This is a genomic window from Frankia sp. EI5c (genome assembly GCF_001636565.1).
In the GTDB taxonomy this organism is placed as follows: domain Bacteria; phylum Actinomycetota; class Actinomycetes; order Frankiales; family Frankiaceae; genus Parafrankia.
The window spans coordinates 1-43,152 of sequence record NZ_LRTK01000086.1 but is presented as its reverse complement, the minus strand read 5'-3'; the positions used below and the strand labels follow the sequence as shown (position 1 = coordinate 43,152).

Annotated in this window: 31 protein-coding genes and 16 pseudogenes; 30 read left to right on the top strand and 17 right to left on the bottom strand. The window is 71.0% G+C overall.

Going from position 1 to position 43,152, the window contains the following annotated elements; translation table 11 throughout:
* The first annotated feature begins 961 nt into the window (after positions 1 to 961).
* The 3 genes and pseudogenes from UG55_RS42400 to UG55_RS45700 form a co-directional block, all read left to right on the top strand.
* Entirely contained in the window at positions 962 to 1,297 is a 336-nt protein-coding gene (locus UG55_RS42400) for a hypothetical protein (RefSeq protein ID WP_066073027.1), read from the top strand.
* Positions 1,298 to 1,790: 493 nt separating this feature from the next.
* Positions 1,791 to 2,768: pseudogene (locus UG55_RS42395) on the top strand (glycoside hydrolase domain-containing protein); the annotation flags it as partial.
* 1 nt (position 2,769) lies between these two features.
* Positions 2,770 to 2,874: pseudogene (locus tag UG55_RS45700) on the top strand (hypothetical protein); the annotation flags it as partial.
* A gap of 1,754 nt (positions 2,875 to 4,628) precedes the next feature.
* Here UG55_RS45700 and UG55_RS29240 read toward each other — a convergent pair.
* From UG55_RS29240 to UG55_RS42390, 4 genes and pseudogenes are all read right to left on the bottom strand, one after another.
* Positions 4,629 to 4,805 (bottom strand): hypothetical protein, encoded by a 177-nt coding sequence (locus UG55_RS29240; RefSeq protein WP_157901549.1) that lies wholly within the window; start codon positions 4,803 to 4,805, stop codon positions 4,629 to 4,631.
* 176 nt (positions 4,806 to 4,981) lie between these two features.
* Entirely contained in the window at positions 4,982 to 7,609 is a 2,628-nt protein-coding gene (locus UG55_RS23245) for a transglycosylase domain-containing protein (RefSeq protein ID WP_313954637.1), read from the bottom strand.
* A gap of 244 nt (positions 7,610 to 7,853) precedes the next feature.
* A pseudogene (locus UG55_RS23240) lies at positions 7,854 to 8,590 on the bottom strand (RDD family protein); the annotation flags it as partial.
* Between the two features lies 1 nt (position 8,591).
* A pseudogene (locus UG55_RS42390) lies at positions 8,592 to 8,816 on the bottom strand (RDD family protein); the annotation flags it as partial.
* A 161-nt stretch (positions 8,817 to 8,977) separates the two neighbouring features.
* Between UG55_RS42390 and UG55_RS42385 the strand changes: the two are divergent.
* Both UG55_RS42385 and UG55_RS42380 read left to right on the top strand, forming a co-directional pair.
* Positions 8,978 to 9,588 (top strand): annotated as a pseudogene (locus UG55_RS42385) (stage II sporulation protein M); the annotation flags it as partial.
* Position 9,589: 1 nt separating this feature from the next.
* Positions 9,590 to 9,988, top strand: a 399-nt coding sequence (locus UG55_RS42380) for a stage II sporulation protein M (protein WP_242424981.1), incomplete at its 5' end; no start/stop codon positions are given.
* A gap of 28 nt (positions 9,989 to 10,016) precedes the next feature.
* Here UG55_RS42380 and UG55_RS23230 read toward each other — a convergent pair.
* The 6 genes and pseudogenes from UG55_RS23230 to UG55_RS42370 form a co-directional block, all read right to left on the bottom strand.
* Complete coding sequence (locus UG55_RS23230; RefSeq protein WP_066073015.1) at positions 10,017 to 11,315, bottom strand: DUF58 domain-containing protein; 1,299 nt, start codon at positions 11,313 to 11,315, stop codon at positions 10,017 to 10,019.
* A gap of 9 nt (positions 11,316 to 11,324) precedes the next feature.
* Complete coding sequence (locus tag UG55_RS23225) at positions 11,325 to 12,320, bottom strand: MoxR family ATPase (protein WP_066073041.1); 996 nt, start codon at positions 12,318 to 12,320, stop codon at positions 11,325 to 11,327.
* Positions 12,321 to 12,511: 191 nt separating this feature from the next.
* Positions 12,512 to 14,002 (bottom strand): DUF4350 domain-containing protein, encoded by a 1,491-nt coding sequence (locus UG55_RS23220; protein WP_066073013.1) that lies wholly within the window; start codon positions 14,000 to 14,002, stop codon positions 12,512 to 12,514.
* Complete coding sequence (locus UG55_RS23215) at positions 13,999 to 14,724, bottom strand: DUF4129 domain-containing protein (protein WP_313954636.1); 726 nt, start codon at positions 14,722 to 14,724, stop codon at positions 13,999 to 14,001. The genes UG55_RS23220 and UG55_RS23215 overlap by 4 nt, the downstream gene beginning before the upstream one ends.
* A 68-nt stretch (positions 14,725 to 14,792) precedes the next feature.
* On the bottom strand, positions 14,793 to 15,263 hold the full coding sequence (locus UG55_RS42375; RefSeq protein WP_255360519.1) for a glycerophosphoryl diester phosphodiesterase membrane domain-containing protein: 471 nt from the start codon (positions 15,261 to 15,263) through the stop codon (positions 14,793 to 14,795).
* A gap of 66 nt (positions 15,264 to 15,329) precedes the next feature.
* Positions 15,330 to 15,590 (bottom strand): annotated as a pseudogene (locus UG55_RS42370) (hypothetical protein); the annotation flags it as partial.
* Between the two features lie 696 nt (positions 15,591 to 16,286).
* On the opposite strand from UG55_RS42370, the gene UG55_RS42365 reads away from it, so the two are divergent.
* The 5 genes and pseudogenes from UG55_RS42365 to UG55_RS23195 form a co-directional block, all read left to right on the top strand.
* Positions 16,287 to 17,135, top strand: a complete 849-nt coding sequence (locus UG55_RS42365) for a ComF family protein (RefSeq protein ID WP_242424979.1) — start codon at positions 16,287 to 16,289, stop codon at positions 17,133 to 17,135.
* Positions 17,136 to 17,724: 589 nt separating this feature from the next.
* Positions 17,725 to 18,020 (top strand): annotated as a pseudogene (gene hpf, locus UG55_RS42360) (ribosome hibernation-promoting factor, HPF/YfiA family); the annotation flags it as partial.
* 1 nt (position 18,021) lies between these two features.
* A partial coding sequence (locus UG55_RS42355) for a sigma 54 modulation/S30EA ribosomal C-terminal domain-containing protein (protein WP_242424978.1) occupies positions 18,022 to 18,492 on the top strand: 471 nt, incomplete at its 5' end.
* A 149-nt stretch (positions 18,493 to 18,641) separates the two neighbouring features.
* Positions 18,642 to 18,776, top strand: a pseudogene (locus tag UG55_RS42350) (DNA-binding response regulator); the annotation flags it as partial.
* A 1-nt stretch (position 18,777) separates the two neighbouring features.
* On the top strand, positions 18,778 to 19,355 hold a 578-nt coding region (locus UG55_RS23195), incomplete at its 5' end, for a response regulator transcription factor (protein ID WP_242424977.1).
* Between the two features lie 62 nt (positions 19,356 to 19,417).
* Here the strand turns inward: UG55_RS23195 and UG55_RS23190 are convergent.
* The gene (locus UG55_RS23190) at positions 19,418 to 19,954 is read right to left on the bottom strand and encodes a GNAT family N-acetyltransferase (protein ID WP_396230987.1); all 537 of its coding nucleotides are present in this window, start codon (positions 19,952 to 19,954) and stop codon (positions 19,418 to 19,420) included.
* Between the two features lie 457 nt (positions 19,955 to 20,411).
* On the opposite strand from UG55_RS23190, the pseudogene UG55_RS42345 reads away from it, so the two are divergent.
* From UG55_RS42345 to UG55_RS42325, 4 genes and pseudogenes are all read left to right on the top strand, one after another.
* Positions 20,412 to 21,095, top strand: a pseudogene (locus UG55_RS42345) (DEAD/DEAH box helicase); the annotation flags it as partial.
* A gap of 42 nt (positions 21,096 to 21,137) precedes the next feature.
* Positions 21,138 to 21,587 (top strand): annotated as a pseudogene (locus UG55_RS42335) (preprotein translocase subunit SecA); the annotation flags it as partial.
* Positions 21,588 to 21,593: 6 nt separating this feature from the next.
* Positions 21,594 to 22,698, top strand: a pseudogene (locus UG55_RS42330) (preprotein translocase subunit SecA); the annotation flags it as partial.
* Between the two features lies 1 nt (position 22,699).
* Positions 22,700 to 23,339 (top strand): SEC-C metal-binding domain-containing protein (locus UG55_RS42325; protein WP_242424976.1); only part of this gene is annotated, 640 nt, incomplete at its 5' end.
* Positions 23,340 to 23,475: 136 nt separating this feature from the next.
* Here UG55_RS42325 and UG55_RS23180 read toward each other — a convergent pair.
* Positions 23,476 to 24,147 carry an Rv3235 family protein gene (locus tag UG55_RS23180; protein WP_066073003.1) on the bottom strand — a complete coding sequence of 224 codons (672 nt, stop codon included), beginning with the start codon at positions 24,145 to 24,147 and terminating at the stop codon, positions 23,476 to 23,478.
* A 1,646-nt stretch (positions 24,148 to 25,793) separates the two neighbouring features.
* Between UG55_RS23180 and UG55_RS23170 the strand changes: the two genes are divergently transcribed.
* Positions 25,794 to 26,363: a hypothetical protein gene (locus tag UG55_RS23170; protein WP_066072999.1), complete on the top strand. Its 570-nt coding sequence runs from the start codon at positions 25,794 to 25,796 to the stop codon at positions 26,361 to 26,363.
* Between the two features lie 62 nt (positions 26,364 to 26,425).
* On the opposite strand, the gene UG55_RS23165 is transcribed toward UG55_RS23170, so the two are convergent.
* A complete protein-coding gene (locus UG55_RS23165; RefSeq protein ID WP_066072997.1) occupies positions 26,426 to 26,662 on the bottom strand; it encodes a helix-turn-helix domain-containing protein in 237 nt (78 codons plus the stop codon).
* A gap of 504 nt (positions 26,663 to 27,166) precedes the next feature.
* Between UG55_RS23165 and UG55_RS23160 the strand changes: the two genes are divergently transcribed.
* From UG55_RS23160 to UG55_RS23135, 7 genes and pseudogenes are all read left to right on the top strand, one after another.
* On the top strand, positions 27,167 to 27,952 hold the full coding sequence (locus tag UG55_RS23160) for an SAF domain-containing protein (RefSeq protein ID WP_066072995.1): 786 nt from the start codon (positions 27,167 to 27,169) through the stop codon (positions 27,950 to 27,952).
* A complete protein-coding gene (locus UG55_RS23155; RefSeq protein ID WP_066072993.1) occupies positions 27,949 to 29,274 on the top strand; it encodes a chromosome partitioning protein in 1,326 nt (441 codons plus the stop codon). Before UG55_RS23160 ends, UG55_RS23155 begins: the two co-directional genes overlap by 4 nt.
* A 451-nt stretch (positions 29,275 to 29,725) precedes the next feature.
* Positions 29,726 to 30,223 (top strand): transcriptional regulator, encoded by a 498-nt coding sequence (locus UG55_RS23150; RefSeq protein WP_066072992.1) that lies wholly within the window; start codon positions 29,726 to 29,728, stop codon positions 30,221 to 30,223.
* Positions 30,224 to 30,528: 305 nt separating this feature from the next.
* Positions 30,529 to 30,954, top strand: a pseudogene (locus tag UG55_RS42320) (patatin-like phospholipase family protein); the annotation flags it as partial.
* A 1-nt stretch (position 30,955) separates the two neighbouring features.
* Positions 30,956 to 31,692: pseudogene (locus UG55_RS23145) on the top strand (patatin-like phospholipase family protein); the annotation flags it as partial.
* A 375-nt stretch (positions 31,693 to 32,067) separates the two neighbouring features.
* On the top strand, positions 32,068 to 32,559 hold the full coding sequence (locus UG55_RS23140; RefSeq protein ID WP_066072988.1) for a DUF6912 family protein: 492 nt from the start codon (positions 32,068 to 32,070) through the stop codon (positions 32,557 to 32,559).
* A 478-nt stretch (positions 32,560 to 33,037) separates the two neighbouring features.
* Complete coding sequence (locus tag UG55_RS23135; protein WP_066072986.1) at positions 33,038 to 34,786, top strand: hypothetical protein; 1,749 nt, start codon at positions 33,038 to 33,040, stop codon at positions 34,784 to 34,786.
* Between the two features lie 11 nt (positions 34,787 to 34,797).
* Here the strand turns inward: UG55_RS23135 and UG55_RS23130 are convergent, their stop codons facing one another.
* Positions 34,798 to 36,252, bottom strand: a complete 1,455-nt coding sequence (locus UG55_RS23130) for a PAS domain-containing protein (protein WP_066072983.1) — start codon at positions 36,250 to 36,252, stop codon at positions 34,798 to 34,800.
* A 648-nt stretch (positions 36,253 to 36,900) separates the two neighbouring features.
* Here UG55_RS23130 and UG55_RS42315 point away from each other — a divergent pair.
* The 8 genes and pseudogenes from UG55_RS42315 to UG55_RS42300 form a co-directional block, all read left to right on the top strand.
* Positions 36,901 to 37,461 (top strand): annotated as a pseudogene (locus tag UG55_RS42315) (ATPase, T2SS/T4P/T4SS family); the annotation flags it as partial.
* Position 37,462: 1 nt separating this feature from the next.
* Positions 37,463 to 38,187 (top strand): CpaF family protein (locus tag UG55_RS42310; protein WP_242424974.1); only part of this gene is annotated, 725 nt, incomplete at its 5' end.
* Between the two features lie 23 nt (positions 38,188 to 38,210).
* Positions 38,211 to 39,050, top strand: an 840-nt coding sequence (locus tag UG55_RS23120) for a type II secretion system F family protein (protein ID WP_242424973.1), incomplete at its 5' end; no start/stop codon positions are given.
* A 90-nt stretch (positions 39,051 to 39,140) separates the two neighbouring features.
* Entirely contained in the window at positions 39,141 to 40,154 is a 1,014-nt protein-coding gene (locus UG55_RS23115; RefSeq protein ID WP_066072978.1) for a type II secretion system F family protein, read from the top strand.
* 88 nt (positions 40,155 to 40,242) lie between these two features.
* On the top strand, positions 40,243 to 40,527 hold the full coding sequence (locus tag UG55_RS23110; protein WP_242424972.1) for a hypothetical protein: 285 nt from the start codon (positions 40,243 to 40,245) through the stop codon (positions 40,525 to 40,527).
* Between the two features lie 11 nt (positions 40,528 to 40,538).
* Positions 40,539 to 40,918: pseudogene (locus UG55_RS23105) on the top strand (TadE/TadG family type IV pilus assembly protein); the annotation flags it as partial.
* Between the two features lies 1 nt (position 40,919).
* Positions 40,920 to 41,036, top strand: a pseudogene (locus UG55_RS42305) (pilus assembly protein); the annotation flags it as partial.
* Positions 41,037 to 41,203: 167 nt separating this feature from the next.
* Positions 41,204 to 41,641, top strand: coding sequence for a hypothetical protein (locus UG55_RS42300; RefSeq protein WP_066073030.1), 438 nt, complete (start codon positions 41,204 to 41,206; stop codon positions 41,639 to 41,641).
* Positions 41,642 to 41,778: 137 nt separating this feature from the next.
* Here UG55_RS42300 and UG55_RS23095 read toward each other — a convergent pair whose 3' ends face one another.
* The 3 genes from UG55_RS23095 to UG55_RS48000 form a co-directional block, all read right to left on the bottom strand.
* A complete protein-coding gene (locus tag UG55_RS23095; protein ID WP_066072974.1) occupies positions 41,779 to 42,060 on the bottom strand; it encodes a type II toxin-antitoxin system RelE/ParE family toxin in 282 nt (93 codons plus the stop codon).
* Complete coding sequence (locus tag UG55_RS23090) at positions 42,057 to 42,338, bottom strand: type II toxin-antitoxin system Phd/YefM family antitoxin (RefSeq protein WP_066072972.1); 282 nt, start codon at positions 42,336 to 42,338, stop codon at positions 42,057 to 42,059. Before UG55_RS23090 ends, UG55_RS23095 begins: the two co-directional genes overlap by 4 nt.
* A 199-nt stretch (positions 42,339 to 42,537) precedes the next feature.
* Positions 42,538 to 43,074 (bottom strand): NUDIX hydrolase, encoded by a 537-nt coding sequence (locus UG55_RS48000; protein ID WP_083987121.1) that lies wholly within the window; start codon positions 43,072 to 43,074, stop codon positions 42,538 to 42,540.
* Positions 43,075 to 43,152: the final 78 nt, after the last annotated feature.

The following is a 43,152-nucleotide window of genomic DNA, read 5'->3' as shown; positions in this document are numbered from 1 at the left end:
TCGGCCAACAGGAAGACCATCCACTCGCCCAGGAACCATGCCGTATTGGTGAGCCATAAGGACTGCTCGGGGGGGGCAAGCCCAGGTGGTCCAGCCCGGTGGTCGTCCCGNCCGGCGCGGTGACGTGAACCGGCTGGCGACGGCGATGTTCGGCTGCACGGAACAGAGCGGCATTTCTCCGTGCCAGGTTGCCGCGGTCCGTGGTCGGCGCGACGGGCGCCACGTCCCTTTCACCGTCCCTTCCACCCGAAAGGTTGCCAGATGGAGCAGAAGCAAGATACGGGGATCGGCCGGCGGACATTACTGCAATGGGGTGTGGCGGGCATCGTCGTGGCCGGGCTGTCGGCTGGAACGCAGCGCGTCGCGGTCGCCGTGCCGCCCGGCGCGGCGAGCGGGCCGCTCTCCCTCGGCCCCACCCCGAGCGGTCTCACGTCGATCCTGGTTCCGGGCACCAGCCAGGCCGTCGAAGCTCCACACGACCTCGGGGTGACGATTGCCGGCGGGGCGGCCGGACTGGCGAGCGGCTCTGTGCTGACTTTCGAGTTTGACCCGCGTCTGTATGTTCTCGATTCGCGGGTGACCGCGACCAGTGGTACCGGCACCCTGCCCACCGAGGGCCGCCCGGTCACGACGGACGCCAAGACCGGTCTCGTCACGGCAACCGTGACATTAGGCGACGCGATTCCCCCGGGCGGTTCGGCCACGGTGATCGTCGGCCACCTCAGGCCCCGCCGCTACCCCTACGAGATCATCCGCGGATTTGAGGAGCCCGAGGCGGCCGTCACCGACAAGCGAACCAAGGACCGCCGCTCCCGCGGGATGGGCGGGCGGGCGGCCGCGCCCGCGAACGAGCAGCCGTGGGGCTTCGAGGCGGGGGTGTTGTGGCAGCCCATCACCTGGGGCACTGGTTTCCGGTCATACTGCGCCCGGCAGGCACTGGTGAAGTCGACGGGTCCGGGTCGTGGCCGACCCGGCGGTCGTCCGCTCGGTCCGCGTGCTGGAGGCACTGGAGGTCGGCGGCAAGGCGATCGGCGGTTCTGCCGCCGATCTCACCGTGCCCGGCGCGCGTGGTGTCGAGTGGACGGCCAAGTCGCCACTCGCCGCGGGGCGGCAGCTGAGCCTGCACCTGGCCGTGACCGTCGCGACTCCCGGTGGGGAGCTGACGGGCGTCAGGCATCCGACGGTCGAGCTGATCGGTCCCGATGCGCATCGTGGTGCGCAGCGGACGACCTATCTGGAGTCGGTGGTCAGGGACGACAGCATCTACGACGCCGAGTCCAAAGCCAGGTTCGCCTGAGCGCGGTGGAGAGGGACGGGTAGTGGACGTTCAGGTAAGGAATGCCCAGGAGTGGGTGAACGCGACCTACGAGGGTGTCAGTGGCTATGTGCCGTGCGTGGAGGACGGCATCACCGGCTGGGGGACGATGTTCTCGCTGACCCGCGCACTCCAGCACGAGCTGGGTATCACCACGTTATCGGACAACTTCGGCAACCTGACGATGAGCACGATGGTCGCCTTCGGTCCCATCTCGAAGTCCACGACGAATACCAATATGAAAACCATCGTCGAGGCCGCCCTTTACTGCAAGGGCTATTCGGGGGGTGGCATCGACGGTGGCCTCGGTTCTTCCACGCAGAGCGGACTGATCGCCTGGAAGACCGACATGGGGTTCTCGGCNGGCGGTACCGACAACCCGGTCTCGGCCAAGGAAATGAAAACCCTGCTGACGATGGACGCCTAGGTGCTGCTCCCGGGCGGGAAGTCGGCGGTGCGGGCTGTCCAGCGGTGGATGAACGCGACCTTCATCGGCCGGCAGGCGTATCAGATCGTGCCCTGCGACGGGTTCTTCTCCCGTAACGTGCAGTTCGGGCTGGTGCTCGCGATCCAGTATTCGATCGGCATGGCGGACGGGGTCGCGAACGGCAACTTCGGCCCGGCCACCCGGAGCGGCCTGCTGACGCAGGGCACCGTGTCCGTGGGTTCCACCGACTCCGGCAGCCAGCGTTTCGTGCAGCTGTTCAAAGCGGCGCTCATCTTCAATGGGGAGAGCGGGGTCGACTGGGGCAGTGGCACCTTCACGGCTACCACCTCCACGGTGGCGGCGCGGTTCCAGGCATTCTGTAAGCTGCCGACGACGGGTGTCGGCGACTACCAGACATGGTGCAGCCTGATCGTCTCGACCGGAGACCCGAACCGGGTCGGCAAGGCCTGCGACTGTGCGACGCCACTGAACGAAGCCCGGGCCCAGGCAATCAAGGCTGCCGGATACGAGACCGTGGGCCGCTACATCACTCATGGCACCATCAACGGCGTCGACAAGATCATAACCCCCGAAGAGATAGACATCATCTTCGCCAACGGCCTGAGTTTTTTCCCGATCTACCAGCAGGCCAACGACGAGGTCGCCTACTTCAGTGAGGCCATGGGTGACGGCCAGGCCAAGGCTGCCATAGCCACGGCGCGAAACCTCGGGATCCCGCCCGGGGCAATCCTCTATCTCGCAGTCGATTTTGACGCTACGGCCGACGAGGCTCACGGCCCGATCTCCAACTTCTTCTGGGGCGCGCACAAAGCCTTCGAAGCCGACGGATTCTACTATCTTTGCGGGATCTACGGAAGCCGCAACATCTGTTCTATCATCAGCGCCAAGGGCTACGCCGTGAGCAGCTTCGTCTCAGGAATGTCGACCGGCTTCAGTGGGAACCTGGGTTTTCCACTGCCCGTCAACTGGGCATTCGACCAGATCAGCAATCTGACGCTGGCGCCCNGTGCCGCAGGCCAGATCGAGATCGACAACAACATCAAGTCCGGCCGCAACCCGGGCATCTCCTCGCTCGCCGGTACCATCGACCACAACGCTACCTTCCTCGCCTNGGTCGCGTGGATCGAGGAACGAGCGAGGGAATGGGCGGACACGCATTCGGGGAACAGTTTCCAGCAGCTCACCGCCCAGTACCTGCGACAGTTTCCCGACAAAGAACGGTACGACACCACCGACTACGATAGTATCTTCGGCAGCGTGAAGTTCTTCGATCATTTGAGCGNGGAGATCGACTACGACTTCATCGGCTACTGTGCGGCGGCCAACCCGCCGAGCCCAGGTATTCTGCGCTGTCCCAAGACGATGCTCCTCCTGGACCATCAGCACTTCGGCGCGTCGCTCGGGACGGTGCTCAAACACACCGGGCATTCGGACAAGACCNTGATCAGCCTGGTGGACGCCGGCGGCTGGGTCGGTGACCTGATCACCGTGACCGCCGACTTCTACAAGTCCGGGCAGCCCGACTCCGAAGCCTACGACTACGGCGCCATCCACATCGGGTTGGCCGGTAGTTTTGGCGGCGGCGACATGCTGGCCGATGTCGACGCGATGGTGGTCGGCCTGGCAATCAGGGCGGATCCGGAACNGTCCATATCGGAACTCCTGGCCTCGCGTTACGCGACCTCCGCGGCGGCCGGTGCTAAATACCAGGAGTTCATCGACGTCCGCTTCGGGACCGCCCAGAATTTCGTGGACGCGGTCGAGAAAGTGTTCGTGCAGCCTCTTCTTCAAGATGCCCAGTATTTTACCTTCCGTGAAGGGCTGTGGATGCAGCAGACAGGGATAAGCACACCCCTCCCCGTCGTAATTCCCTTCCACGCCGATATATTCAACGGTATGAACCAGGCATTTGTGGACGTCTACGGCCAACTTTTCCTCGGCTGATCGTCTCCGGGAGTGGCAGCCGTTCACCTGCATTATATTTTCGGCCGCGGCGGGGCTGCCCGGGTGCGGTCGGCGTCCTCAGGGATGCGCGGGGTGAACACAAATACGATTCTCGCTGTGGAGGCCATTCAAAATCCGGACCTCTTCGTGGGTATGATGCAGGCATTCTTGGACGTGTACAACGGCCGCTTTGCCGACTGACTGGGCAGTCCGAGAGTTTCATCTGGAGTATCTGCATTCTTCCTGTATACCTCAGTGCGGGCCGCCGAGTGGTGGCCGGCTGAATATTTGAATTTGTCGGGACGGGGAGACACGGGAAAGANGAGGAGAGTTTCGTGCTGAGAAGAAGCGTGACCCACGGGGCGGCGTTGGCCGTACTTGTCCCTACGGCGACGGCAATCACGAACTGGGCAGGAAGCTCTGCCGCGCAGGCTGAACCTACGGGTGCTGCGGCGACGGTGGCCNCAGTGTGCGACTATTCCGATACGAGGAAGATTGCTGCTACTGCGCTTTACTGGACGTCGGGCAGTGGCACTCCGGCGCCCGGCGGAGTAACAAATGTCGGACTTCTCGAACTCGACTACAGCCCCAGTTGCCGCGAGGTCAAGGGGAAAGTCACCCCTAATGAGTACGCGGATGATTTCTCGTGTCCGCAGTGCGAGTTCTACGTAGGCGTCTCCACGAAGGATGCGGGAGGGCATATCGTGGGAGGTACGAGCTGCACCAGCTCAAACTTGAACCAACCGAATTAGACCCCGACTGGCTGTTTCACTTCCTGGATAAACGACGCGAATCTGGTCGCGCATGTGGAAGGCCGCTACCAGGGGTACGGCTTGGGTGGACTTTGGACGGGTGGCACCGGCGAATACTGATCGAGCCGAACTCTCCCGCGGCGGCCCTCGAGGCCGTCCACAGGTCTTGTCAGTCGCGGGGCGTCGACGTGGGCGTCGTGTCGCCCACGTCGAACTGCTCGTCGGTGGGGCCCATCGCCGAGATGGCGAGCTGGGAGTGTGTGACGCGACCGACGGGATCACCGTCCACCACGTCGGACGACTCATCGACCTCAGCCGATACCGCACCACGATGGGTCGAAGCCATGCGGGCCAGCCGATGGAAAACCCTGACCGTCTGCGCCCCTGCCACGCCGAACCCAGTGGATTACCTGTTAGCGCTCTGTGCGGGCTCCCGCATGCACTCATCCGGGAGCCCTTGCAGGCGTTCTGTGGGTGGGGCGGGCCGACGCCGGGGGTAGACCGTGATTGCGGGCCCGCCGTTCATCGCCCCAGGCCTCCGTCACCGCCCTGTTGCTGACTACTGGCCCGTCCGGCACGCCCGCCGCCCTGCCCGGCCGTGGGGCTGTTCTGTGGTTGCTGCTGGCTGGGCCGGGTCAGGCCGGGGATCTGACCGGTGCCTCCCTGCCCGGCTCCCTGGCCGAGTCCTGGCAGGAGGCTGCCCGGATCTGGCTGGGTGGGGGTGGGCGGGGCGGGGATGGCGTTCTCGTTCATCAGCCGGCCGCCCTTTGTGCCCCGGGCGGTCGCCGGGTCCGCGGCGGGCAGCGGCTGGACGGGCTGGCCGACCAGCGCGCCGCGCATCGACTGCCCGAAAATGAGCGCGGGCAGGTCGCCGCCGTACACGTGTGGCCAAGGGCGCCCGTTGATGGTGATGTTGCGCAGCGGATTGCTCTCCGCCCCGTTCGGATCACCGACCGCGACCGCGGCCGCGATCTGCGGGGTGTAGCCGACGAACCAGGCGCTGGAGAACCCGTCGTTGGTGCCGGTCTTCCCCGCCGCGGGGTGGTCGAAGCGGGCGTTCCCGCCTGTCCCGTTAGTGAGGACTCCGGCCAGAATGCTCGTCACGGTGTCCGCGACCCCCTGCGAAAGGACCCGCTCGCACTTCGGGGTGACTCCCACGTCGAGCGCCTGGCCGGCTGAGTCGACGATCGAGGACGCGAACCGCGGGTCACACCGGATCCCGCCGGCCGCCAGGGTGGAGTAGGCGACGGCCATGTCCATCGGGGTCACGTACTCGCCACCGATGGTCACATCGCCCTCGGTAGGCGAGATGTCCTTGAGGTGGTTGGGGTCGACACCGAGCCGGGTGGCCATCTCGACGACCGCCGGCACCCCGATCTCCTCTTCCAGCTGAATGAAGTAGGTGTTCACCGAGGCCCAGGTCGCGCTGCTCATGTCGTAGATGCCGACCTCGCCGGGCTCGGCGTTCTGGTAGCCCTTCGGGCAGTCGCCGGTTCTGCGGTCCAGCGGGAAGGCAGGGGTCTCGTAACAGGCGGGAGAGTAGTAGGCGGTTCGCGTGCCGTAGCCCTGCTCCAGCGCCGCCGCCAGTGTGAACGTCTTGAACGTCGACCCAGGTTGGAAGGGGGGTTGCTTGGGCTTGTCCAGGGTCGGCAGCGGTACCACCGTCTGGTTTGCGGCGGTGTCGGTCCCGTAGGTGCGGTTGACCGCCATCCCGAGAATCGCGCCGGTCCCGGGCTGGATGACCACCTCGGTGGCCGAGACCCGGCTGTCCCGGGGGATCGTGGAGTCGACCGCCGTCTGCACCGCGTTCTGTACCTGCGGGTTCAGGGTGGTCTGGATGCGCAGGCCACCCTCGTAGATGCGCCGGTCCCGCTCCTCCACCGTCGCGCCCAGCGCCGGGCTGGCGCGCAGCTGAGAGCGGACGTAGTCGCAGAAGAACGGCGCGGATGAGGCCGCGCAGGAGTCCTGCGCTCTCGGCTGGTCGCGGATGACCTCGATCGGCATCTGCCGGGCCGCGTCCGCCCGGGTGTGGCTGACGTAGTTCTCGTCCGCCATCCGGGTGAGTACCTGGTTGCGCCGCTCCAGCGCCGCCTGCGGGTGGTTCACCGGGTCGTACCGGGACGGGCTCTGCACCAGACCGGCGAGCAGCGCCGCCTGCTCCAGGGAGACCTGCGAGATGGGGATACCGAAGTAGTGCAGGGCGGCGGTTCCCACGCCGTACGCCCCGTCGCCGAAGTAGGCGATGTTCAGGTACCGCTCGAGGATCTCCTCCTTGGTGAACCGCTTCTCGATGGCGACGGCGTACCGCAGCTCGCGCAGCTTGCGGTCCAGCGAGTTGCCGGCGACGGCCTCGCGCTCCTCCTCCGTGGTGGCATCCTGCAGCAGCACGTTTTTCACGTACTGCTGGGTGAGCGTCGAGCCGCCCTGGGTGGTCGTACCGGCCTCGCTGTTGCGGGCGGCGGCCCGCAGGACGCCCTGGGGGTCGACCCCGTTGTGTTCGTAGAACCGGGCGTCCTCGATCGCGACGATCGCCTCACGCATGATCTTTGGGATCTCGGCGCCCGAGACGACCTGCCGGTTCTCGGCGCCGGCGAGGGTCGCGATCACGGTCCCGTCGGACGCCAGGATCTCGGAGCGCTGCGGCAGCGGCGGGGTGACCAGGTCGGAGGGCAGCTCCAGGAAGTGCTCGGCGGAGGCCTTCGCGAACAGCCCGGCCGCACCCAGGAACGGCAGCGAGAGCAGACCGATCGTGACACCCATCGCGGTCACGACCAGGCCGACCCGCGTGAGCTGGCGGCGCCGGTCCGGGGGGCGGGGCAGGCCGCCGGTCGGCGGGCCGAACGGAAGATCCTCGGGGGAACTGCCGACGCCGGCGGCCAGATCGTCATGAGCCGCGCCGAATGGCGCCTTCCGGCGGGCGGGGAGTGCCGCCGCCAGCCTGCCCGCACGGCTCCTCGCGCCGCGTGGCGACCCGCCGCGGTGAGCGTGGGCGTCTGTCGCGACACCGCCTCGTGGCCGCTGCGCGCCCGGCCGCCGCGTGTCGTCCGCCTGGGCGTCGTGTGGCGGCACATCATGTGCCTGCGCACCGACCGCCCGGGCGTCACCGCGGACCGGGGATGTCGACTCCCGTCCCTGCGCCGTCGCTGTCACCCCCAACTTCGGGTCCGGCCAGGTGGGCCGGAACTCGGTCTGCCGGACCCGTCAAGCATGCGTGACAGCGCGCCGGGCCGCTCACTCGGCCCAGGGAAGGTCATCGGACGCGTGTCGAGGCATGACTCGGGGTCGCGGATCCGGATTGTCGCGATCACCCCGGAGGATCCCGCTGCTTCAGACGCTAGACGAGCCGCGGTCGCCCCGGACAGCCGGCCCGTTCGGACACATTCCACCGTTGGTCTCACCCACGCGGGCGACCCCAGCGGCCCATGGGTTGCCCCACCGGCGGCATCGGCTGTACCGGCGGCATCGGCCCCATTGGTCCCATCGGCGGCCTCGGTCCAGCCGGAGGCATTGGTCCCCTTGGCGGCATCGGTGCCGCCGGACCCATCGGAACCGGCGACGGGATCGGTGGCCTCGGCCGGGACGCGCCGCCGGCGACCATGCGGTTGTAGGCGCGGCGGGTGCGCTCGGCCAACACCGCGGAGAGGAAGGCCCAACCGGGCGTTCCCGGCGGGGGCGGCGGGCTGATGGCGGCCTGGACCTCGGCCACCAGCGCACCACCCAGCCGTTCGCGGGCCTCGTCCGACAGCTGGTGCGCCCGGGCCAGGAAGCGCCGCGCCCGCACCGCCAGCTCGTCGTCGATGCCGGTGAGATCCAGCACCGTCACCCAGCCCACCAGCGGCGGGGGAACCCTGGGCGGCAACCCGATCGTCTGCGGCACCCGCACCTGTAGGACCTGGGTTCCGGCGAAGAGGTCGCCGAGACGCTTCGACCGGCTCGACACGAGCATGCAGACGACCGCCGGCAGCCCGAGCAGCGGGCCGGGCCGTTCGCCGACGAGCCCGATGAGGCCTCGGGCTAGGGCATGCCGGAACCGGACCGGCCCGCCGTCGTCCCGGACCACCCGCAGGCCCAACATCATCTTGCCGACGGTGCGACCGCGCATGAACGTCTCGCAGGCCACCGGATAACCGANCATGACGGCCAGGTACACGAGCAGGATCACAGCGGCGGCAAGGGCGGGGTCCTCGGGCTGGACCGCCAGGAAGGCCAGGAGGAGCACCCAGTAGAGGACATAGCTCTGAATCGCGAGGTCGACGATCCCGGCGATCATGCGGGAGCCCAGCCGGGCCACCCGCAGGTCGATGGCGACAGCCTCGCCGGTGACGAGCTGGTTGCCGCCGGAGGTCGACTGGCTCATCCGCCGCACCCCGGAGGCGCTGCCCGCTGGTCCGTCATGCCGTGCCCGTCATGCGGCGTCCCTCATGCCGTGCCCGTCATGCTGTGCCCGTCATCTCGCGCCCCGCTCGGTCGTGCCCGGCACGCAGTGCCGTGGGTCGGTCTGGAAGAGTTAAGCCTGCCATGGACCTTGATGCGTACGTCGCCGTGCACCGCCCGGAGTGGATCCGGCTGGGCCAGCTCGTCGATCGCGCCGCCCGGCCGCGTCGGATGCGCGCGGAGGAACTTGACGAGCTGGTCGAGCTGTACCAGCGCGTCGCGACGCATCTGTCGGTGATCCGGGACAGATCCTTCGACCCGAACCTGGTGGAGGATCTGGCGAGTTTGGTCATCCGGGCGCGGGCCGCTGTCGTCGGCGCCCCGGACCAGGGCTGGCATGTCGTCGGCAGGTACTTCACGGCCACCTTCCCGGGTGCGCTCTATGCCCGCTGGCGGTGGGCGGTCGCGACCTCGCTCGTGAACCTCCTGCTGGCGCTGGCCAGCGCATTGTGGATCATGAACGACGCCCAGGCGCGTGCGGGGCTCGTCCCGCCGGACGAGGTGGCCGCGCTGTGCCGGTCGGACTTCGCCACCTACTACACCGAGAACCCCGCATCCTCCTTCGCCAGCCAGGTCTGGACCAACAACGCATGGGTGTCGGCCCAGGCGGTGGCACTCGGCGTGCTGCTCGGCCTGCCGACGCTGGTGCTGCTGGCGATGAACTCGCTGAACCTCGGGCTGGTCGGCGGCTACATNGGCAGCTGTGGGGAGGGCGGTCAGTTCTTCTCGCTGATCCTCCCGCACGGGCTGCTGGAGCTCACTGTGGTCTTCGTGGCCGGTGCCGTCGGCCTGCGCCTGGGCTGGTCGATCATCTCCCCGGGGCCTCGGCGGCGGGCCGAGGCGCTGGCGGCCGAGGGGCGGGCCGCGGTCGGGATCGTGATGGGGATGGCGATCGTCCTGGGTCTGTCCGGGGTGATCGAGGCATTCGTGACGCCGTCCTCGCTGCCGACGGCGATCCGCATAGGCATCGGGGTGCTGGCCTGGGCAGGGTTCATCGCCTATGTGTGGATCTATGGGAGTCGCGCGGCGGCGGCCGGTGCGAGCGGCGATCTGGACGCCGCCCTCGCGCCGGATCTCGCGCCCGTGGCCCGCTGACGTCCCGCACGGCTCCAGCTCCGGGGGTTCAGAGGCGCCCGCGGGCCTTCATGGTGAGGTAGGTGTCGGTGACCAGCGCCGCGTACTGGGCCGGGGGCACGTCCACGACCTCGGCGCCGCGCCGGCGCAGCAACTCCGTCAGCTCACGCCGGCGCAGCAGCGTCTGCTCCGCGGCGGCCGCCGCGTAAACCTGAGCGATGTCGCCGTGCCCGGCCGCGAGCTCGTCCAGCCGGGGATCGCGCAGCGCGGCCACCAGCACCGTGTGCCGGGCGGTCAGGGCGGGCAGCGCGGGAAGCAGGCCCTCCTCGATCACTGCCGGCACCAGATCCGTGAAGAGCACGACGAGGGCACGGCGAGAAGCCGCGCGCAGCACCGCCGTGGCCATCCCCTGGTGGTCGGCCTCCACCAGCGCCGGTTCGAGGGTGGCCATCGCCTCGCTCATGCGGGCCAGCAGGCCCTGGTCGCGGGAGTGCGGGACGGAGAACCGGGTGGCGCTGTCATGCGCGGTCAGGCCCACCCGGTCCCCGGCCCGCAGCGCCACCGCCGCGAGGAGCAACGCGGCGTCCATGGCGTGATCCAGCCGGGGGACGTCCCCGATCCGCCCGGCGGAGGTCCGCCCGGAGTCCAGGACGCAGATGAGCCGACGGTCGCGTTCCGGGCGGAACGTGCGGACCACCACCGAGCTGTGGTGACGCGCGGTCGCCCGCCAGTCGATCGTCCGCACGTCGTCGCCGACGACGTACTCGCGCAGGCTGTCGAACTCCGACCCGGCGCCGCCGCCCCGGATCGCGACCTCGCCCTCCACCTCGCGCAGGCGCGCCAGCGCCGCCGGCAGGTGGCGGCGCGAGGTGAACGGAGGCAGTACGCGCAGCCGCCACGGTGCCTGGTGCCGGCCCTGCCGCCCCGCGAGCCCCAGCGGGCCGAGTGAACGCACCGTGATCCGGACCGGCGCGCGGTCGCCGCGTCGGGTCGGGCGCAGCGTCGTCTCCAGGAAACGCCGCTCACCGGCGGGCACCGTGACCGTGTGGATCCGGGGCATGGCGCCCGCGGACGGAACCCAGCCGTCCCTGATGCGCGCCCGCATGGTCCGGCGGCCGTTGTTGGTCACGGTCAGCGCCAGGGTCACCGGCTGCCCCAGCCGGGCGGAGGTCGGACCCGAGCGGCTGAAACCGCAGGCCCGCACGCCGCCGGCCAGCCACAGGTCGACGGCGATCAACGCGCCGAGCAGGAGGTTGACCACCAGGAACGTCAGGCCGGGCGCGGGGGAGAGAACCACCACGATGACTCCCAGCGCCACCAGCGCCACGGCACGGCCGGTGATAGCCACGGCCGGCCGCTACCTGGGTACGGGCACGATGGCGAGCACCTGGTCGAGCACGACGTCGGAGTTCACTCCGTCCTGTTCGGCCTCCGGGCGGAGGCTGATGCGATGACGCAGTGTCGGGCGGGCCAGCGCCTTCACGTCGTCGGGTGTCGCGTAGGAGCGGCCGCTCAGCCACGCCCAGGCCCGGGTCGTGGCCAGCAGCGCGGTGGCGCCGCGCGGAGACACCCCGAGATGGACGGCGGGCGTCGTCCGGGTGGCCCGGGCCAGGTCAACGATGTAACCGAGGACCTCCGGCCGGACCTGCACCTGGGCCACCGCGGCCCGGGCGGCCGCGAGATCGGCCGGGCCGGCCACCGCCGAGACCCCGGCAGCCGCCAGGTTGCCCGGGTCGAAGCCGGCCGCGTGGTGGGCCAGGATGCGGACCTCGTCCTCGCGGGGCGGCAGCGGCAGCGTCACCTTCACCAGGAAGCGGTCGAGCTGGGCCTCCGGCAGCGGGTAGGTCCCCTCGTGCTCGATCGGGTTCTGGGTCGCGAGAACGGCGAACGGCGACGGCAGGCGCCGCGGCTGGCCGTCCACGGAGACCTGCCGCTCCTCCATCACCTCGAGCAGAGCGGCCTGCGTCTTCGGTGGCGTCCGGTTGATCTCGTCCGCGAGCAGGAGGTTCGTGAAGACCGGGCCCTCACGGAACGTGAACTCGCTGGTCCGGTTGTCGTAGACGAGCGAGCCGGTGACGTCGCCGGGCATCAGGTCAGGGGTGAACTGCAGCCTCTTGGTGTCCAGTGAGAGAGCCGTGGCCACCGTTCGGACGAGCAGCGTCTTCGCCACCCCGGGAACGCCTTCGAGCAGCACGTGGCCGCGGCAGAGCAGCGCGACCACCAGCCCGCTGACGGCCGAGTCCTGGCCCACCACCGCCTTCGCGACCTCGTGGCGCAGCGCGGTCAGCGCCCGGCGCGCACTCTCGGCATCCGGCGGGGGCGGTGTGCTCGGCACCTTCAGCGGCGAGCGCAGGGTCTCCCCGGCCGCGGACCCGAACGGCGTAGCGGCCGCACCCGAAGCCGCCGGTGCCGGTGGGGTCGTCGGCGGTGCCGGGGCTGGTGCCGGTACCGGCGGGGCTGGTGCTGCCTGGGCTGGTGCTGCCTGGGCTGGCGCCGGCGCCTCCGGGGATGAACCGGTCGGAGCCGCTCCGGCGTTGGGGGAGGTCACCTTCTGCCCACCTGTCGGTCTAGTTCGTGCAGTTCGCGGGCGAGCCGGACGAGCGCCATGTCGCTGTCGGCATCCCGCCCGGGGCCGTGCGGAACCTGCGGAACCCACCCGGCGGCCATGTGCCACTGGCCCGGCCAGGGCGCGGAATGTTGGCCCGTGGGTGCCATGTCCGAACCGTACAGGAGTGATCCGATTTCCATGGGCGGGCGTCCGGTCTGCTCGGCTACCGCCGCGACGAGAACGGCCGGCTCCGGCTCATGCGCGGCCCCGTGCGTGCCCGGCATCCCAGCGCGAATGCCGAGCCGGTCCGCGAGCCTGGTCCGCAGCCCGGCCCGCAGGGCCCCGGCGGCCCGCTCGCGGGCATGCCCCGCGGCGTAGAGGCGACCCCGTCCCTCGACGGTCTCCGCGGAGCGCACCACGACCGGCAGCGGCTCGGTGATCGGCGGTCCGAGGCGCCGCCCCTGCCAGAGAGCAAGGGCCACCAGCGCGACGAATGCCTGGAGGAGACCCACCTGGAACCCGCTCGGCAACAGCTCCGACAGGCTCTTGCCACCGACCGCGTCGGCGCGCGCGACAACCGGTGTCACCCACTCCAGGCGGTCATGCCGGGCCAGCAGCCCGAGGGCGAGCGCCGCGTTCCCGGCCTCGTCCAGCTCGTCGTTGGTGAGGAAGCGACCGTCACCGAGCAGAACCAGCCGGCCGGCCGGGTCGGTGGCCGCCTGCCCCGCCGGAGCGAGGACGGCGAGGCGGGCCGCCTCCGGGGTGCCGTAACAGAGGTCCAGGCGGACACCGTTCCCCGGCCAGCGGCCCTGGCCTGGCGAGGAGGGGCCGTCCGAGTCCTTCGAGCGGGTGAAACCGAACCAGTCACCGATGGTGGTCGGGCCGGCCACCGTTGCCTCCGCAAGGGCACAGGCAGGCTCGATGTCTCCGCCGCCGGCATCCTGGAAGTCCTGCGGCCGGGCTGTCGTCACCGGCATCGCCAGTGCCGCCAGTGCGGTGGGCGACGGGGCGACGAGTACGACGTCCGAGCCCGCGCCGGCCCGGCGCACCAGCTCGTCGAGTTCGGTCGGGGACAGCAGGTCGGGGGCGGTCACGAGGATCGTGCGCGGCCCGCCGGTGCCCGGGTCGCGCGGTCGTCCCGGCCCGCCGGGATTCGGTGTGACGGACTCGCGAGCCGACACGGAGACACCGCGGTCACGCAGGATCTCCGCGAGGGCCCGCGTCCCGGATTCACCCGCGGAGTCGATGTTGAGGTAGCCCTCGCTGTGGGAGCGGCTCACCACCGCGGCGACCACCGCGTAGAGGGTCACGATCGCGGCGAGCACCGCGACCAGCCGCAGCGCGCCGCGCACAGCCGCGGACCGGGGGCCACTGCGGACATGCGTGGTCGCGGTCGAGCTCGCCGCGCCGCCTGGCCCGCCACCGCCTGGCCCGTCGCCGCTGGGCGCACCGGCCGGCCGGGGCGGGCTGAATCCCGGCGCGGTCACGCCGGCACCGGAGGCGAGTTGTCGGCCGACAGATCCCGGCCCGAGCGCCGGCGGACCCGCCCGAGCTCCTCGTCGGCGCGGAGCACCTTCTCGTAGGCCTCTCTGCTGGCAGGTCTGCCGCCGTACCAGATCTCGCTGAACACCTCGACGGCGTCCGCCAACGCCCTGATCGCCGGCTCGCCGGGCCTGCCGTCACCATCCGCGCCGGTCCCCGCCGGCCCGGGCGTGGCCAGAGCCGGTGCCGCGGGACGGATCGCCGCGCGCAGGTCCGTGATCAGCTCACCGGCGGTGCGCCCGGGCCTGGGGTCGAGCACGGCGCGTTCCTCCAGCATCCTCGCGATGGCCCGCATGCCCGAACGCACCGCGTCGGCATACTCGTCCCGGTCCGCCTGGGCGCGGGCCAGAGCACGCAGTTGCGTCGCGGTGAGCGGGCTGGACAGCGCAGCCTCACCTTCGTCATCCCGGGCAGTGCGCCGAACCGGGCCGAGCCACAGCCGGAGCACGACGACGAGCACGACGAGAACGATCACCAGGGCGAAGACGCCGAGTCCCCGGAAGCTGCCCACCCCCGAGCCCGTGTCCGGAGTGAGCCAGTGCCAGATGTCGCTCAGTTTGTCGTTGATCCAGCTCGTCGCGCGGTCGAACCAGCTGGGCCGGGCATCCTGGTAGATGCCCCTGGACAGTTCGCGGCGGGCTTCCTCGCGGGCGCCGTCCCTGGTCACGGGCCCACCCAGCGAATCGTTGGCCGCGGTGGCCGCGGCCGTCAGGCGTCCGTTCGGGACGGTGGCGTTCACGGGTTCGCGGCGCGTTGCCGGGCGGCCTCGGTGAGCGTCACGTCCAGCGCCTCCCTGCGGATCCTCTGGTCGACGTAGAGCAGGACGATTGTCCCGGAGAGGATCGGGGTGGCGAACGTGGTCCCGATCAGCGTGCCGATCGCGTTGACGACGTGGCCGGCGACGGTGAGATCGCCCTCGATCGGGTCACCGAAGGAGTCGGAGGCCAGCAGGATTCCGGTGGTCACGAACGTGGCGACCCCCATCAGCACGAACGCGATGAGGGCGGACAGCAGCATGATGCCGAACGTGCGCCACCACGAGCCACGGACCAGGTTGCGTGAGCGGCGCAACGCCGCCCGGATGGTCTGCCCTTCCAGGACGTAGGCGGGAGAGGCGAGGCTGAGGAACACGGCGACCACGACCGCTCCCACGATCAGGGCGATCAGCCCCAGGACGCTGAGCAGCGTGACGACGAGGGTCAGCACCAGCAGCCCGCCCAGCCGCGGGGCCACCCGGCTGATCGCCGCACCGGCCTGGATGCGGGTGCCGANGGCCGCCTCGCTCACGACGACGGCGAGTACGCCGGAGAGAAAGATCCCCAACATGCTGCTCAGCGCGAAGGTCAGCAGGCCGAGCCCCACCGCGACCCCGTCAGACGCGTCCTCGGCGGTGATCGCGATGACCGTGTTGACAGTCTCCACCACCGCGGACGAACCGAGGGTCAGCCCCAGCGTCGCCGCGGGATTCGTGCGGATTGTGGTGAACATCCCGTCGAGGATCTCGCCGACCGACAGGGGGCGCAGCGGGATCACCCCCGGCTTCGGGGCGACCGGGGGCCGTCCCCACTGGCCGGGGCCCCAGCCTGCGGGGCCCTGACCTGGGGGCTGCCCCGGCCAGGGTTGGTGCCCGCCGGCGGGACCCCAGCCGCCGTAGGCCCCCTGGCCGGGGTCCGGGCCGGTGCCGGGGGCGTGCCAGCCGCCCTGCCCGTAGCCGCCCTGCCCGTAGCCGCCCTGGGGGCCGCTCGACGGGGGTCCCCAGGATTCGGGAACGGGTGCGCCCCAGGAGCCGGGTTGCGGCCCGCCGGGTTGCGCAGGCCATGCGGGCTGGGCTGGTCCGCCGACCGGATAGCCGCCCGGCTGCGGTTGACCGGGCTGTGCCGGTCCGTCGGGCTGCGACGGCCCGCCCGGCCCGGGCACGCCGGGAGGGGTCTGTCCGGCCCCGTCCGCCATCATGGTCTCCCTGCGCTCGTGCCGCGTCCCGTGCTTGAACGGCGTTCCTGGACGTCACATCCTGGGCGTCACATCGTCGCAGATCTGCTACTGCTGCCGGACAAGCGGCAAGCGGCGGGGTGAGTGGTGNGGTGGCCGGCGGATGGCCACTCGCGGTCGGGCAGGCAGATCTCGCGGCCACCGGCAGCTCTGTGCACAGGCAGGTGCCTTCGGTTTCCGGTTGTCCACAGCGGCTGTCGAGTCGGCGTCCTCCTCGCCGCGACGCTGGATGCTCGTTCCGTGACCGCAACTCCCGCCATCCGCCCCGCCATCGGCCCCGCCGTCCGGCCCGCGTCACTACCGCGCCGCCTCCAGGAACTGCTGGCGGTTCTCGTGGATCTGATGCTGCCCCGGTCCTGCGCCGGCTGCGGGCGCTCCGGGTACGCGGCCTGCGCCCGCTGTGCCGCGGCACTGGCGGGTCCCCCTGTTCTCGCCGCCCCGGGTCCCACGGCCAGCCCGGGGCGGCGGGGTCACGACGCTCGCCGTCCGCTCCGCCCGCCGCCTCGGGGTGTCGCCGCCGCGCCCTTCGAGGGAACCACCCGAGTGCTGCTGCTCGCCTACAAGGAACGGGGCCGGCTCGATCTCGCCCACATCCTCGGCGCCGCGCTGGCAAGGGCCGTCGCGGCGGTGACCCGGGAGCATCGTCGGAGGAGCCGGAGTGCGACGGTGGTTGTCGTTCCCGTCCCGACAACGCCCGCCGCCCGGCGGCGGCGGGGCTTCGACCACGTCGCGCGCCTCGCGGAGATCGCGGCCAGGGCTCTCACCCGATCGGGGACGCCCGCCCGAGTCAGCCGGGTGCTTCGTGTTCTGCGGCCAGGGCTGGATCAGGCGGGCCTTGGCGCCGCCGCCCGCCGTCGCAACCGGTCCGGCGCGTTCGCGGTCCGCCCAGGCGCCCGCCCGCGTACCTGGCCGGAGATCGTCGTCGTCGTGGACGACATCGTGACGACGGGTGCGACGCTGGCGGAGGCGGTGCGTGCGCTGCGTGTGGCTGGCTGGGCACCGGTCGGCACCGCGGCCGTCGCCGCGACGCCGCTGCGGCGCCTGGACCTGCGCGTCCGACGCGCCATCGTCCGGGCTTGCCCGCCGTAACCCGGCTGAAGGGGGAGACTGGGTGCACGCGCTCCGTCCCGGAGCCGACGCCGGAGGCCGCTTCGTCTGGTGCGGTGCGGCCCTCCAGGGCGAGGGTGGGTGCACCCCTGCCGCTCCTTGGTGGATGTGTCGCCAGGTCTCGTCCAGCCCGCCGCGCAGGCGGGCGCCGGGCCGGGCTGGAGTGCGGTGAGGCGGGGAGGCTGATCGCGCCAGGCGATCCCACGGCGCGTTCGGGAGCCCCGGTATGCCGGGTCGGAATCCACCGATTTCGGCAGGTCGGTTCCGGCATGGACCTGCCCGGTGAGGGGAAGGAGCCGCGTAGCGGGTCGGTGGAAATCGAGCCGATGCCGTGGTCACCGGACAGAAGCCAGGTGCGCTCACGAAGGGAGACCGACTGGCGGCGCCAGCGTCACAGGCCGGCACCAACAACTGACACCAGGAACGTTGACAACCATCGGCGCTTCCCCGTATGCGGCCTGACCCACGTCGGTCCGTCCGCGGGAAACGGCCGAGGCAACCGACATTCCGGTAAAGCCGGTCCGAATGGTGGATCGGCCCGACCGGGCCAGGTGAACGGGAGGTGGATCGCGTGGACATCGTGGTCAAGGGCAGGCACACCGCGGTTCCTGAGCGGTTCCGCAGGCATGTCCAGGCCAAGCTCGCCAAGCTCGAGCGGCTTGATTCCAGGGTGATACGAGTCGACGTCGAGCTCTCCAAGGAGAGCAATCCGCGACTGTCCGACACATCGGAGCGGGTCGAGCTCACCGTCTACTCACGCGGCCCGGTCATCCGCGCGGAGGCCGCCGCCGGTGACCCCTACGCCGCGCTCGACCGAGCCACCGCCAAACTCGCCGAGCGCCTGCGCCGCGCCGCGGACCGCAGGGTNCGCCATCACGCCAACCATGCCGGTGCGAACCACCCCGGACCGGGGCGCCTGGGCTCCCTGCCGGACCTTGCCGTCCTGCCCGGCAACGGTGACCTGCATGGCGGTGTGGTCGATGAGGCGCCCGCGGGTGTCGGCGCCGCGGACCGCGCGGCGGCGAACGGGAAGGCCGCGGGCAGCGGCTGGTCGGACGCCGAGGACGGTCAGGAGCCGGACTACTCACCGATGGTGGTACGGGAGAAGACCCACACCGCGGCGCCCATGACGCTCGACGACGCCCTGTCGAACATGGAACTGGTTGGCCACGATTTCTACCTCTTCCTCGACGCGGACACCGGTCTGCCCAGCGTCGTGTACCGCAGGTGCGGTTACGACTACGGCGTCATCCGGCTGACGGCCCAGGCAGGTCAGAACGGCTCGGGAGACGCGCACGGCTCCCGGGAACGCACGGCGGCGGTCATTTCCGCCGTGTGACGGTCGATCCCCCCGGCCGGCGTGGGACCATTTGCCTTGGGTGTCGGGCTCCCGGCATCGGTGCACACGGCACGTTCCACGGGGTGTGCCTCCGGTAGCGCAACGACCGGTGGCGCACCCCGCGGGGGCGGTTCCAGGGGAGGTCGGAGATGACGGTGGACGAGCAGCGTTCCGAGGAGGCGCTGCGGACGCCATCGGAGGCGAATCCCATCCGGGTGCTGATCGTTGACGACCACGCGTTGTTCCGCCGCGGCCTGGAGATGGTCCTTGCGCAGGAGGTCGACNTCGAGGTCGTCGGCGAGGCCGCCGACGGATCGGAAGCAGTCACGATGGCTGCCGAGATGGCACCGGACATCGTCCTGATGGACGTCCGGATGCCGCGGCGAGGCGGTATTGATGCCACGAGTGCCATCAAGGAGAAGGTTCCGAGCGCCAAGATCGTGATGTTGACGATCAGTGACGAGGAGGCGGACCTCTTCGACGCCATCAAGGCTGGCGCGATGGGCTACCTGCTCAAGGAGATCTCTATTGACGAGGTCGCCGCGGACATTCGCGCGGTCTACAACGGTCAGAGCCTCATCAGCCCGTCGATGGCGTCCAAGCTGCTCAGCGAGTTCGCGGCGATGATCAAGACGAAGGACGACCGCCCGCAGCTCCCCACCCCGCGGTTGACCGACCGTGAGATGGAGGTGCTCAGGCTGGTCGCGAAAGGGCTGAACAACCGGGACATAGCCAAGCAGCTCTACATCAGCGAGAACACTGTCAAGAACCACATTCGGAACATCCTGGAGAAGCTCCAGCTGCATTCCCGGATGGAAGCGGTGGTGTACGCGGTGCGCGAGAAGCTACTCGAGATCACCTGAGGCAGGCCGGGGGCCCGGGGCCGGGCGCGCCCGTCTGAACGCCCCGCGGGCCCGGGAGGCGTTCAGACGGGCGGGTCCGTCGCGAGTCGGGAGCCGATCCAGCAGTCGTGTCGAACGCCGTCGCCGAGAACGATGGCGGAGCGAAGCGTGCCGTCGAGGGTGAACCCGAGCTTCTCGGCCACCCGGCGGGAAGCGTGGTTGCCCACCGCCGCCCGCCATTCGACCCGCTCCAGACCGAGCGCGCCGAACCCCCAGCGCAGCAGAGCGGCGGCGGCGCGCGTCGTGACGTCCTGACCGCGGGCGTCGGCGGCGCACCAGTAGGCGATCTCGGCGTCGCCTTCGTCCGTCATGTCCTGCAGCGCCACCGAGGCAAGGAGCGCCTCCGTGGTGGCGTCGACGACCGCCAGCGGTGCGCTGGTGGCCGAGGCCCAGGCCTCCATCGACTGCCGGCAGACGAAGTCCTCGGCGTGCTCCCTCGTGTAGGGCGCGGGAATCCGCGTCCAGCGGGGGATCTCGGGGTCCTGGCAGGCGCGGAACACCTCGTCGGCGTCGGAGGGCTTCCACGGTCGCAGGTGCAGTGCCCCCGCGGTGATCTCCACCGGCTCAAGCGGCGGCCGGCGGAGGGCCGGTACCGCTCCCGGGCCGAACCGGTCTGCGTNGGGTTGCGAGCGACCATGACCGGGCTGGGGAGCGGGGGCGCGGCCGGCACCGGCCTCGGAGCTCGGGCCGGATCCGATGTTGGAACGCATACCGCCACGATGCCAGCGTCGGCGGCCCCGGCGGGCGCGGCCGGTGTCGTCTTCCCGGGCGTCCCGTGGCCGGGAATGTGGTCTCGCCGCTGACAGACGACGCCAGCCGGAGGCTGGGCACCGGATCCACCCGACGCTCGTTGGGAGAGGTGGTGGGCGGGAGATCCAGTGCCTGCCGGGGCCCGGTGCGGTGCCCTGGAACCCGCCGTGTCGCCGGTGGTTCGAGCTCGAGCCGTGGGTGACGATCGAAGGGCTAGCATCGTGGTGTCGGTCGGTTCGCCGACATGCCTGCCGGAGGAGTTCCGCCGTGGTTCTAGACAAGATCTTGCGTGCCGGCGAGGGCCGGATTCTGCGCAAGCTCAAGGCGATCGCCGAGCAGGTGAACCTCATCGAGGACGACTTCACCGGGCTGACGGACGCCGAGCTACGCGGGATGACCGACGAGTTCAAGCAGCGTCTCGCCAGTGAGGAGGAGACGCTCGACTCGTTGCTCCCGGAGGCCTTCGCGACAGTGCGGGAGGCGGCCCGGCGAACCCTCGGCCAGCGTCATTTCGACGTCCAGATCATGGGCGGGGCCGCGCTGCACCTGGGCAACATCGCCGAGATGAAGACCGGTGAGGGCAAGACCCTGGTCTCGACTCTGCCCGCCTACCTCAACGCGCTGGCGGGTGAGGGCGTCCACATCATCACGGTGAACGACTACCTGGCCCAGCGCGACGCGGAGAACATGGGTCGTGTCCACCGGTTCCTCGGCCTGACTGTCGGGGTCATCCACCCGCAGATGACGCCGGCGGTCCGCCGCCAGCAGTACCAGTGCGACATCACCTACGGCACGAACAACGAGTTCGGCTTCGACTACCTGCGCGACAACATGTCGTGGAGCGCCGAGGAGCTGGTCCAGCGCGGCCACTACTTCGCCGTCGTGGACGAGGTCGACTCGATCCTCATCGACGAGGCCCGGACTCCGTTGATCATCAGTGGTCCGGCGGACNACCCGACCCGCTGGTACACCGAGTTCGCGCGGATCGCCCCNCTGCTCGAGCGGGACGTCGACTACGAGGTGGAAGAGGGCAAGCGGACGGTCGCGATCACCGAGTCCGGGGTTGAGAAGGTCGAGGACCAGCTCGGCATCGAGAACCTCTACGAGTCGGTGAACACGCCGCTCGTCGGTTACCTCAACAACTCGCTGAAGGCCAAGGAGCTCTACAAGCGGGACAAGGACTACATCGTCACCGACGGTGAGGTCCTCATCGTCGACGAGTTCACCGGCCGGGTCCTGCACGGCCGCCGCTACAGCGAGGGCATGCACCAGGCGATCGAGGCCAAGGAGAAGGTCGAGATCAAGCAGGAGAACCAGACCCTGGCGACGATCACTCTCCAGAACTACTTCCGGCTCTACAAGAAGCTGTCCGGAATGACCGGTACGGCCATGACCGAGGCCGCCGAGTTCCACCAGATCTACAAGCTGGGTGTCGTCCCCATCNNGACNAACAAGCCGATGGCCCGGGTCGACCAGCCGGACGTGGTCTACAAGACCGAGGTCGCCAAGTTCGACGCGGTGGTCGAGGACATAGCCGAGCGCCACGAGAAGGGGCAGCCCGTCCTCGTCGGCACCACCAGCGTCGAGAAGTCCGAGTACCTGTCCAAGCAGCTCACCAAGCGCGGCGTGCGGCACGAGGTGCTCAACGCCAAGCACCACGAGCGCGAGGCGCACATCATCGCCGAGGCGGGCCGCCGGAGCGCGGTAACCGTGGCGACGAACATGGCCGGTCGAGGCACCGACATCATGCTCGGTGGCAACCCCGAGTTCCTCGCCCAGGCGGAGCTGCGGCAGCGGGGTCTCTCCCCGATCGAGACACCCGAGGACTACGAGGCAGCGTGGGCCGAGGCGCTGGAGAAAGCACGCGCCTCGGTCGCGGCCGAGCACGAGGAGGTCGTGCGGGCCGGCGGCCTGTACGTGCTCGGTACGGAGCGGCACGAGTCCCGCCGGATCGACAACCAGCTGCGTGGTCGTGCCGGGCGCCAGGGGGACAGCGGCGAGTCCCGGTTCTACCTTTCGCTGGGCGACGACCTCATGCGGCTGTTCAACGCCGCGGCGGTCGAGGGCATCATGGACCGCCTGAACATCCCGGACGACGTGCCGATCGAGTCGAAGATCGTGACGCGGGCGATCCGTTCGGCGCAGACCCAGGTCGAGGGCCAGAACTTCGAGATCCGCAAGAACGTCCTCAAGTACGACGAGGTCATGAACAAGCAGCGCACCGTGATCTACGAGGAGCGCCGCAAGGTTCTGGAAGGCGCTGACCTGCACGAGCAGGTTCGCCACTTCATCGACGACACCATCGAGGGCTACGTCCGGGGTGCCACCGCCGACGGCTACCCGGAGGAATGGGACCTCGACACCCTCTGGACCGCGCTCGGCCAGCTGTACCCCGTCGGTGTCGACGCCCCGGGCCCGGACGACCGGGAGGGCCTCACCACCGAACTGCTGCTCGAGGATCTCCAGGCGGACGCTCAGGAAGCCTACGACCGCCGCGAGCTCGACCTCGGCGACAAGCCGGACGGCGAGCCCGTCATGCGGGAACTGGAGCGCANGGTCGTGCTCGCGATCCTCGACCGCAAATGGCGCGAGCACCTGTACGAGATGGACTACCTGCAGGAAGGCATCGGGCTGCGGGCGATGGGTCAGCGCGACCCGGTCGTCGAGTACCAGCGCGAGGGCTTCGACATGTTCCAGACGATGATGGAGGGGATCAAGGAGGAGTCGGTCCAGCTCCTCTTCAACGCAGAGGTCCAGGTCGCCGGGCGGGACACCGAGGCCGCGCCCGCGGCGCCGCCGGCCGTCCCGGTCGCTCCCGTGGCCTCGGGCGACACCGCTGTAGCGCCGGAACCGCCGGCACCGCAGGCGCCCGGAGCCGGCAAGGCGCCTGCCGCGGCCGAACCGGCAGCCCCGGCGCAGGCGCCGCCGCCGGTCTTCGTCAAGGGTCTGGAACCGCGTCGTCCCGTCGGTGGCCTGAAGTACACGGCGCCGTCCGTTGACGGCGGTACCGGGTCCACGGTCACCACCACCGTCACCAACGGCGGGTTCGGCACGGCAGCGGGTCCAGGTGGCGGCACGGCGCGGGGCGGCGGGGAGGCCGGCGCGGCTCGTCCGGCCCGCAACGCCCCCTGCCCCTGCGGGTCCGGGCGGAAGTTCAAGCGCTGCCACGGCGATCCGGCCCGTCGCAACGACTGAGTTCGGTTGCGGACGCGGTCCGTTCGCCGTCGGGGATCCTCGCCCCGAGGGCCCGGCCCGCGTCCGATCCGGATAGCCGCGGGTTGCTGGCCGGTGCCCGTGGGCGGCTGCCGGTCCGCCTCTCGGGCCGGCCCGGTCAGCCGAGCTGAAGGGTGGTCACCTGCCAGCGGCCGGCCCTGCTCTCCATGCGGAGTGCGAGCGCCCGCACGCGCGGGCCTCGGCTCACCACGGCGCTGACCTCGGCGATCCCCGGCAGCGGCTCGCTGACCCGGACGCTTCGTACCTGGCCCGGTTGACGGCTCGTCAGCGCGGCCGCGGTTCGCGCCAGATCGTTCTGGAGAGCTGCCGTGGTCCACGGTGCGAGATGGGCCATCGGGCGGGCACCGGAGAGAACCTCGACGATCAGGCGTACGACGACTGCGGCGGTTCGGCGCGGATCCGGTGGCTGGCCTGGCGGTGACTGTTCGGCCGCGGCCGAAGGGGCCGGCGGAGCGCGGTGCGCTGCCGGCTCGGGGTGCCGCGGCAACGGAACGGGCTGGTGCTCTGGCAGGCGGGAACGGTTCGCGCCACGGTCGGCGAGCCGGCGCACGCCGCTGGTCAGTTCGCGCGGAGCGGTCGAGGTCGTACCGGACGCGGGTCCGCCGGCCCGAGGCCGACCGAGTGGATGGTGCGGGCCGCCGGGACCGTCGCCCCGTGCGAGTTCGTCGTCATACGGCGGGTCGGTGGGACGCACGGGCAGCAGGCCGGGCGCGGCGGCCGCGTGGGGACGCCGACGACGGGGCAGGGTCAGGGCGGTCGTCGCGGTCACGGCTGGCCTTTCACGGGCTCGATGGCGGTTGGATGCGCTGCGGCAGCTCAGAAGGCGGGCGGCGGCACGAGACGTTGGCCGGGCAGGATGAGATTGGGATCAGGGCCGATCACCTCCGCGTTCGCTGACCACCAACGCGGCCATTCGGCGGCGATCTGGTCGGTTGTCGCGGCCGGGCCGAGATGGCGGGCGACGATGGACCAGAGGGTGTCCCCGCGCAGCACGACGACCTCGGTGGAGCGCCCTGGGTCGGCGAGTGGCGGCTGCGCCGCGAACCCCGGCGCAGCCGAGGGCGTACCCGTTCCCCGTGGCGCGGCGGGGACCATGGGGTCCCCGGCTCCCGCGGTGGGACGAGCCGACCCCGGCCCACTGGCCTGGCCCGAGACACTGGGCTGGCTCGACGCGCCGGGCTTGCTGCTGGTGGCGGGCTTGCTGGAGGGGCCGGGCTTGCCGGAAGTGCCGGGCTGTGTCGCCGGGGCGGGCTGTGTCGCCGGGCCCGGCTGTGTCGCCGGGCCGGGCTGACCGGCCGGGCGGTGGTCGGGATGACCGAGGAAGGGCCATCCCTGCTCCGACGCCCTGGTGGCGCTGGCCTGGCCACCGGGCGCGGCGGTGTCGGGAGCGGTCGACGGCCGCGCCGGATCCGCTGCTGTTCCCTGAGCCCGGACGGGCGTCAGTGGTACGACCCGAACGTCGTCCGGGAGGGCACCGCCGGGGATGGCGTCGGCGACAGCGGCCCGCAGCGCATCCGTGGAGCTTGCCGATCCGGCCGCGTGGCCGGCACCGCCGGGGGTCGGTTGCGCGGGACGGGTCTCGGTGCCCCCTGGACCACTGTCCTGGCCCCGGCCGGTGTCACCGTGCCCCAGGAAGGGCCAGCCGTTCTCGGAGGCTCGCGGCGCGGTCGCGCCGGCACCGGGCGACGCGGTGCCGGCGCCGTCCTGGGACGGGGCGGTCGGGAGGGAGATGTTTCGGGTGGCCGCTGCTGCCTGGGCTGGGCTGGCGGCGGCTGGGCTGGCGGCGACGAGTGGGCTGACGCTGGCGGCGACGAGGGTGACACCGAGGCCGACCTCGACGATCCGGCGAATTGCCCCGGGCAGCACCCGCCGGGCGAGGGCGCCGCAGAGCCGGCCCGCGGTGCCGGGAAGCGCGGCCAGCGCACCGAGGATCACCCCGGCGCACAGCCACAGCAGGCAGACCCAGGCGATGAGGCCCAGGCAGTTCGCGAACGCGAGCTCCGGCGTGCCGCTGAACCAGGGCCAGACCTCGCTCGGATCCGATGGGAAGTCCGCGAGCCGAGGACCGAGCACGACCAGAACCGCCGCGACGCCCACAGCGGCCGCGGCACTGCCCACCCGTGCCGCGAGGTCCCGCGCTGTTCCTGAGATCATGCTCCGTACCCGTCCGTCCAAGGTGGATTCGNGGTGCCTGTCACGGACGATCTTCGCTGCTTTGGCCGTGAATAGGCAGGATGCTGTTCGGTAACCGCCCGGTCATCCGTGTTGGCTCGGGGTCAGGGAGCTGCAGCACGTACGGTGCCGTTTGGTTACGTTTGCTTGTGTAACCCGCCAGAAGCTAGATGTCAATCCGTATTGTCTCGCCTGCGCGGCGTGGTGACGGTTGACCTGCAGGAACGGAGGTTGGCGCCGGCGATGCGTTGGGAGGACCTTTTTGCGGATCTTGAGCTGCAGTGGGAGGCAGCGGAAGCGGCCGAGCTCGACGCGGAGATCGCGGACCGGACGCGGCGGGAGGCCGGGTACCTCCGCCTGCTCGACCGGATGCGGCCGGGTGTGGGGGCTGAGGTTCGCTGCCTGCTGCGCGGCGGCCCAGGTGCAGGGCCGGTGGCCGTCACCGGGCGCATATCCGCGCTGGGAGTGGACTGGATGTTGCTCAGCGAGGCGGGCCTGACCGAGGTGCTGGTACCCCGGGCGTCTCTGCTCGCCGTCCGGGGACTGACCGCCGTCTCGGCGACGCCCGGCCATGAGGGGCGGCTCGCCGCCCGCCTCGATCTGCGGCACGTCGTCCGTGGTCTCGTCCGTGACCGGTCGGTTTGCACGGTCACCCTGCTGGGCGGAGCGGCCCTGACCGGGACGCTGTTGCGCGTCGGAGCGGACTTTCTTGAACTCGCCGAACATCCACTGGGGGAGTTCGCCCGCAGGGCCGACGTCCGCGCCGGCTGGACCGTGCCTATCGAGGCGCTCGCCTTCATCCGCCGGAGCTGAGGCCAGGAGCACGCCGAGTGGGGCCGGGCGGTTCAGCCGCCAGGCAGTCGGTTGTCAGGCAGTCAGTCGTCCGGCAGCGTCTCGTTGCGGCCCATCGGGTTCGCCGCGACGAAGGCCCTGGTCTGCTCGTAGGCACGCTGGATGTAGGCCTCCAGCTCGGTGCGCTCGACCCGCCACTGCCCACGCCCACCGATCTTGATCGCCGGCAGTTCCCCGGAGCGGACGAGCGCGTAGGTCTGACTGGCAGAGATGTTGAGGATCTCCGCCACGTCGCTGAGTTGAAGGAAGCGGTCGTTCATCAACGCCTCCTCTCCGATGACGGTCGGCGCGTCTTACCTGTGTATCAGAGATCCCGCGTCCCATCGCGTTCGAATGCCTTGGCTTGTGGATAACTGCGCGCGATACCGCTTGATGAGTGGTCGCCTCGGACCCGTCATCCTGCCCACCCGCGTGGGCCGCCGGGCACCCTTGCACGTCAGGCTTATGCCCCCGGTGACCTCGGCGCATCGTGCGGGGGCCGTAAGGCGTCCTATGTACCGGAAGGGCCGAGCGAGGCTGTATCGGAAGGCTGAACGAGGCGGCGATCGTGACGGGTTGGTCCCGTATCGCCGATTTGAGTGGTTTATGGTTGTCGACCACGTACGCTCTGCGACCGTAAGGTTCGTCCAGGTGGCTGCCTGCCCGAGCGCCCGGTTCGCGGGGGCGGGCACCCATCTCGCGGCCGCGGACGGGGAGTCCGGGGCGAGAGGGCCGAGGGCGACCAGTCCGGGCGGCGGGTCCGGGGCGAGAAGTGAGGAGGCCTGGTGACGGAGCTGACCATCGCGCCGGCAAGACCGGAACCGACGCCGCCAGTGCCGCCGTCGCCTCCGGCGCGCAGACTCGGCCGCCGCCGCTGGCGGGACTCCCGGTTGCTCATCGGCGTCCTGCTGGTGCTGGTGTCGGTGGTTGCCGGCACCCGCCTGTTCGCGACGGCGGACCAGACCAGGCAGTGGGTCGTCGCCGCTGTGGACCTTCCTGTGGGCCACCTCGTCGTCGAGAGCGACCTCCGTACGGTCGCCGCGCGGCTGGACGGTGGGACCTCGGACCGCTACTACCCGGGCAGCCGGCGCGGCGACCTGGTCGGAGCGACCCTGGCCCGGCCGGTCAGCGCCGGCGAGTTGCTCAGCGGCGCCGACTTCGCCGGCGCGGGCACCGCGGCGACCAGGCTCGTACCGGTGATCGTCAAGGCCGGGCGGCTGCCACCGCTCTCGCCCGGTGATCATGTCGATGTCTTCGTCTACCAGCCGGACGCCGCCGGAGCACCGGCGGAAGGCGGTTCCGGGGCGGGTTCCGCCCAGACCGAGCCGGCGCAGCCGGCCGGAGCCGACGCGGGCGTCGAGATCCAGGTGCTGCACGATGTCGAGTTCGTCGCCCAGGAGCGCCTGAGCGGAGGGGACCGTTCGCTGTCGCTGCGGGTGGCTGCCGACGACGCGATCCGGGCGGTCGCGGCGTCCCAGAGCGGGCGTGTCGACGTCGTGAAGCTGGAACGGGACCCGCGGGGCGAGGTCGGCTCGGCCGGTCCGGCCACGGTGCCGGGGTACGGTCGGTGAGCCTGCCGATCCTGACCGCCGTCACCGACTCGGTCATCGAGGCGGGCCTGGTCTCGGCCTTCGATCGCCGTGATCTCGGCGTGACCGTGGTGCGTCGGTGTGTCGACCTGCCGGACCTGCTGGCCGCGGCGACGACCGGTGCCGCGCGGGCAGCGCTGCTCTCCGCCGACCTGCGGCGGCTGGACCGGGACGCGCTGTCCCGGCTCACCGCGTCCGGTGTCGCCGTCGTCGGCCTGATCGCTCCCGGTGACGAGGACGCGGAGCGCCGGCTGCGCCAGCTCGGCGTCGTGGCCGTGATCCCGGCGGACGCCACCGCGGAGGTGGTCGCCTCAGCGGTGGTCGAGGCCGCCAGGGCGGTGGCGGCCATGGCCGGCCCGCCTGCCCTGCCCCCGGCCTTCAGTGAGCCGATGGCCGGTTTCCGTGCTTTCACGTCCGCCGCTGACGGCGCCGGCGAGCCCGGTGAACTCCCCGCAATGACCGAGGGGCAGGTCATCGCGGTCTGGGGGCCGGTCGGTTCACCGGGGCGGACGACGGTCGCGCTCGGCCTGGCAGCGGAGCTTGCCGGGCTGGGGCGTCCCACTCTTCTCATCGATGCCGATTCCTACGGCGGTTCGATCGGTCAGCACGTCGGGCTGCTGGAGGAGGCGCCGGGCCTCGCCGCCGCGGCGCGCTCGGCCAACCAGGGCCTGCTGGACGTCCCACGTCTCGCGATGCTGTGCCGGGACCTGGGGGGCGGGCTGCGGGTGCTGCCGGGGATCTCCCGGCCGTCGCGCTGGCCGGAACTGCGTCCCGCCTCGGTGGAGACCGTGGTCGCGCTGTCCCGCCGGCTGGCATCCTTCGTCGTCGTCGACTGCGGCTTCTGCCTGGAGACGGACGAGGAGCTCTCCTTCGACACCGCCGCGCCGCGGCGCAACGGGGCCACGCTGGCCGTTCTTGGTGCCGCCGACTCGGTGCTCGCGGTCGCGTCCGCCGAGCCGGTCGGCCTGGTGCGCTTCGTCCGCGGGTTGGCGGAGCTGCGTGAGGTGGTGCCGCACGCCGATCCCCTGGTCGTGGTCAACAGGCTGCGGGGTTCGGTGGTGGGCGGAGATCCGCGCCGGGAGGTGGCTCGCGCCATGGTCCGGCACACCGGTCGCGAGCCGGTCGCGCTCGTCCCCTACGACCTCGCGGGTCTGGACGCGGCCGCGGCCTCGGGGCAGCTTCTGCGCGATATCGCGCCCGCCTCGCCGGCAAGGATCGCGCTCCGGGAACTCGCCGCCCTGCTGGCCGGCGTCGCCGGTGGTGCGAGGCGGCGCCGCTCCGGGCTGCGCCGCGCGCATCGCTGACCTTGTTGATCCGGGCTGCCCATACCTGTACATATCGATTCTCGCCGGGCAACATTCGGTACCGTGCGCCCTGATTCACGTCGGCTGGGCGGGCTAGTTGTTGTGACATTCACCGGCCGGGATGACTCCGGCCGGTCGGAGCCGTGGTTACGGGGAGCGATTCCGGGGCATCGAATCGTCGAGCGGTTACCTGCGAGCGGTCGCGAGGTCCTGGCTAGAGGTGACAAGGAGGCCGAAAACCGCGTCCCGAGGTGAGCGTCCTGCTGCTGNCCGTGCAGACCTTAATCGGTGGGGTGGCGGACTCGCCGCTATCCGCATCATTCGTCTGCCGGATGGTGAATCTTCGCTTTCGGGGGCGTTACGTTAGTGTGTGCGTGGAACGTCGTCGCGCAGGTCAGCGTGGTGATGGAACACGTTGATCGCTCGTTCGAGACGGCTGGGGGTGTGTCGGGTGAGCCGGGAGTACGCGAAGGCCGTGGGTGCCCGCCTACGGGCAATCCGGATCCAGCAGGGGTTGTCACTGCAGGGCGTAGAACAGAAGTCGCGGGGCCGGTGGAAGACTGCCGCGGTCGGCTCCTATGAACGTGGCGATCGAATGATCAGCGTTCATCAGCTGTCCGAGCTCGCCGGTTTCTACGGCGTTCCGGTCTCAGCCCTGCTGCCGAACGAGGACCAACTTCCCCCGCGGGAACGCAGACCGCGCACGGTACTCAATCTTGAGAAGCTCGCGCAGGCACCGCCGGACACGTCCGCACTGGTGCGCAGGTGGGTCGCTCAGATTCAACGGCAGCGTGACGACTACGCCGGTCACGTGCTGTCCATCCGCGACGGTGACGTGCGGGCGCTGGCCCTGCTGCACGACACGACACCGCAGGAGTTCGCCGAGCGGCTACGCGCCTGGGGAGTGCTGGAGACCAGCTTCCCCGAGGAGAGCGAGCCGCCGGAGTAGGCGCCACGCGCGTCTGCCGCGGAACGTCGCCAGGTCGCCAGGTCGCCAGGTCGCAGGGTGATCGGACGGATGCGCCGACCTGGACGACCCGCGGCAGGCGGGCGGGTGACGGTCCGGCACAACCGCCGGGCCGGCCCGGTTGTACCTGGAACAGGCGCGGAAGGCCCGCGAGGAAGCGGCGAGACCGGTGTCGAGGTCGGTGGCCAGTCCACATCGACAGTGGCCAGTCCACATCGAGATCGGAGTCGCGCGTACACCTGGAACCCGTGTGCGAGGCCGAACACACCGCGCCGGGAGGTGACGCAATGCCGAGGAAGCGGGCTCCGCGTAGGGGAATCGTGCTTGGCGCGGGTGGTGTACTCGGATCCGCCTGGATGATCGGAGCGCTGCGGGCGATCGAGTCCGAGCGCGGCATCGACGTCCGCGACCACGACGTCGTCGTCGGGACGTCGGCCGGATCCGTCATCGCGGCGTTGCTCGGGCTCGGGGTCGGCGCCGACGTGATGGTGAACTCCGAGCGCGGGATCTTCGAGCCGGGCTACCCGGTGCTGGACTACCGCGACCTCGGCGCGTCACTGCCCCCGAGGCCGCGGATGCGGATGGGTTCTCCGCGGCTGCTGACGGCGAGCGCGCTGCATCCTCGGCAGGCAACCCCGATGGTCGCGCTGGCCGCGCTGCTCCCGCAGGGCCGGGGACAGATCGCGGCCATCGGTGATCTGGTGACCGCGGCCNCCGCCCGGATCGAGGCGCCACCGGACCCGCTGGCGGCCAAGCGTTCGGCCGCTGTCCCGCCCGGTGCCCGGCGTGGGCGGCCTCCGACGGTCCTCGGGCCGAACGGCTGGCCGCGCAGCCCGCGGCTGCATGTGGTGGCCATGGACTTCGACTCCGGCGGCCGCGTGCTGTTCGGCTCGGACGCGGCACCGCCGGCGCCGCTGGCGCAGGCCGTCATGGCGTCGTGCGCCATACCCGGCTGGTATGCCCCGATCAAGATCGCCGGTCGTCGCTTCGTCGACGGGGGGACCCGGTCGCCCGCCTCGCTCGACCTGCTCGCGAACGCGGACCTTGACGAGGTGACCGTGCTCGCGCCGGCCTGTTCGTTCGAGTGCGATCGCCCGCGCGGCGCCGTCGCCCTGGTCGAGCGCCAGATGCGCCGGGCGGCGACCAGACGGCTGGCCCGGGAGATCGAGCTTGTGGAGGCCGCCGGGATCCGCGTGACGGTGCTGTGCCCGGGTCCGGAGGATCTTGAGGTCATCGGCGGGAACATGATGGACCTGACCCGCCGCGCGCCGGTCTTCGAGACCTCGCTGCGTACCTCCGCGGAGGCGCTGCGGGCGATGCGGGGCGTCGTTGCGGGCACGGGGCGGGGAAGCGGTGCGGCGACGGGACCGCGTCGGGTGGCGGTCGCGGCCGCCACCCGCACCGAAGGTATGGCAGCCGGAGCGGGCGAGGCAGCCGAGGCAGGCGGGACAACCGGGTCGGATGTGGCGGCCGGGCGCGGCGCGCCGGCCGGGTCGAGCGCGACAGCCAGGTCGGGGGGGACCCGTGACGCGGGCACCACGGGCCCACGTCGAACCGGCGCCACGCGCCCGCGCGCCGCCGGCGGAACACGTCCCCGGACCGGGACGGGAACCTCCCCACAGGCAGCGATCGGCGCGTCACGGTCGGACGGGCCGGACCGAACGGACGGGCCGGACCGAACGGGCCGGACCGACCGGTCGGACGGGCGTGTCGATCAGAGCGCCCGCCCGTCGAGGGCGGCGACCGGGGCGGACGACGGCGATGTCCAGGCCCAGAACACGGACCTCGGTCTGGTCGGCTGACCTCGGGTTGCCACACTTGGTCGCATGCGTGTCTACCTTCCCTCGACCCTGACCGCCGCCCGCGCGGCACTGCGGGAGCGGGCTGTGCCGGCGGGCATGGCGTTCGCGGTCACTCCGGCGTTGCGGGAGTGGTACAGCCAGTCCGACACCGAGGAGATGGAGTTCGCGGCGCTCCAGAACGCGGCCAGGGCGTGTCTGCGCCTGCTGGACGCCGATCCCGAGTCACCGCCGCGGCGGTTCGTGTTCGCCGCCGACGTGCGGGAGGCGGCTGTCCGTGTGCGTGACGACCTGGACAGGGGAGCGGTGGAGGTGCTCGAGCCCGTCCCGTTGAGTTCCGTGCGCGCCGTCCATACGGACGACCCCGCGGATGCCGAGGCGCAGGCCGCTGTGCGCGCCGCCGCCGACGCGGTGCTGGAGGCCGACCTCGGCAGCGACGACGCGGCCTTCGTGGTCGACGGTGCCGAGGGCTTCGAGCTTCTGTGGTTCGCCACCCAGGAACTCCCCGACCTCGTCTGAGCTGACAGCGGGCCGGGGCAGGGGGCAGGGCGGGCGGAGGGCGGCCGAATGGATCGTATCGGTCATCTGTGGGCCCTTCTGTGGTCTGCCGCGTCGCCCTCCCGCGGTGCACTGAACCAATCGGAGTGACAACGCACGGCCGCCGCCCGCACCTTGATTGCTTTTCGGGGGTGGCGTGGCCCTTCCCGCGTAGCTTTTCGGTGTCACCGGGTGGTGCCCGGCACGGGGATGCTCGGTGGCGATGTCGTCCTCGCGTTGCTTTTGACTCCCCGCGGCGGGCATCGGCCAACGCACCGAATAGTGTTGTTGCTGAACTGGTTGCTCCCCCAATGGCTCATCTTGTGCGGGCGCGACCGTGGCTGCCGGTCCTGGCCGGCCCGCGGCGTGTTCCACGGTTTCCCGGGGCTGGCGTGGGCGCTCCGTCGTGCGTTCCTTGGCTTCGATATATCTGTGGCGTGACGTAGGAGGCTGGTGCCCCGTGCTCTATCTCGCCGGGCAGATTCTGGTCTTCGTCCTCGTGGCGATGCTGATCGGCGCGGGGCTGGCCTGGCTCTTCCTGGCCGCGCCGCTGCGTCGGCAGGCGCGTCTCGCGGCGGAGCTCGCCGGCACCGGCACCGGCCTGGTGGCCGACGAGGCCGCATCCACGGTCCCGGCCCCCGGTGGGCTGCACCAGGAGGGTCCCTCCGCCGCTTCCGGGATCGCCGGGCTCACCGACGAGACCGGCCCGCGGTCATCCGCTCTGCCGGCCGGCCCGAGTGCTGCGCGGTCCGCGGTGGCTCCGGCGCCCGCGGAGCGCACCGCACTCGGGTCGGCCGATACCGATCTCGCGGGTGATGGCGACTTGCGGCCGGCGGTTCCCACCCGGGGCGCGGCCGTGGATCTCGACGATCTCCTGTCCCGCCTGCGGGAGCAGGAAGAGCGGTGGGTCCTGGAGAAGGAGGCTCTGGTCACGCGCCTCGCGGCCGCGGAGCGGCAGGCTGTCGAGTCCGCGCGGCGGGTGGCGGCGGCGGAGCGGCAGGTCGCCGTCGCGGAGACGCGGATCAGTGAGATCGAGGCGGCTTTGCTGGCCGAGCCGGTCGACGCCGAGGCGGCGAGCGGCCGGACGGTCGTCCAGCCGGTTTCGCCGGCGATCTCCCAGCTTCCCGCACTCTCCGGGCCGGAGTCCGGTTCGGCGCTGGGTGCCGCCGGCCGTGATTCCGTCGCCGAGCTGGCCCGTGAGACGGCGGAGCTGCGTGAGCAGTTGCAGGAGGCCGAGGCCCGCGCGGCCAAGTTCTCCTCGCGGTTGGCCATGGTCCGCACCGAGGCGGAGGAGGCTCAGCGGCAGGTGGCCACGATGAGCACAAGGCTTGACCGCCACCAGGCGGAGTGGGCGGCAGAGCGGATCAAGCTCCTCGCCCGCATCGCGGAGGCGGAGGAGGCACGGGCGGCGGTACCGGCGGCAGCCACGCAACCGGCGGATCCCGAGGTCGGCGGCCACCAGGAGGAGCTACCCCTGATCGAGGAACCCACCGTCGTCTCGGCCGCCCTGCCCGCCCAGCGCACCTCGCCAGCCTCGGGCCACCCGACCGAGCCCGCTGTTCTGCCTGAAGCCGCTGTCCCGGCTGAGCCTGCCGTGCAGCCCGGTGCGGATGGGCACGATGTCGACGCGAACGCCGATGCTCACGCAGATGCCGATGTTCACATGGACGCTGAGCTTCACCCCGATGCCGAGCGTCACTCAGACGGCGAGCGTCACTCAGACGGCGAGCTCCAGGCCGGTGGCGATGTCCTGACGTGTGGCGGCGCCTTCGACGCGGGTCCATTGCTGCAGACGATCGCGGGATCCCGTCAGGACGATCTTGAGCTTATCGGCGCGGCACTGGTGGCCGCCGTGGCCTCCGCGGGCCTGACGGACGACCCGGGCCTGACGGGCGGGCCGGCGGATGCGGGCCGGGGGGCCCCGCCCGGCGTCCGCACCTCCGAGGGTGCTCCGCCGTCCTGGGGCGGGCCGGCCGAACCCGTACCGTCCTCCGACAACCTCAAGGAGATCGTGGGAGTCGGGCCCGTGGTCGAGTCCCGTCTTCGGGTGCTGGGAATCACCACCTTCCGCCAGCTCGCCGCGATGGGCGACATGGATGTCGACAGGCTGGCCAGGAAGCTCGACGGCTTCGGCGGCCGGATCATCTCCGATGACTGGGTCGGCCAGGCCCGTGACCTCCAGGCCCGGCACCACGGCGGGCTCGCCTGACCGGACGGAGGTCACAGGCCGGAGATCAGACCTTCGATCTCGGCTTCGACGATCCGGCGGTCGGTCACGTCCAGGTAGAGCCAGACATGGCCGTGGTAACCCTCGGGCCCCGCGAGCGGGATGTGGCTACGTTCGAAGACCCGGCCGTCGGCGAACATGAGGGCCTCACGCCGCATCGTCCGTCGACGCCGTAGCAGGGTGTCGAGCCGGTTCGCGAAACCGGCGGGGTCCTCCACCAGGCCTGGCATCGGGCGGATGTGCGCACGGCAGTCCGTGCCCACCAGATCAACCGGCGCCTCCGCCAGCTCGAACAGGTCGCAGTACGTCTGGTTCACGGCCACGACCCGGGCGTCCGCATCCGCGACGAGGACCGCCGAGGGCAGTTCGGCGAGCAGCGTGGTGAGCCAGCGCTCACGCTCATGGCAGGCGTCGGAAAGTCGGCGCAGCTCGGTGAACGCGCACCCGCAGGCCCCGTCACCGGCACCCCGGGTGCCCGCTGCCCGCCACGGGTCGACCGGTCCACGTGTGGGCAGGGCGGACGCCGGGTGGGACGAGTACGGCCGAGTCGGCCTGGGCGGCGGCGGCGGGAACGAACTGGCGGCCGAGCCAGGCCCCGCAGCCGGCGGATGTGATGCCGTGGCACCGCTGTGCGGGGTGACCGCGGCGCGCCATTCGGCCCCCGGCGGGAGAACGCCGCCGCGGTGCGACTTCGGGTTCGGGTGCGGCGCCGGTAGCCGAGGCCCGTCCTCGCCGGCGTGCACGGACTTGCCACCGTTGCGGGAGCCCGGGGCACCCGGTCCCGGGGGGGTGCGCTCGGGGAAGCGGGCGCGCGTCGGGCCGGCGGAGGGCTCGGTGGCCGGCGGTTCGCTCTCGCTGGACGAGGGCCGGCGGGGAGCCGGAACCGTCCAGCTCGGCCCGGGGCCGTCCAGGTCCTCCGGTGGCAGCCAGAGATCGTCGGTGACCAGGTCGAACCGGTCGAGTTCCTCACGGAGAAGCTCGATGGTCTCCGGGCACATCGCGTCCAGGGCCTCGCCGGTCGGGTGGTCGGCGTCGCCCCGACGTGCGTCAGCCCGCGCTTGGGGTACGGCGGTGAGCGTGCCGGCGAAGCGGCGGTGCCCGTTCTCGCCCACCACCGCGGATGCGCGCAGGATCGCTGGGCGGGCTGTCCCGTCCGGCTGGAGCAGCCGGACCTGAACCGTGAGCTCGTCACCCTCGGTAACGAGCTGCCGCCACCGTGCCGTGACGGCCCGCACATCCTCCGGATGCACGGCGCGTTCCCAGCCGTGCCCCACCGCTTTGTCGCGCGGAACTCCGGTCAACACGGACCAGTGCCGGTTGACAAAGACGTGCCGGCCAGATACATCGGCGGTGAATATCCCGACCGGGCAGTTCTCGACAATTCGTCGGAATACATCCCATGCGGTCGCGAACACGTCGGACGGCTCGGCGCCGTGGTGGGTGTTCATCGTTGTCCCCGGGTGAGAGTCGGTCGACGTGTGCGGGGTGCGGCAACATTCCGTGGCAACGCTGTGCGCGCTGTGCCCGGTGGGCGTTCGGCAGTGCGGAACAAAGGCTGACCGGGCACGTGAAGGACCCCCGAGGCAGGCGTCGGCGGCGGTCGGCGACCTGTAGGGCGGTGTGGGGGAGTACCACCGGTCGGCGCGGACCGTGCGTTGTCGGTTTCCAGTGTGGTGGCGTGGCGTTCGGGCTTCTGACCGCCGGCAGATTACCGCTCTCGCGCCCCGTTGCCGACGTCCCCGGCCGGCGTTTCGGTACTGATCTGCCGGCCTGCTGGATTCCCGGGCGGCAGTTTCGGCGGGTGGTGTGCGGGCTGTCCGCAACTCGGGCGGAAGCCCGTCCGGGCCGCCGCGCGCCCCGAAGGGCGGTTACCCAGCGTGACACCGATACCGGGATCTGGTCGGGTCGCGCGCTGTCTGTGGCTGGTAGTGGTCCTACCCGGCGCAGGGCGCCCCCGGGGGTTGTGCGAACGTTGTTGCTTGCGTACCCGCTTGCAAGGGTTGATGACGAGTGACCCTCTTCCTACGCTTCGTAGCTGGTAGTCGGAGTCCGGGGGGGCGGGGCGCATGGACAGGGGTGAGGAGCGGCGATTCTCGGTGGCGGTGGCTCGCGGGAACTGGCTGGACGCGACCTCTCACGTGGAAGGAGAGGTTCGTGAACTGATACGTCGGCGATCTCTTGATCCGGTGCGCGAACCCGCGCACATTCGTCAGCTCGTGGACGACGTTGTCGCCGAGTACGAAGAACGTGCCCTCACCAGTGATCTTCCGCCGGTGGTGGACCGGGATGCCACCGCCCGCGCGGTCTATGACACGGTCGCCGGTTTCGGCCCCCTGCAGCGGCATCTCGACGACCCGACCGTGGAGGAGATCTGGATCAACGAGCCCGGCCGGGTGTTTGTCGCCCGGCACGGCCGCAGCGAGCTGACCACCACGATTCTCACCCATGACCAGGTACAGGACCTGGTGGAACGCATGTTGAAGTCGTCCGGCCGCCGGGTCGACCTGTCGACTCCGTTCGTCGACGCAATGCTGCCCGACGGGTCCCGCCTGCATGTGGTCATTCCGGATGTCACCCGAGTGCACTGGTCGGTCAACATCCGCAAGTTCGTTCTGTCCGCCTCCAGCCTGGAGGAGCTCGTCGCGCTCGGCACGATCNCGCCGCAGGCGGCCCACTTCCTGGAGGTCTCGGTGATCTCCGGGCTGAACGTCATCGTCGCCGGCGGCACCCAGGCCGGCAAGACGACCATGCTCAACTGCCTGGGGTCCGCGATCCCGGCACGCGACCGGGTCATCAGTGTCGAGGAGGTCTTCGAGCTGCGGCTGCGCGCGCCCGACTGGGTCGCCATGCAGACCCGCCAGGCGAACCTGGAGGGCAGCGGCGAGATCCGCCTACGGCGGCTCATCAAGGAGGCGCTGCGGATGCGTCCCGACCGGATCATCGTCGGCGAGGTGCGGCAGGAGGAGGCGCTCGACCTGCTGATCGCGCTCAACTCCGGGCTGCCGGGCATGTGCAGCCTGCATGCGAACTCCGCCCGCGAGGCGGTGACCAAACTGTGCACCCTCCCGCTGCTCGCAGGGGAGAACGTCACCCACGCGTTCGTCGTGCCGACCGTCGCCGCCAGCGTCGACCTCGTCGTCCACCTCACCAAGGAGGCCGACGGGCGGCGCCGGGTCACCGAGATCGTCGCGCTGCCGGGGCGGGCCGAGGGCGACACCGTCGAGGTCGCGCAGATCTTCCAGTCCCGCGGCAACCAGCTGGTGCGCGCCGACGGCTACCCGCCGCACCCCGAGCGCTACCTGCGGGCCGGCTACGACCTGGCGGCGCTGCTGGCCCCGCCCGCCCACGAGCGGGGCTACCCGCAGATCGCGGTCGAACGCTGATGGGCATCTTCCTCGGGCTCGTNCTCGGCCTCGGCCTGTTCCTGATCGTGATGAGTGGACGTCCACGCGCCAGCAGGGCGGAACGCGCCGAGGCGGCGTGGGCACGCAACCTGGGCGAGACACTGGCGCAGGCTGGCATCCGCGGGGTCAGCGCACACCAGTTCGTGCTGGTCAGCGCGGTGCTGGGGCTGGTGGCCGGTCTCGTCGTGCTCGCCTTCTCCAGCACCTTCTCCCTCGCCGCCGCGTTCGGGGCCTTCGCCGCGTTGGTGCCGCGCCAGCTTGTGCTGCGCCGCCGGCGGGGCCGCATGCACGACCTGCGCGAGGTGTGGCCGGACGTCGTCGACAACCTCGCCAGCGCCGTGCGGGCCGGTCTGTCGCTGCCCGAGGCACTCGCGGCGGTCGGGGTGCGCGGGCCGATACCGCTGCGTCCCGCCTTCACCCGTTTCGGCGAGGACTACCGGGCGACCGGCTCGTTCTCGACCTGCCTCGACCGCCTCGCCGACGAGCTGGCCGACCCGGTCGCCGACCGCATCATCGAATCGCTGCGGATGGCCCGCGAGGTCGGCGGCACCGACCTCGGCCGGTTGCTGCGCACCCTGTCGACCTTCCTGCGCGAGGACGCCCGCACCCGCGCCGAGCTGGAAACCCGCCAGACCTGGACCGTGAACGCCGCCCGGCTCGCGATGGCCGCGCCCTGGATCGTCCTGCTGCTGCTCGCCAGCCGCGGGGAGAACGTGCGTGCCTACGACAGCCCCACCGGGGTCGCCGTGCTCGCCGCCGGTGCCGGTGTGTCCGTCCTGGCCTACCTGCTGATGAAAAGGATCGGGCGGCTACCTGAGGAGGAACGGGTGCTTCGGCAGTGACACGGGCGGCGCGGACGACACCGCTGACACCGACGAGACGGGCGGTGCGCGAATGACACCGGTGCCGGGCACGAGACGGGTGTTCCGGCCGTGAGCACGGCCGCGGCGGGCGCGCTGCTCGGCCTCCTCCTCGGCACCGGGCTGGTCATCGTGATCTTCCGGTCGCCGCCGGCCCGCAGGGTGCGGCTCGCCGACCGCATCGACCCCTACCTGCGCGACACCCCCTCGCCATCCCGGCTGCTCGCCGACGGGGTCGGCGTGGGCGGTGCGTCCACCAGCACCGAGAAGCCGGCCCGCCACCGCGGCCGCGCACGAGCCGAGTCGGCCCCCGCTTTCGGTCTGGGAACGGTCGAGGCGCTGCTCCGGCCGTTCGTCGAGGACGTCGCCGCGCGCCTCGACCGCTTCCTCGGCGGCCGGGCCGCGCTCACCCGCCGGCTGGTCCAGGCCGGTGGACACACCTCGATCGAGGAGTTCCGCGTCGAGCAGGTGATCGCCGCGGTGGCCGGTGCCCTGCTCGGGGCGTCCGTCCTGGCACTGCGGGCCCTGCTCGGGGTGGGGCCGCCCGCCCTCGTCGGCGTCGCGCTGGTCATCGCCGGGACGGCCGGCGGCATCGTGGCCCGGGACTGGTGGCTGACCCGCGCGATCCGCGAACGCGAGGACCGGATGCTCATGGAGTTCCCCACCGTCGCCGAGCTCCTCGCGCTCGCCGTCACCGCGGGGGAGTCCGCGATCGGCGCGCTGGAGCGCGTCAGCCGCCTCACCCGCGGCGAGCTGGGCACCGAGCTGCGGCTCGCGCTCGCCGACGCCCACTCCGGCGCCACCCTCGTGCAGGCCCTGGAAGGCATCGCCGCCCGCACCTCACTGGCGCCGCTCACCAGGTTCGTCGACGGCATGGCGGTGGCGATCGAACGCGGCACACCCCTGGCGGACGTCCTGCGCGCCCAGGCCGTGGACGTCCGCGAGGCCGGCAAACGCCAGCTGCTGGAAGCCGGCGGCCGCAAGGAGATCGCAATGATGATCCCGGTCGTCTTCCTCATTCTCCCGACGACGGTGATCTTCGCCTTCTACCCGGCGCTCGTCAGCTTCACGGTGATCGCGCAGTGACGTCCACGGCGATCAGGCAGTAGCGGGTGCCGGGGGCGGACAAGAGCCCCGGGCACCCGACCGGATCCAGGGAGGGGACATGAAAAGGATGAGGCACAGTCCGGTTCGGCCGCGGGCGGGGCATGCCCCGCGGGCGCTGACCCGCGCGGCGGCGGGCATCACCGCCTGGGTCGTCACGCGGACGGGCCGCTGGGCGGCCCGGAACGAGCGCCTCGCCGCGGCCGGCGCGGACCGCGGTGACGTGCCCGGCTGGGTGATGGTCACGGTGATGACCGCCGCCCTGGTCGTCGCGATCGCCACGCTGGCGACACCGGCGCTGCAGTCGCTGTTCACCTCGGCCATCGAGCAGGTGACCGGCGTCGGCGGCGAATGACGCCGGCCACCGTGCCTGGACGTGTCCGTGGTCTCCTGCCTGGCGCCAGGGGACGACGGGCGGACGACAACCGTGCCGTCACGGGGCCGGTGGACGGCGCCGCCGGGGCCGGGGCCGGGGGCAGTGTCGGGAGCAGCGACAGCGGTTCGGCGATCGTCGAGTTCGTCCTGGTCGGAACGCTGCTGCTGATGCTGATCCTGGGCATCATCCAGGTCGGGCTTGTCCTGCACGTGCGCAACACCCTCGCCGCGGACGCGGCGGAGGGCGCCCGGCACGCCGCCAACCTCGGCGTGCCCGCGAGTGAAGGTGGCAGCTACGCCCAGCAGCTCATCACCAGATCCCTGCCAGGCCGTTCCGACGCCGTCTGCACCGGGCAGGAGGAGACGGGCGANGGTGACATTCCGCTGGTCCGCGTGACCTGCACCGTGGTCGTCCCGCTCAGCCTCGTTCCGCTGGGCGACGGCGTGACGCTGACGGTCACCGGCCACGCCGTGAAGGAGACCCCGTGACGGTGCCGGCCACCGGCCTCCGCCGCGGCCGGCCCGGTCGTCGGTTCGGTCGTCTGATCGCTCGTCTGATCGCTCGTCTCCGGCGCCGGTTCCACCGACTGCTCGGTCACCTGTTCCACCGTCCGCACTGCCGGGAGAGGNCCCCCCGTGCGGACGCGGGCTCGGCGATGATCGAATTCGTCGGGCTGTCGCTGGTGCTGCTGATCCCGTTCGTCTACCTGTTTCTCGCGGTCTTCGCCGTCCAGCGGGCTGCCTTCGGGGTGACCCAGGCGGCGCGTGAGGCAGGCCGCGCCTACGCCACCGCGCCAGACGAGACCAGCGGAATCGAACGCGCCCGGCTCGCCGCCCAGCTCGCCTTCACCGACCAGGGCATCCACGCTGCCCCCGAGATCAGGTTCGCACCCGAGGGTGCGGACTGCGGCGCGGGCAACCCGGGTGACGGAGCGGCGACCCTCGAACCCGGAGCGCGCTTCGTGGTCTGCGTCCGCGCCCTCGTCCCGCTGCCCGGAGTCGGCGCCATCGCCGGCAACCTCGCCGACGTGACAGTGAACGGCCAGTTCACCGTGGTCATCGATGCGTACCGGGCCGACCGGTCAAGCACGTGACCAGCGAGTTTGCCGATCGGATGATCCGAAATCCGGTGGCATAGCGCTTGGATGCGCGGTAACTGGCGCTGGCTTGACCTCGTCATCCGGGTCATTGAGCGGTCAGGCGTCGGGTGGGTGCGCGGTCGTTCGGATGATCAGCGGTGGTAGACGTCGCGGCGGTGGTCGATGGCCACGACCGTGACCGTCATCGCCTTGTCGTCGATGCGGTAGATGACCCGGTAGGTTCCGCGCCGTGCGCTGAACCGGTCGTCGAGCGGTGGCATGAGCCGTTTCCCGACCCGGTAGGGGGCTTCCAGGAGCGGTCCGGTGATCAGTTCGTAGACCGCTGCGGCGACGGTGTGGGGGAGGCTCTCGTTGAGTGCGCGGCGGGCCGCTGGCGACATCTGGAGGACGTAGCGGTCAACGGCGTCGGTCATGCGGCGCCGAACCGGCGTCTCATGTCCTCGGCGATCTCCTCTGCCGTCACGACTTCCCCACGAGCGAGTTCGGCGTCCGACTCGGTGAGCTGGCGCATCGTCAGCGGGTCGCTCAGGATCGCGATGGTCTCCTCCAGCCGCTCCAGGTCCTCGGCGGCCATCAACACGACGAAGTCGCGGCCGTTACGGGTGATGTGTATGCGCTCGTGCGTCCGGTCGACCTCGTCGGCGATCTCGGACAGTCGGGCCTTGACGTCGGACAGCGGCAGCGTCTGCATAGACCAGAATTCTAGTCTTCCGAGGGAGGATGTTGGCCTGGTGGACGTGCACGGCGATGCCCCGTCGTCCACGCCTCGGCGTCGTCCGCGGTCAAGGAGGGGCAGGGAGGTGGCGGAACTCCACAGGCGTGCCCCATGGCATCGCAGGCTTGTGGACCGCCAATCTCGATCTTCAAAGTGGCGGCGGCTCGGTGGCCGTTCAACACCTCAGGTCTCTCGCGAAGGCCAGAAGTGTCGGGTGATCGAGCGGGTAATACGAGGGTGGTAGGTCCTTGAGGTGGAACCAGGTGACAGGCTGTCCCGGTTCAGGTCGCAGCGGCTCCGCGGGGTCTGCCGTCAAGGCGTAGGCCAAGCCATAGGTACGGTCGCCGGCATGATGGTCCCCGAGAACCGCGACGGGTTCGTGGACCAGCAGATCCGCATTGATCCCGGTCTCCTCGGTCACCTCTCGGAGGGCGCCCTCCCGGGGAGTCTCGTCTTCTTCCAGACGCCCGCCCGGGCTCAGCCATCCGAAGTGTGAGTGCCGGACAAGAAGCGTCTGTGCAAGATCTTGGGAGAACACCCAGCCGGCCACCACGACCTGCGCGTCCAGCGCTGGCCCCCCGGCCCGGCTCCTGCGTGGCAGCGGACCACTCCGTCGAGCGTGGCGCCGTCTCCGAACGCGGAGCGGCCGCGCTCCGCGTCGACCGTCCACCCTTCGGTCCGGCTGGCTACATGATTGGAAGATCGACAACATCACGGTAAAGTGGCGCACTTTCGTTCACGCCGGATCAGCGTCTTCGCAGCTGAGCACAGCGATAACCCGAAAAGAACG

Excerpts from the sequence above, each read along its gene's own strand:
- UG55_RS23090 (WP_066072972.1), bottom strand. The coding sequence starts at position 42,338 with ATGCAGACGCTGCCGCTGTCCGACGTCAAGGCCCGACTGTCCGAGATC.
- UG55_RS48000 (WP_083987121.1), bottom strand. The coding sequence starts at position 43,074 with ATGTTGTCGATCTTCCAATCATGTAGCCAGCCGGACCGAAGGGTGGAC.
- UG55_RS23170 (WP_066072999.1), top strand. The coding sequence starts at position 25,794 with ATGCGTTGGGAGGACCTTTTTGCGGATCTTGAGCTGCAGTGGGAGGCA.
- UG55_RS23110 (WP_242424972.1), top strand. The coding sequence starts at position 40,243 with ATGAGGCACAGTCCGGTTCGGCCGCGGGCGGGGCATGCCCCGCGGGCG.
- UG55_RS23140 (WP_066072988.1), top strand. The coding sequence starts at position 32,068 with ATGCGTGTCTACCTTCCCTCGACCCTGACCGCCGCCCGCGCGGCACTG.
- UG55_RS42300 (WP_066073030.1), top strand. The coding sequence starts at position 41,204 with ATGATCGAATTCGTCGGGCTGTCGCTGGTGCTGCTGATCCCGTTCGTC.
- UG55_RS23095 (WP_066072974.1), bottom strand. The coding sequence starts at position 42,060 with ATGACCGACGCCGTTGACCGCTACGTCCTCCAGATGTCGCCAGCGGCC.
- UG55_RS29240 (WP_157901549.1), bottom strand. The coding sequence starts at position 4,805 with ATGGCTTCGACCCATCGTGGTGCGGTATCGGCTGAGGTCGATGAGTCG.
- UG55_RS23130 (WP_066072983.1), bottom strand. The coding sequence starts at position 36,252 with ATGAACACCCACCACGGCGCCGAGCCGTCCGACGTGTTCGCGACCGCA.
- UG55_RS23165 (WP_066072997.1), bottom strand. The coding sequence starts at position 26,662 with ATGAACGACCGCTTCCTTCAACTCAGCGACGTGGCGGAGATCCTCAAC.